The following is a 57,671-nucleotide window of genomic DNA, read 5'->3' on the forward strand; positions in this document are numbered from 1 at the left end:
TTGGCCGACCTCCACGCAATACTTCTACAGAACCATCAATAAGTTCAATAAAATTATGGGGCATAATTTTGGTAGCCAAACCAACGGCAATACCTTCTGCACCTTGAGCCAATAGCAGCGGGAATTTAACCGGCAAAGTTACAGGCTCCTTATTTCGCCCGTCGTAGCTTAATTGCCACTCGGTAGTATCTGGATTAAACACCACATCATTGGCAAATTTACTAAGGCGTCCCTCGATATAACGCGGTGCAGCGGCAGAATCACCCGTTGTTGGATCTCCCCAGTTTCCTTGGCAATCAATTAAAAGATTTTTTTGACCAATCTGCACCATGGCATCGCCAATAGAAGCATCTCCATGAGGGTGATACTTCATCGTATTCCCGATTACGTTGGCTGCTTTGTTGAAGCGGCCGTCGTCCATTTCCTTTAAAGAATGGAGAATTCTGCGTTGAACAGGTTTTAATCCGTCATTAATATGTGGAACAGCGCGATCTAATATTACGTAAGAAGCGTAATCAAGAAACCAGTTTTCATACAATCCGGAAAGCGGGATCGTTAGGTTATGACTCAGTTCTTCATCGTTGCTATTTTTAGAAAGTTCGTTGTTATCTATTTCTTCGCTCATGTTTTTTTTTATCAACTTTTAGCATCTGAAATCGGTATTCGGCTTCTATTTCTTGGAATATTTACGTCTTGGTAAAGGTCATATGCAATTACCTTTGTACCGAACACTGCTTTAACCATTGCATCATTTTCGCTGTAAAAATACTAAACAAATTGGTATTTTATGAAGCGATTACCTCCCTAATATATCGCGCATCTTTAAATTGCATATAAAGGGTGCTTTGTATATGTTTGTAACATAGTGTTTATTCGCATAAATTTAACCATATTTTTTTATCATGAGCAAAATATTATACTCTTTACCTCTCCTTATTTTGTTGCTTGCTGCATGCAATAGCAGTCAGAAAAATACCGACACTACGGATTCTGCTGCTTTTAAGAGCATAACGGAGCTTGGCTTTTCCAGCTATGTTAAAGATTTAGCCGCCGACAGCTTCGAGGGCAGAAAACCCTTTACTAATGGTGAAAAAAAGACCATTGCTTACATCAAAAATGCATTCGAAGAAATTGGCCTTACACCTGGTAATGGCGAAAGCTTTTTTCAAAAAGTACCTATGGTAGAAATAAAATCCACACCCAATAGTATCTTATCATTTAATGGTGCGAAAGGTAAAATTGATTTTAAATTACTTGAAGAGGCTGTGTTGGGCAGTAGGCGCGTGCAGCCCAGCATCGATGTAAAGACCTCTGAAGTTGTTTTTGCTGGTTTTGGCATTGTTGCCCCAGAATTTAAGTGGAATGATTATGCCGGTTTAGATGTGAAAGGAAAAACGGTGATCGTGATGGTAAATGATCCGGGATATTATAATAAAGATCTTTTTAAGGGAAGTAATATGACTTATTATGGACGTTGGACATATAAATTTGAAGAAGCTGCCCGGCAGGGAGCTACCGGTGTTTTAATTATCCACGATACCGGTGCGGCTAGTTATGGTTGGCATGTTGTGAGGAGTGGGTGGAGCGGTCCGCAGCTCAATCTCCAAACTGCGGATAATGGTGCGTCAAGAGCAGCCTTCGAAGGATGGCTTAATGCCGATGCTGCCAAAAGATTATTTGAATTTGCCGGTGTTTCTCCTGACCTAATAGAAGAAGCTAAAAAACCTGGGTTTAAAGCAGTAGATCTAAAGATTAATACAGGAGTGGCCATTAAACAAGAAGTGAAGAAATCCACTTCCAACAATGTCATTGCCAAAATAGCAGGAAGTCAACGTCCGGAAGAATGTATCATCTATTCTGCCCATTGGGACCATTTAGGTATTGGTGAGGCTATTAAAGGCGATTCTATCTATAACGGTGCGGTGGATAATGCAACGGGCGTTGCCGGTTTACTGGAAATAGCGAAAGCGTTCAAAAATGCAAAGAGAACACCTGAACGCTCCATTTTATTTATAGCACTTACTGGAGAAGAAGAGGGATTACTTGGTTCTGAGTATTATGCAACACACCCTATCTATCCATTAGCTAAAACAGTGGCCAACCTGAACATGGATGCGATGGCCCCTATTGCCAAAACGAAGGATGTTACTATTGTAGGGCTGGGGCAGTCGGAAATGGATGACTACGCCGACCGAGCGGCCAAGAAACAACATAGGGTTATCCTTGCTCCGGCGGACGCTACCAATGGCTGGTTTTATCGCTCCGATCATTTTAACTTTGCTAAAGTAGGCGTACCCGCTTTGTACCCAGCCACTGGTGACGACGTTATCGGCAAAGGCAAAGATTTTGGTTTAGCGCAAAAGGCTGATTACAACAAAACACGCTATCATCAACCCGGAGATCAATATGATGATTCTTGGAAGCTAGATGGTATCATAGCAGATTTGCAGCTACTCTTCGATGTCGGTTATACGCTAAGTATGGAAACCACCTTCCCAAAATGGAAAGAAGGTTCGGAATTTAAGGCGGTAGGTGAGAAACGGTAAGTAGTTGTTGAGCAGTCGGAGTAGTTAAGTTGCGCGTTGCCGGTTGCGAGTTGTCAGTTCTTTTAAATCCACAACTCGTAACTCACAACTAATGTTAATACTCCGGTAATACAGGTTTGGTTCCCATTATATTGTTTATTTCATCCAATACATTCGCTGTTAATTTTGGGAGCACTTCCAAGGCCTTGAAATTTTCTTGAAGTTGGCTCTCCTTTGTAGCACCTAAAATGGCTGTAGAGACGTGCGGATTAGCAATAGTCCATGCTATTGATAACGTAGCAAGACTTGCACCCAAATCGTTCGCCAGTTTTCCCAGGTTTCTTACCGCATTTAACTTTTGCTCCGTATACGATTTATCTTTCAGCCATCCGTAACCCTCCAAGGTAAGTCGAGAGCCCTCCGGAATACCATCATTGTATTTGCCCGTCAGCAAGCCAGAAGCAAGCGGGCTCCAAATAGTAGTTCCCATACCTAGATTATGGAAAATTGGCAAATAATCTACTTCCACTTTTTGCCTATTAAACAAATTGTATTCAGGTTGCTCTACGACAGGTGCCTCTAAATTTAATCTAGCGGCTATTGCATGCGCTTCTACAATTTCTGCAGCACTCCATTCACTCGTTCCCCAATAAAGAATCTTACCCTGTTCAATGAGTGTGTTCATCGTGCGCACCACTTCTTCAATAGGCACATTCTTATCTGGACGGTGGCAGTAATACAGATCAAGGTAATCTACCTGTAAGCGTTTTAATGCCTCATGGCACGCTTCTACGATATGTTTACGTCCTAAACCATGTTGATTAGGCTTTTTATCTTTCCCTCTCCAACCAAAAAATACTTTGCTTGACACGACAAAAGATGTACGATCCCAATTCTTTGCCTTCAACACTCTTCCCATCATTTTTTCTGATTCCCCTCCTGCATATACTTCTGCATTGTCAAAAAAATTCACGCCGGCATCATAGGCGATTCCCATAAGACGATCACTTAATCCATCGTCCACCTGCTTAGCAAAAGTAACCCAGGATCCAAACGATAGCGCACTCAATTGTAAACCGGTACGGCCCATTCTTCTATATTCCATCATCGTTGATTGTTAATATTGAACGTAGGTAAAACTAAAGAATGGTTGGAAAAGTTTGCACGAAAAGAAAAATGATGACATTATATTGATGAGCCTTTTTAATTGAAGGGCTGCCAAGCGAATAATGGTTTAATGGAGAGATAAAAGAAAAAGTATCAAGATAAAGAGCTGAGCATTTTAAATTGCCCGATACTCCTATCTTGATACTTATGTCTTGGTACTTGATACTTATATCTTGATACTATTCTCTAATACCCTGGATTCTGTACCAGTTTGCCATTTCTATTCATTTCATCGCGATGGATACTGATAAAGTACATTTTATCTAACCATTGACGATTTTCGATACCGGGATCGAGCTCTGATGGTGCATAGGTATAATTATAGTTTGCTGGATCATACTTATAAACCCGTACTTGGCTCCCCTGTTTCAGCGCACCAAAAATGCGGATGATCCTTATTTTATTTCCTAAAGTGGTTGGTGCGATCATCCATCTGCGTGCATCGAAGAAGCGATGTTCTTCATAAGCCAATTCAACTCTTCGCTCATTCCGGTACCGCTGACGCAAGGCATCTCCCGCTTCTGAAATTGCTGGCATACCGGCTCTAAAGCGGATTTTATTTAACCAGTTTCTAGCTTCTCCATCTTCTCCCAATTCTATACAGGCCTCCACATAATTTAAAACAGCCTCTGTATACTTCAATACTGGCCAAGGAACAAATTGACGCGTATTTTGATCAACCACCGCTGGATCTGGATCTGTAAATTTCCGGAAGTAGTAACCTGTGTGCGTGCCGTTCCAATCTTCGACCGGACTGTTTCTGGTATCCAAACCATATTGTGTTGCAGTACCTCCTGACGCGTTGGTAACCTGGTATTGACCGGTCTGTATTTGATTATTAGGGTCTCTTCCTTTTACGTCATCTGTTCTCGGTTTCCAGTCTGATCCATCGTGTAAAATGGTAGCAGATAACCTAGGATCGCGATTTTGATAGGGAGCAGCCGCGTGCGCAGGGTTATCCCAACTAAACTTACTACCATCTAACATTTCATAATCATCCACTAAATTCTGTATTGGTGTATTCCCAGCCCAGTTATGATAGCCATTTGGTCCATTATTTCTGCCCAGCCAGTTTCCTGCTTCATCCTTCAAATCCACAAAAAACCTTCCTAATAATATCTCCCGTGCTCCATCGCCAGCAACCGCTTTGCTTCCTCCCCCTAAAGAAAGTACCATATAATTTTCTTCTCCTTCTTCCGGCGTTGCAGGAGCTGTTAAATCTAGCTTATAAGCATAGGCCGTTTGGTTAATTACAGCCAATGCGGCTTCCTTCGCTTTCTGCCAGCGTTCCATACGGTTGCCGCTCGTATACCCTAAGTATTCTTTATTGCTGTAACTTGAAATAGTTGGTGATTTAGAAGAGGCCGTGGGCATATCATGTAAATCACTTGCGGCATATAGCAGTACCCTTGCTTTTAATGCCATTGCTGCTGCTTCACCGGCTCTTCCCTTCGCTGCACTCAATCCTGTCAGCAAACTGATGGCAGTATCACAATCGGCAACAATGAAGTTCACGCATTCCTCATATGTATTTCGCGGAGCTGTATAATCAGCTTCACCCAGTTCATACGGCCTATCAATTAAAGGCACTGCTCCGTAAAAGCGAAGAAGCTGTTGATAATAATAAGCACGTAAAAAGTGTGCTTCACCTTTTAAGCGCTCCACCAAATTATTTGCATTTTCAAATTGAGGTGCGCTGAGATTTTTCAGCGCTATGTTACTTGCCCGCACCCTGGTATAAACAGAGTCCCAAAGATACGTTTTCTTGATCTGTCCCTGATCGGCCGGGTTGGAGCGAGATTCCGTAATGGTGTTGATCCCCCTGCCCGGGTGGGTAAACATAGACTCATCTGTTAACGATGATTGCATCTCCTCTTCGAAGCCTCCCTGCCCAAGGCCATTATATATTTCAAGTACGAAAGCCTCTGCTAAACCTGCATCGCTCCAAACTACTTCTTGCGGTACTTCTGTTAGCGGTTCGGTGTTCAAAAATTCAGTCTTACAGGAAACTATTCCTATAGTCATCACCGCTAATAATATTTGTATTATTCTAATATTCTTTTCCATGATTTTCTTTTTAGAATGTTACAGCTAATCCGGTATTAAGAATTCTCGATTGTGGATAATACTGACCTAACACATTCGTTGATTCCGGATCATACGCTTTCATCTTACTGAAAGTTAACAGATTGAACCCACTAACATACACCCTTAGATTGCTTATTCCGATCTTCTCTCCAATTTTTGTGGGTAATGTATAACCTAGTTCCACATTTTTTAAGCGGATATAATTGGTGCTCTGTAACCAGTATGTATTATTGTTAGAATAATATTGGTCGCTACGATCCGTAATTCTTGGATGCTCGCTGCTAGGGTTTTCAACTGTCCATCTATTTTCGTAAAACTCTAAAAGGTAATTTCCGATAGCGCCCGATTCATCAGAAGCCACCCTCAATTCACCCCCTGAAGCACCTTGGAAAAGTACAGTAAGATCAAAGTTTTTATACTGAAGGCCAATATTTAAACCACCTTGAAATGTTGGTTGCCTATTTTTATCCCTTCTTATACGATCGTCTGGTGTAATTTTTCCATCGCCATCGTAATCTTGATATTTCATATCTCCCGGCCTTATGTTGTTGGTAATTGCGCTATAATCTAAGGTGTTAGCAGCAATATCGGCCTCATCTCTGAAAACGCCATCATATATATAATATAACTGCGCATCCGACACTCTTCCGGTAGTGCGTTGCCATTCTGGCGCTCCCGGTGCTTCATCCCAGAATTTTATTTTATTTTTAGTGTAGCCACCATTAACACTTACGTTGTACTTCAAATCGCCCGCCGTACCGTTGTAGCCTACATTGAACTCCCATCCCTTGTTATCTACTTTTCCGATGTTCTCTGCCGGCAAGGTCATTCCTGTACTTTGTGGAATGGAGGCATTTCGTTGCCATAAGATATTGGAACGTTTATTCATAAAAACATCCAATTCAAAATTTATCTTCCCATCCATTAGCTGTCCGTCCAAGCCAAGGTTATAATTGTCGGCCACCTCCCAGGTAACAAAAGCATTTGGTACCCTTGACTCATAGAGGGATTTAACCAATAAACCGTCTACAATATAGGTTCCATAACCATATGTAGAATAGTATTGATATTCCTGCAGCTTCGCATCATCTTCCAAATATTGTCCTTCTGCGTAGTTATTTTTAAAGTAGATGTTATCATTACCCATTCTTCCCCAAGAACCCCTTAACTTTAAATAGTTCACAAATGGCACATTCTCTTTCCAGAAATTCTCTTCCGAAATTCTCCATCCAGCTAACACACCCGGGAAGAAACCGAAACGGCTATTCTCGGGGAACATATAGGAGCCGTCATAACGCCATAAGAATTCAGCGATGTATTTTTCTTTATAGTTGTAACCAACCCTTCCAAAATAATTTAAACGCGCACGATTCCACGCACCTCCATTATTGTTCTTTTCGCGCTCTCCCCCTGCAACCAGTTGATCGATAGCGGTTGATATGAAATAACGTCTATAGGCATTGAAGTTTTCATTATCAATTGTTTCTCTATTTACACCCGCCATCACGTTAAACGTATGATCGCCAAACTTCTTATCATAATTTAACACACCTCCCAGCAACACATTTAGCTGATCTTCGCTTGCTTGGGTTAAACGTGGATCCGCCGGACCTCGTTTTCCTCGCACCAATTGAGGTGTTACACCATCTTGCTCATAAGCGCCTTGCCAAGTATAGAGAAACCAAGGTGTTTCCCATTTCTTAGACTGCTTCATGAATTTATCCACAGAAGCTGTTCCTGTAAATTTCAATCCTTCCACACCAGGGATGGTAATATCCAATTGACCATTGGTTTGGAAATAGTATTGTTTATTATTGTCGTAACCTGTTTGATCTGTAGTAATGACTACCGGATTCTCTCCATTTTCAATATCAGGGCCAGGCATTCCATTTGGCCAGAAAGCTGGCTGCGTTGGATTTCCGCGCATAAGCATTCTAAAAATGGTCCCCGCTGATTTTGTTGGAAAACTACGATTCTCCTGTCTTCCTAGGATACCTATCTTCGCGGTTACGTACTTACTAATTTTGGCATCCATATTAATACGGATATCATATTGCTTATACCCAGTAGCAGAATTTTTATAGTAGCCATCTTGATTTTGATAGCCAATGGAGGTCAGATAGGTAAAATCTTCCGATCCACCGGTTAGCTGTACATTATGTCTGGCTTGCGGCGACCATGTTTTTAACGTCGATCCATACCAATCGGTATTAGGATGACCCCAGGGGTCTGATCCATCTCGGAACTGTTGAAACTCAGCCGGTTGAAAGGGTGCTGTTAATACCGAACCGCTTGGTCTGGTATATTGCCCCTCTTGTTTCAAGGCTGTGCTAGCATTCCCCCATTCTGCAACGGGCAATTTGAACAGTTCGAGCTCATTCCGCATCTCTGCATATTGAGCAGCATCAGCTAGCTCAGGAATAACAGTAGGCTGCGAAAATCCTTGGTTGTAGGTATATGAAAGCAAAGGACGACCTGATTTACCTCTTTTTGTGGTAACAAGTATAACACCATTTGCTGCTCTTGCCCCATAAATTGCTGCCGCTGCATCTTTCAGGACAGAGATATTATCAATATCCGCAGGATTTAATCGTTCAATCCCTCCTTGTCTGGCAGGTATTCCGTCAATAACTACCAGTGGACTGCTGTTACCTAGGGTGTTCGTTCCCCTAATTTTAATGTTAGATCCATCTCCACCGGGCTCTCCACTGTTCTGAGTGGCAATAACGCCTGGAAGCCTTCCTGCTAGTGAATTTGAAACGTTTAGTGAAGGTGATTTTACCAATTGGTCGCTTTTCACAGAAGCGACCGAACCAGTTACCGTTTCCTTTTTCTGTGTTCCATAACCCACCACGACCACCTCCTCCAGATTGGCAACGTCATCTTGCAAGGTGATTGTGATCGTGCTTCGATTATTAACGGGCTGTTCTTGCGTTTTATAGCCCACCATAGTAAAAACTAAGGTAGCATTCGCGGGTACGTTTTCCAGTCGGAATTTACCGTCAATATCGGTAGTTGTTCCCTTCTGAGAACCTTTTACAAGTACACTGACCCCTGGAACTCCTTCGCTCCCAGCCATCTCGTTTACTTTTCCGGTAATAGTTAGTTGTTGTTGATTGGATAGACTTACAATCTTTTCCTCTAAAATATCAGGTAGTCCTGCTGCGGTGTTTTTCTTGGGAGAGTAGACAAAAGCTACAAGCAAAAAACCACATACCAGTCTCCTGATACTACATTGATTTGCATTGGTCATAATAGTAGGTATTTGTTTAAAGTTTATATTAGCACATCATAATTGTATATTAAACATTTATTTCACATAGACATTACAGTTAGATTTATAAACACCTTTTTTATTTTAATCCTATTTTAATTGGCGGCGGTAAACATAAGCATTGCTATTTTACCATGCAAGAAAAAATCGAAAATTGTGTACAACTTACACCAAATATTTGAAAAGAAAATTTTGAAATTTGTTGCCTAAATTGGCAGGGAAAAAACATGAAGTTAAAGAAAAACAGATAATACGGTCTGCAAAGAAACGCTTCTTAACAGACAGCGAGAATTAATCGAAGTGTGCAATTAATTGATATAAGGTTGCAGTACCGTTTGCCAACGGTCGTACCCTTGCGTATTGAGATGCAATCTGTCGTTTTTAAATAGCGTGTCATCCGGTTTCCCATCGGTTCCAAAAAGGGGAGATGCTACATCAATATAAGCAGCATTTTTATTTCTCTTGAGGAATTTCCGGATTTTCACATTCGCTTTCCTGACCTCATCAAAACCCTTTGTGCGACTATTACTAAATTTTATAGAGAGAAAATAAATGGGCGTTTCGGGCTGTTTTGCCCGTATCAGCCTCCATAATTGTTTGAAGCTTGCAAATACTTGGTTGGCAGATTTGCCATTATTAATATCATTTTCGCCGGCATATATAAAAATTTTGCTTGCTTCGTAAGGATATACAATAGCATCCATATAATAGGCCGGAAAATGAGCGAGCTCGCAGCCACCTACTCCCCTTTTTATGATCTGTTTATCAGGAAATCGCTGCTCTAAATCACCCCACAATCGAATGGAAGAACTTCCTATGAAGAGAATCCCCCCCTTTGCTGGCATCTTTAAAGAATCGGCTTTCTTAAAAGCAATGATTTCATTCTCAAATGGGTACGCTTCTTTATGCTGCGCGTAAGTAGTTGTAATAAAAGCGATAAAGAAAAAGCTCCAGATTATCGTGATTTTTTTCATGGTATTTAAGATGTGCGTTACGAGTTGTGTGTTGCGAGTAACTAATGCGGGTTATCGTTCAATTTATCAGTGTGTATTAATCAAAAACAACCGTTTTATTACCTGTAACAAACACTCTATCTTCAATAATTAGTGAAAGCGCTTTAACGAGAACCGCTTTTTCGATCTCCTTCCCTGCTTTACGCATAACCTCCGCTGTATAGGTATGGTTAACAGGCTTAATATCCTGTGCAATGATTGGCCCTTCATCCAGATCGTCTGTAACAAAATGAGCTGTCGCTCCAATAATCTTTACCCCTCTTGTATAAGCCTGTTGATAAGGATTAGCCCCCATAAATGCGGGCAAAAAGGAATGATGAATATTGATAATCTTACCCTGATAATGTGCAACAAAAATAGGCGAGAGTATACGCATAAATTTAGCCAACACAACATAATCGGGGTTGTAGCTATAAATCAGCCGGTGCAGCTCTTTTTCAAACTCTTCCTTCGACTTTCCTTCATGGCTTACATAATGGAAGGGTATATTAAAGCGTTCTGTAAACGCTCGTAATGTATCATAGTTACCTATTACACAACTTATTTCGGCGTCCAGTGTATTAAAAAAGTAACGCACCAGAATATCTGCCAAACAATGTGGCTCTTTTGTGACCAATACGGCAAGGCTCTTTTTTTTCCGCGGATTTACGCTAACCTGCGCTCCTTTAGGTAACACCTTTCTTAGCTCATCTGTTAGCGCATGGGCATCTACCACTTTACCACTGCATACAATACGCGAAAAGAACCGCTTGGTAGATTCGTCCACATATTCTCGCATCGTGGTAATATTTAATTCATTACCTGCCAATACGTGTGCTATAGACGACACCAAACCTACTGCATCCGTGCAATGTATAAGAATTAGTGTTTGCTCCATTATATTCTTAAACAGCTTCTTTTAAGCCCTTATCCTCATTAATGCTTTCTTCTTCTAATACATCTTGTTCGATACGCAAGTTATTTACAATGTGTTTTTGCCTATCAGGTGTGTTTTTACCCATATAATATTCCAGCAGCTGTTGTATTTTTTGATCTTTAGATAAAATAACAGGATCTAAACGAATATCTTTACCTATAAATAAGCCGAACTCATCTGGAGAAATCTCTCCTAAACCTTTAAAACGTGTTATTTCCGGTTTGCTTCCTAACTTTACAATCGCTCGTTGTCTTTCTTCATCCGAATAACAATAAATGGTCTCTTTTTTATTTCTTACCCTAAATAAAGGTGTTTGTAAAATTGAAACATGGCCAGCCTTCACTAGATCAGGGAAAAACTGTAAAAAGAAGGTCATCAGCAAGAGACGAATGTGCATACCATCGACATCGGCATCTGTTGCTACAACAATGTTGTTATAGCGAAGGCCATCCAAACCATCTTCGATATTTAAGGCGTGCTGTAACAGGTTAAATTCTTCGTTCTCATACACTACCTTTTTGGTCAACCCAAAAGCATTCAAGGGCTTTCCCTTTAAGCTGAAAACGGCCTGTGTTTGCACATCGCGTGACTTGGTAATCGATCCACTTGCTGAATCACCTTCAGTAATAAATAGCGTAGTTTCTTGATTTCGTTCGTTCTTATCGTCGTAATGTATTTTACAGTCCCTCAGCTTACGGTTATGTAAGGACGCCTTTTTTGCACGTTCATTGGCCAGCTTTTTAATGCCCGCGATATCCTTTCGCTCTCTTTCCGATTGTAGAATACGTTTTAATAAAGCATCGGCTGTATCAGGATGCTTATGTAGATAATCATCCAGCGACTTTTTGATAAAATCATTAATAAACGTACGTACCGTTGGACCCTCAGGACCTATACTTTGAGAGCCGAGTTTTGTTTTTGTCTGCGATTCAAAAACCGGTTCTTGCACTTTAATAGCAATAGCTCCAATAATAGACGCTCTTATGTCTGAAGCCTCAAATTCCTTTTTGTAGTATTCACGTATCGTTTTCACCAATGCCTCTCTAAATGCTGCCTGGTGGGTGCCGCCTTGTGTTGTATGCTGACCATTTACAAATGAATAATATTCTTCACCATATTGCTGTCCGTGCGTTAAGGCAATTTCAATATCATCCCCTTTTAAATGAATGATAGGATATCGTACCCCTTCCGTATCAATATTACGCTCCAATAAATCACGCAGACCATTTTCGGAAATGAACTTCTGGCCGTTGAAATTGATCGTTAATCCGGAATTAAGAAAGACATAATTCCAAATCATATTTTCTACAAATTCAGGGCGGTATTTATAATTCCTAAAAATGCTATCGTCGGGCGTAAAAATTACGGCTGTACCATTTCGCTGCGTAGTATCTTTTTCCTCATCTTCTAATAATTCTCCTTTACTGAACTCCGCTATTCTTGTTCTCCCCGCCCTGTATGCCTGTACAATAAAAGATGATGATAACGCATTTACAGCCTTGGTACCTACCCCATTTAAACCGACCGACTTTTGGAAAGCTTTACTATCATATTTACCTCCAGTATTAATTTTAGACACCACATCTACCACACTCCCGATAGGAATACCTCGACCATAATCACGCACGGACACTTTAAGCTCGCTTACACTTATATCAATTATCCGCCCAGCGCCCATCACAAATTCGTCAATGGAGTTATCAACTACTTCCTTTAGCAACACATATATCCCATCGTCGTAAGCAGAGCCATCTCCCAACTTTCCTATGTACATTCCCGGACGAAGTCGGATGTGTTCCTTCCAATCTAATGATCGTATACTATCTTCGTTGTAATTTGTCATACCTCTTCATTGTTGGTTGTTAGTTACTAGTTGTTAGTTGTTCGTATAAACAAACGTACTATTTACTATCCAGATATAGATTCAGTTGTTCGCCCTCTAAAAACCCAATAACGAAGAACGAACAACAAATAACCAAATGCTATCTTCCAAAGTCATCTTGCACACGTACGATGTCGTCTTCGTCAGAAGGGTTTTCATTATCTGTATGTTGCCATATTTCGGCTAAGATTCCCCAGCCATCAAGTCCCACTAAGCGGTGACGCTCCCCTTTTTCTAACTTGATAACATCGCCAGGTTGTTTTGTTTTTACTTCGTTTTCTGTATCTGTATCACTTATAACAACACCTACTTCACCTTTAATAACTTGCCAGATTTCTGCACGTCTATGATGATATTGCCAAGATAAGCGTTTATGCGGTGCTACAACTAAAATTTTTGGACTTAGTTTACCTGAAATTTTAAGGTCTTGCACATTTAAACCATCAAAATAAGTATCAGCAAATTGTTGGGCTTGGCTTTCGTCAATTACAAAAAAACCTCCCCAAGGACGCGTTTGGTCTTGTTTATCAATATTAAATCCTTGTTCTTTAAGCGTTTTCTCTATTTCAGCGAATATTTCTTCCTTAGCAATGTTTGTCATAATTATTTTTTTTGCTAAGATAATGAGATTTTTTCATTTGGGCATCAGCTAAAGCTATCCGTCTTACATTACAATTTTTTTCATCTGTAAATAATTTTTTATCCATCGGTCAGATGGAGCTTACCCTGTTGAAAATTTACATTTCCCTGTGTGATAAAAATGAAATTTTAAACATGGACGGTTCATACCATAAGCTGCTTAATTTTTTATCTCTCACATGATTTGTCTATTGCTTCCTCTATTTATTAATGTTAGTCATTAACCATTAGAATATTCTAATTTGATATAAGGAGCTAATATTCTTATTTTGCATGATTGAAAACGGAGCAATGACTAAAATACTTTTAATAGAAGATGATAATCGTTTATCGGCATTCATTCAAAAAGGTTTAGAAGAACACTTATATTCAGTGACGAGCATATCGACCGGCTATGAAGCGCTTGCCATCACACAGGATATCTCTTTTGATTTAATTATTTTAGACATTATGCTACCGGATATTTCTGGTTTTCAGATTTGTCTGGCCTTACGGGAACGGAAAATAACGACTTCGATCATTATATTGAGCGCGTTAGATACTACTGAAGAGAAGATAAAAGGTCTACAAGCAGGGGCAGATGATTACCTCGGCAAACCTTTTCATTTTGAGGAATTGCTAGCCCGTATAAATGCGCAGATAAGGCGAAAATCCTTCGAACAAGGGATTACAGACTCCCAGAAGTATGCTGATCTGGAAATTAATATGGCAGAACAGAGTGCCAGTAGAGCTGGTAAAACCTTATTTCTTTCTCCAAGAGAATATAAACTTTTATTATTCTTATTGAAAAATCGTGAACGTGTCGTTACGAGAACGCAAATAGCAGAGGCCGTTTGGGATATTCATTTTAATACACATACCAATGTAGTAGATGTATATATTAATTACCTCCGGAACAAAATTGACAAAGGGTTTCAATTTTCGTTGATTCATACCGTAAAGGGTCGGGGATATTTATTTAAACATAAAGAAGAATGATCTTACGATTGAAATTGGCATGGAATAGCACTTTTATTGTTGCCCTTATTCTGAGCCTTAGCTTCTTGGGTACTTACCTTATGTTTAAGCAACATATTACAACTTCCTTCTATAAAAGATTACAAACCAGCGCGCTTACTGCTGCCTTTTTTCATCTCGAAAAAGATGAATTGAATGCGCAAAAATATGAAGTAATTGAAAAAAAATACCAAGAGATACATAGAGAATCTATCCGTTTTTTTGATAAGGAGAATCGTATGGTATTTGAGTTTGATACGCTTCACTACAAGATAGATCCTTCTATACTTAATCGCATTAGGGAAAATAAAACATTCCATTTCACAAAGCATGAACGGCAGTTTGCCGGTATATTTTATCAGGACAATGAAGGAGACTATGTGGTGTTGGCCTCAGACGTAGATAAAGATGGTATCAAGCAACTCAGCATGCTAAAATTATATTTTGTGATTTTTCTTGTTATCGGTTTAGTTTTAAGCTTTTTGCTTACCCTATTACTGGCAAAGAAAACGTTTAGACCTTTTGCCATGCTCATTCAAAATGTTAGCACCATTTCAGCAAATAATCTACATGAACGTCTTATCATTAATAGTGCGGAAAAAGACGAGCTGAGTGAACTAACGCAGGCCTTTAATCATTTCCTGGAGCGTTTAGAAAAAGGTGTTAAAAGTCAACATAATTTCTTAAAGCATGCCTCCCATGAATTAAAGACACCGCTAGCCTCTATTATTGGGCATCTAGAAGTCACACTCTCGAGACCTAGGGAAAATACGGAATACAGGGAAAAGATGCAAGCCCTTTACACAGACGCACTGCATATTAAATCTATCCTAGAGGGGCTGCTGGTATTATCGGGCTTGGAAAGTTCACACAACACCCCTTTTTCTTCTTTTCGGCTTGATGAGCTCCTTTGGGATATACTTGAAAAAATCAGTATGAATAATCCTGATGCAATCATGCAACTTAACCTTCAGGATATTGAAAATAAACCGGAATTACTGGAGATATATGCCAACAGAGATTTATTAATGATCGCTATAGGAAACCTCATCGACAATGCATTAAAATTTTCTCATAATCAACCCATCGATATCAGTCTCAATGAACACGAAGGAAGACTCTGTATAGCCATCGCAGATCAAGGTATAGGAATTGAAGAAAGTGAATTAAATAATATATTCAACCTATTTTATAGAAGCGCAAAGAATATGGCCATACCTGGTCATGGTATTGGACTACACTTAAGCAAACAAATTTTTGATCTTCATCGTATTGAGATGGAAGTCCATTCATCAGTGGGAAAAGGCACGTACATTAATTTATTGTTTCCAGAAATTTCTTCTCCTCCAAAAAATTGATTATTTTATGAGCCCATTGAACAAAAAAAATATCCATGTCTAATCTTGACAACCAAAACACTGCATTTGCCCAAGCCGTATCTTTTGTTAATCATACGAATAAACCTATATTTTTAACCGGCAAAGCAGGTACGGGTAAAACAACTTTTTTAAAATATATAAAAAACCATACTTACAAAAAGATGGCCATTGTAGCGCCTACCGGTGTTGCAGCCATTAATGCAGGGGGAAGTACCATACACTCCCTATTCTTTTTACCTTTCGGTATGTATATAGCCGACTATGAGCTGGCATGGAATGACGATGATCATCATATCTATAATAAACAGCGCTTATTCGGTAAAGTAAAACTCACCAAACAACGCCGGGCTATCCTGCAAGAATTAGATTTGCTTGTAATTGATGAGGTTTCCATGCTGCGCGCGGATACACTGGATGCCATTGATGCCATTTTAAGGTGGGCACGGCGTAATGCAGCCCCTTTTGGGGGGGTACAGATGCTTTTCATTGGAGACCTGTATCAGTTACCTCCAGTGGTTAAAAATACAGAGCAAGTATTGTTATATAAATATTATAAGAGTCCTTTCTTCTTTGACGCCCATGTTATGCAAGAGGCTCCCCCGATATTACTTGAATTGAGTAAAATATATCGTCAGAAGGATGCCGGTTTTATTTCGCTTTTGAACAATATCCGAAACAACTCTTGTAGTGAATCAGATTTAAACCAGTTGAATAACTACTTTAACCCTACTTTCATACCTAAAAAAGAAGAGGCATACATTACATTAACATCGCACAATCATCTAGCTGATGAGATTAACCAAAAAGAATTGCTTGCACTCGCAGGGACAGGCATTTGTTTCGAAGCGTCTGTAAAAGGAGAGTTTTCTGAAAATAGTTTTCCTACGGAAAGTAAACTCTTGTTAAAGGAAGGTGCACAAATCATGTTTATCAAGAATGATAAGGGAGAAGAAAGGCGATACTATAACGGCAAAATTGGCATTGTAGAGAAAATAAATAAAAAAGGTGGTGAAATTCATGTTCGCTTCCCCGGAGAAGAACATTCCTTTTCTTTAGAACAGGAAGAATGGAAAAATCTACGTTATAACTATGATAAACAAACTGACAAGATAAACGAGGAAACACTCGGCACTTTTAAGCAGTATCCTATCCGTTTAGCTTGGGCCGTAACCATTCATAAAAGTCAGGGTTTAACATTTGATCGGGCAGTTATAGATGCAGGCGCAAGTTTTGCAGCAGGGCAGGTATATGTTGCCTTAAGTAGGCTTACTACGCTAAAAGGCCTTGTGCTACGTTCTAAAATATCACCTCATAGTATCCGAACAGACCCACAGGTAGCTGCATTCTCTGGTAGAATATTGGATGATAAAGCGGTCAATGACATGTTATTACGAGAACAACAAATTTACCTATTAAGCAATTTAAGTAATGCCTTTTTATGGAATAAATTAACATTAGAGACAAATTCATTAAAGAATGAAGTCATGATAAAAAACATTCCGGACAAAACATTGGCATATAAACGATTAAATACACTTGCATCTGCCTGCAATAGTCAGTTTGACGTAGCCGAAAAATTCAGATCCTGGCTAGATAAACAATTTAATACGACAGTGTTAGATATAAATATTATCCATGAAAGAACGGAAGCGGCTTCAAAATGGTTTCTGGAACAATTGGACGAAACACTCCTTAAACCCCTAAAAGATCATATCGAGGTATGGTCTATCAAAAAGAAAAACAAAAAATATCTGAAAGAATTAGACGATCTTTCCATCACATATGAACGGAAGAAAAATCAAATTCACCAATGTGCGCATATCACGCAAGCTGTTATTGAAGGAAGAAATATACAAGATGTTATAAATGAAGTAACTGCGCATCAAAAAATACTGAACGTTCCTGAAAAAGATGCCAACACCGAAAAGAAAACACAGAAGGGGGAAACTAAGCGTATTAGCTTGGAGCTATTTAAATCTGGAAAAAGTGTTGATGAAATTGCTCGTTTAAGAGACCTAACGCCAGGAACCGTTCTTACACATTTAACTAATTATATAGGATCGGCATTAGATGCAACGGAGCTACTAAAACCCGACAGATTGGACTTTCTTATAAAAACCATCAAGGAGAACCCAGAAAAAACAATGACGGAGATTAAACAAATCCTTAAGCATAAGGTAGAATTCCATGAGATTAAGATTGCCTTAGTAGCTATAAAGGCAATGAAATAATAAGTTTTTTGTTTGCTTTATCAAGGATTACTCATTAAAGCCTGTTGCACGCTCGGTGCATTATCTTTCCCTGCTATCTTTAAAACATCTCCATTATCCTGCTTCTGGTAAATTGTTTTTAATAATACGATTGCGCTGGCTCTAACATACGACCGCTCATCATCTAAGGCCATTTTTTTTATTTCAGGATAAACATTCATTCGTTCTTGTTCAGGCAATTTATCAATATAACCCAGTGCCATTAAACGGATGAGCCATGCTTTATCTTTTAGTGCTTGTACAATAATTCTTCTTGCTTCTGCTTGGTCGACTTGATCAGCGAGCTGTTGAACGGCTTCAAATCTATCCATAAACAAAGGACCATGTAAATACTGGTAAATACATTCGTTCAGCGTTTTATTATTCTCTATCTGCGCGAGCAGGTATTTTTCTGCATCCACATTAATCAATTTAGGGACCTCAGCACTTGCAAACCTGAAGGTATCTTGCTGTTTGTCTAAAACGATGGGTTTCCGCTCCACCTTCGTGCCGTAATAAAGATCAACTTTCAATGGCAAGCGATATAAAGGCATTGTATTTAGATCCTGCTGTTGGGACAGTGCGACAACTACTTGCTTCAAGCTATCATCATAGCTTGTGTTAACAACAAGATAAGGGTTTCCGGAAGCCAGAAACCATTGATTAAAAAACCAATTAAGGTCCTGTCCGGTTACTTCTTCAAAAGCCAATCGTAAATCATGAATTTCAACAGATTGATAGGCATGCTTTTTAAGATATCGTTTTAATGCCTCGAAGAAGGCCTCATCTCCAACTGTTTTACGAAGCATATGCAATATTCGTCCGCCTTTTTGATAAGACACCTCATCAAACATCTGCTCGCTATCGGCATAATCAAAGCGGATTACATCAAGTGTTGCATTTTTTTGTTTGGCCAAATAAGCTAGGGCATCATTTAATCCATGCATATCTGCCGCCTCCTTTCCATATTTATGTTCCATCCATAAATATTCGCCGTAAGTGGCAAAAGACTCATTTAGCGGAAGGTTAGACCAGGATTCTGCTGTTACCAGGTCACCAAACCAGTGATGAAATAGTTCATGGGCAACGATATCCTCATAGGTCTCGTCCTTATATGACGCCGGCGTCATATTCATGCGATCAAAAAAGACAGATGCAGAGGTATTTTCCATGGCACCACTTACAAAGTTACGGACTACTATTTGTGCATATTTATCCCAGGGATAATCTACACCTAACCTTTGCGAAAAAAACTCCAGCATTTCGGGTGTTTTTCCAAAAATCAATCTTGCATGCGGTGCATAGGCCGGTTCCATGTAATAACTCACTTCTTTATCTCTCCATTTATCTTTTACCACATCAAATTTTCCAACGGCAATCATCACTAAATAAGGAGCGTGAGGTTTCTCTTGCACCCAAGTATCTGTCCGTGTACCATCCGTATTAAATGTTGAATCTTTCAACAGTCCATTTGATAAAGTGACCATCGTATCGGGAACTGTCAACTTAATCTGTTGACTCATCTTTAACATTGTATTATTAATGGTAGGAAACCAATTGGCATTGCATTCCGTTTCGCCCTGTGTCCAAAGCTGCCTTGGTACGCCCGTCTGATTGTCCGGTTGAATGAAATACAGTCCTCTATCATCTGGTGATGCAATATCTTTCCCAACTTCCAGATCATTTGGTTTTGCTATATAGTCAATTAGTAAGTTTACTTTTTCCTCTCTTGTATATTTTTTACCTAAGGCGATCTGAATTTTTTTTCCGTCATAGCTAAAATTCAGTTTACGCTTTGCCGTACTATCAAGTGCCCATATATTATTGATTTCAAAACCGTTGGCATCCAACACAATGGAGTCCTGCGGATAAAAATAAGGTTGAACAGTCAGTTTAGCATTCCCCATTACCCAACTTTTCGTCCAATCGAAACGTAAATCAAGCGCTGTATGAATAATCTTCATCTTAACAGGATAAGAGCCATGATAAATATCAATATCGGGGGCGTTGGCATGTATGGTAACGGGTGCCATCATCACTTTAGGAGTAGAGGCACAGGAAAAGATAATAAAAAAGCAGCCCAGAATGGGCAAAAGGAAAATATTTCTGTTCATCAAATCTATTCTATTTAGAAAGGGGCAGTGGCATTTACTGTGCTAACAAGCCATTAATCTCTTTTTCAAACGCTTGTATGTAGTCCGTATAATGCTTCCCGGTAGCAGGGCCACTAAAGCCGGTATGTATTTTATAAACCGATCCACTTTTGTCTATTATAATGGTGGTAGGAAAAGCTGAAAAATTATCTAGCGCGGGAATGCTTTCTTCCACCTGTCCGGGAGCATTTGTATAGCCTGTCAAAAGGATTGGATAGTTAATTTTAAATCTATTTTTCAGGTTCATTACCGCAGCCTTCGCTTTATCCGTTTCTTTATATCTTTCATAAGCAAGACCTATGACTTCAAACCCTTTATCTTTGTATTTGTCGTAAAAAGGAGCTAAGAACGCTGTTTCATCCATACAGTTCGGGCACCATGAACCAAGAAATTGTACTACTACTACTTTATTTTTAAACCGATCATCCGTTAGCGACACAGGCTTACCTTCCAGGTCGTTAAAAGTAAAGTTTATATGATCATTCCCAGCCTTTAAACCTGCGATCTTATAGGCATCGGGCAGCATGGCGTCTTCGTCTCTTCTTGCTGACCAGTTTGATACAGAAGATGGACCCGAATACATTTTCCCATTAATAATATCAGTACTATCGGTTAAATCACCTGTAAAAAGCACTGGATTAGCACCACTGAAAGCCGAAATCATCAATGTATTTTTATCTACCACGCCCGACAAAAAACGATAATCGCCCGTGGTGGTAAGAAAAGAACCATCTATTTTATTTCCCTTTTGTTCAAATTCGCCCACTGCATATGTATTAGCGGCATTTTTTCTATGGAATTCAACTGACCACCTACCCGCTACATCAACAGCCTTATTACCCGTATCTTTCATAAAGCGAAAATCTTTATTAGCCTCAGCAGTAAAAACCATTTTTACCGTTTTATTGGGTAAATGTTTTATCCAAACGCCTTGCAATCCACCTGGAACTTTTGCTGCTTGAATTTCGCTTTCATAAAGTGCTGTTTTTATGTAAACGGAATCAGCTGTTTCTGTTACTTCATTAATATTTAATCGCTCCTTACCATTTAAAAAAGCCATTTGTTTGATGCCCAGTGAGTCATAAATTTCAAAATTAAAGGGGATATCTATTGATGCATCCGTAGCGAGCGTTCCTCTCCAAACACCATTACTGAGCGGAGTCGATTTATTCGTAGCACAACCGGCAACGAATGTTACTAAGATTCCAAGAATATAAATACGAGCAAATATCTTCATAGTGTATTAAAATAAAATAGCAATATGGAGATAATCTGTGATTGATCTCCTCAGCATAATTTGCCACTAAAATAATAATCTTTCCAGCCAATCTTTCATTAGAATACTATTAGTTTTTTATTAGAATTTACAATTCCTCTCCATAGTATCAATAAAGGCTGCTCGAAAAGGATATTGCATATATTAAGGACCTGGATTATTTAAAGGCTTAATATTGACCTAGAGATCACCATTCGCTGAATTTCTGAGGTTCCTTCGTAAATTTGTGTAATCTTTGCATCTCGCATGAGGCGTTCTACATGATATTCCTTTACAAAACCATAGCCGCCATGTATCTGTACGGCTTCTACCGTTACCTTCATGGCTACATCAGAAGCAAAAAGTTTCGCTATAGCCGCCGCTTCGGCATAAGGTTTACCTTGATCCTTTAGCCATGCCGCCTTTAAACAAAGTAAGCGGGCAGCCTCAATCTGCGTATGCATATCGGCAAGTTTAAATTGAATCGCCTGATGTTCGGCTATTGGTTTTCCGAAAGTCTGACGCTCCTTTGCATATTTTAAAGCCAGCTCAAAGGCTCCCGATGCTATTCCTAAGGCTTGGGCTGCAATACCTATCCGCCCGCCTTCTAGTGTTTTCATGGCAAACTTAAATCCAAAGCCATCTTCACCAATTCTGTTTTCTTTGGGCACCTTTACATCCGAAAACTGTAGCGAATGCGTATCAGAACCTCTTATTCCAAGCTTATTTTCTTTAGGCCCAATGGTAAAGCCATCCATACCTTTTTCAATAATAAGCGCATTAATTCCTTTATGCCCTAAATCAGGATGCGTTTGCGCCATAACTAAATAGGTAGACGCACTATTACCGTTAGTGATCCAATTTTTCGTACCATTAAGAAGGTAATGATCACCCTTATCTTCCGCCGTGGTATGCTGTGAGGTGGCATCCGAGCCTGCCTCAGGTTCTGAAAGACAAAAGGCGCCTATTTTACTGCCTTCAGCTAAGGGTTTAAGATATTTTTCCTTCTGTTGTGAGGAGCCAAACTTCTCCAACCCGTAACATACCAAGGAATTATTAACAGAAACCACAACCGAAGCGGAGGCATCGATCTTAGAAAGTTCCTCCATGACAAGCACATAGGAAATAGTATCTAAACCTGCGCCATTATAGTCTGGGGACGTCATCATTCCCAAGAATCCAAGTTCTCCTAGTTTTTTAACTTGCTCCGCGGGGAATTGTTGCTTTTCATCTCGCTCTATAACACCGGGTTTTAGTTCTTGCTGTGCAAAATCTCTGGCTGCATCACGTATTAAACGTTGTTCTTCAGTTAGTTCAAAAGTCATAATTGTTGGATTTACCCAAAGATACATGTTTTTATTATGCAAGCATAGCAAATTAATGAAAAATATCTTTATGCTAAACTTGGTGAGGTTGAGGGTTACAAAGAACCTTTAATTTATGCGCTGATCGCGCAGATCTTTTCCCACTTGGAAGCACCCAAGTGGCAAGGTGCTTCGGCTGGCTTGCTCCGTTGCAATCCGTGGCTTTCATGCCGGACGCAAAAGAAGCACCCCTCCCGATAAGGCTAGGCTTCGTTCGTCTTTTGCTCTTTTCCGTTAGCTTCGCTTTAATATGGACTACAGGCATGTCAGCTGCCGATAGCTGCCTGCACAAGCCCATGCCATTTTCGTTCTTCGGGACGTTTGTGCTTGCTTGGCAGCAGCTCTCCGTTCCGCAAAAAATCCGCCTTGGTCAGCTGCAGCTTGCATTGGGATGCACTATTGAGCAGCTGTCTACAGCGGAGAGTCTTTGCTACTTTCTTCGGAAGAAAGTAGATGAAATTAAAGGTTCCTTTTTATTCAACAACGAGAAATAAAAAAAGATATACATCCACTTTCACGCATAACAGTTGGTACAAAAACCTATTTAACTGTTTAAAGAAGAAGGGAAGGGTTATGTATAATCTGTGTCAGCTGACTCGCCAAAGCTGGCAATTATTTCACTAGCTTATTATTTGCGTCAGGAAATAGGAGAACGGGTTCATGTTTTTTAGCCTCCTCAAAGAGCAATTGGCAATAAGAAATAATAATCACAATGTCTCCTACTTGTACCAAACGCGCAGCAGCACCATTCAGACATACTATTCCCGATCCTCTTTCACCTTTTATAACATAAGTTTCAAAGCGCGCACCGTTATTATTGTTTACAATCTGCACTTTTTCATTCGCAATAATATTAGCAGCATCCATCAAGTCTTCATCAATTGTGATGCTTCCCACGTAGTTAAGCTCTGCTTGTGTAACTTTAACCCTGTGAATCTTGGATTTCAATACCTCGACAATCATGGCGCAAAGATAAACATTTGGAATTAGTTATCTATAAATCAACGAGGCCTATTCAAGGTCTATCATTCAATAATGATACAAATATGATATTGAGAGCGTTAAAAACAGTTTATAATAAAACATTATCAATTAAACGGACCCCTTCTACCCAAGCCGCTACTATTGCCACAAGCGGACCATCAGGTCGCTGATCTGCTTTTACTTCGTTTAGTGTTGCGGTATCACATATAGCAAAATACTCCAGCTCCACACCTTCAGCATGATTAAGCATTTCTAGTGCCTTATTCTTTAGCGCTCCAACAGCAAGACCCTGTTCAAATTCATGTTGCACCATGAATAGTACTTTAGAAAGAATTAGCGCATGATGATGGCCCTGCGCAGATAATCTGACATTTCTTGAGCTCATTGCCAGTCCATCCGGCTCACGTAACGTATCACCGATTTTTAAAAGAATGGGCATATTTAGTTTATCAACCATCCGTTGAATAACCATACATTGCTGAAAATCCTTTTGCCCGAAGAAAGCAAAATCGGGTTTTATAATATCGAACAGTTTTTTCACAATTTGTGTTACACCCTGGTAGTGACCTGGCCGGTGTGCACCTTCCCAAATGCGATCTAAATCACCCAAGTCAATATGCCACGACTCTCCTTGAACATACATTTCATCTACAGCGGGCAGGAACAACATATCACAGGCGGCTGACTCAAGCAGTAATTTATCTTGTTCAATTGGCCGGGGGTATTTCTCCAGATCGGCGGGATCGTTGAATTGCGTAGGGTTTACAAAAATACTGCAAACAGTGAGGTCTGTTTGTTGTTTTGATTGTTTTATAAGCGATAGATGTCCCCGGTGGAGGGCGCCCATTGTCGCTACAAAACCTATCTTTTTATTTGCCGACTTAAACGCGGATAAATAGGTCACCAACGTCCTTTTGGTTGTAAATACCTTCAAATTACCTGATATTAAAACAAGGGGGTAAAGTTGAACAATTTATACATAAGTACAAAGGTTTTTTTATAAATCGTTGATATATCATAAGATAATGCGTATATTTGCAGACCGATTTTTCATTAGAGCAATTTATTTTTAATGACAAAGAAACTATCGAAACAGATTTCGCTGAGGCAGGAGCTGCAGCACCGACTGCGTAGGATAGCATCACTTTTCAAAAATTCTAAAATATAATTTATTGGAGATGGCAAAAACGAAGATATTGTACATTACCCACGAGATGTCGCCTTTCCTGGAACTTAGCAAAATTTCTGAGATAACAAGAGAGTTACCGCAGGCAATGCAGGAGAAGGGCTTTGAAATACGTATACTGATGCCTCGTTTTGGCAATATTAACGAGCGCAGAAATCGCTTACATGAGGTAATTAGATTATCCGGGATGAACATCGTAGTGGATAATAACGACAATCCGCTTATTATAAAAGTAGCATCCATACCTGCTGCCAGAATGCAAGTTTACTTTTTAGATAATGAGGAATATTTCCAACGTAAACATGTGTTTACGGATAAAGAGGGAAAATTCTACAAAGACAACGATGAACGGGCAATTTTCTTTTGTAAAGGAGCATTGGAAACGGTTAAAAAATTAGGCTGGTCGCCTGACGTGGTACACTGCCATGGATGGATGAGTGCTTTAGTCCCGGCTTATGTAAAAACTGCTTATAAAGATGATCCTACTTTTAAGGATGCGAAGATCATTTATTCTTTATATGCAGATAAATTTGATCATGAGTTTCACCCAAGACTCTCTGAGAAGGCTCTTACAGGAAACATGAAAACTGAAGATCTAGTCAATTATAATTCGGCTGACTATTTTGGCCTTTATAACGGAGCGATCAGTTACGCAGATGCGATAGTTTTATCAGAAGAAAACATCGATGAAAAACTGTTAAATATTGTTAAAAAGAGCGAAATTCCGGTTACTGACTGCAAAAATGACGCAGAATTCGAAAATTATTGCAACCTTTACGAACAGTTTTCTAGCGAAGAGTTAGAAACAGTAGCATAGGTTAGAATTCTGCTGCAAGATCTGGTAACAGGTTGTTTGAAAGCGCCGGCCTCTTTTAAGAGGAACGATTAGCTTTATGTAGCTCTAAAAAGGACAAATTATTTTCGAATGAAATATCACACTCGAGACTTATTGACACTGTTAATAAGTCTCTTTATTTTAAGCAGCTGTAAAAACCCATCGGGTATTGGGTTGGATCAAAATCCTGGCGATTCTTTTTATGGTACGTTAAATGATACGTTAACACTTCATACAACAACCGTACGGGATGACAGTGCAAGAAGTATCAATCAAATAGGTAATTCAAACACCAATATACCGCTTATTCAAATTAATCAACTTCCATTTGGTTATGTTAAAGATGATGTGCTGGGTGAAACACAGGCAAATGTAGCGCTTGCAGTTGACCGCCCTTCTTCGGGTGACATTCGTTTACCTGAAAATGCACAAATTGATTCGGCTGTTTTAGTTGTAAAATATGGTGATTCTTTTGTTGGGGACACCCTATCCTCTAAATTTTTTGTGGAGCTTAAGCAGCTTGATGAAACCTATAATTCAAACACTGTTTACTATAGCTCAAAAAACTGGCCTGTAAAAAATGAGCAAATAGGTAGCGCGCAGATAGGAAGGTTTAACTTGAAAGACAGCATTACGATCACGATGCGCGGAAGCGATGGAAAAGACAGTATTGCCAAGGTTGGCCCTCAATTGCGGATAAGACTAAACAATGCTTTTGTAGGAAGCTTACTAGCCCATTCGCTCGACTCCAGTACTGTAAATACAAGCGCAGGCTTTAGAGAACATGTAAAGGGCTTTTATTTGACAACTAACACAGGAAGCCAGCAAGGCATCGGAGGTATCAGCACATTAGCAATGGCTAATTCAGATGGCACTACGCCGAATGGTCTATTGGTCACTTACAGAGTAACGGATAGTGAAGGCAAGACAGACACGCTTACTAAAAGTTTCCCTATCCCTGTAACATCCAGTCAGTCCTCTTCGGCCACTTCTTTTATGTCGGCCAGTGTTAACAGAACATTCTCTGCAGCTGTACAAAGTCAGTTAGCCAATCAAACGGCTAATCATACTACCGTTTACGCTCAATCTATGGGAGGGCTAAGAACGCAGATATCCTTTCCTTATCTTGACCAGCTTAAAGGAAAGAAAATAGCGATCAATAAAGCGGAACTGGTGGTCTATGTGGATGAGGAAAATTTGGGCACAACAAGTGCCCCAGCGCCAAGATTAACCTTATATAGAAAAGATGTAGCGGGCAGAAATCAGCCTATACCGGACGGGGATTCCAGACCGCGGCCAGATCTCCGCTCACAGTACACTATAGTTGGTCCATTAGCCTTAGGTGGTTATTATAATAAAGACAACAAACGTTATGTATTTAATATGACATCCTTTGTACAGGACGTTATTTTAGGAAAAGTTCAAAATTCGGCAGTATATATTTCTCCTGCAAATGCAAACAATACCTCTATACCTTTCTGGGCCGATATCACCACGCCTACGCGTACGATTCTTAAAGGATTCAATAGGGAAGAAGCAACACAAAAAGTAGAGAATAGAACGAAGCTCAATATCTATTATACGGAATTGGAGTAGGGTTTTTTCCTTAATTTATTGAGTTCAACAAAAAAGACATCGAAAATTTCGATGTCTTTTTTGTTGAAAGTAGATTACTTCGTATACATGTATTACAGTTCTCCCTATTTTCTAGAGAACTATCCGTTTCTTTAGTCTTCTATTTATTGTAATATCATCACTAAGGAAATTATAACCGCACTGTCCCAACCATTCATTAAGGACGTTAAAAAAAGCATCACCTTATGAGTTAGTTCTTCATTCTCATTTAAAAAGATGTACTATTATCCTTGCTAAGGCGCAGCCTTTGAATTTGCACGTCCAACTTTTGCTCTCGTCTTAGCGGCTTTGAATCTCGGCATACTAACCGAATTAATCTCTGGATTCCCTACTAAAGTCATTGCACATCGGAAGCCCACCGTAGCCGATGATTCATCCTGTTGCATATATCTCCTAGTTGCCGGATTCAGCCAATACGCACGATCATTCCAAGAGCCACCCTTATATACCCTCGATTTATTATTAACCAAGGTCGTTTTTCCGTAAAGCGAATCATTTACCGGGTCGTTAAAGTCTCGCATATCGGGATCATAAACATTTGCCTCCTCCGTATTTTGTGCACCGGAATTCGCCTGCAATTCCTCCCATGTTTGCTTTCTAGGTGCCTTAGCCATCTCTTTTATGGGGCGGCCATACTTATCTTTCGCATAAATCCCTTTCTCGGCATCTTCAAATTGTTTATTGACGTATACATTGCCTCTGAAAGGATTGAAATCTTCGAAGTCTTCATAAGTCAACTTCCGATAGACGTCTCCTACCCATTCATTTACATTCCCAGCCATATTGTATAAGCCAAAATCATTCGCTAAGTAGGACGCAACGGGTTTTGTGATATCGCCAGCATCATTTAAATACCCTGCCGTACCCATGTTATCTCCAGCACCTAATTTAAAGTTAGCCATAATAAGTCCTTGCGTCTTCCTCTTCGCCGAGCGTACTCCTAAGCCATCCCAGGGATAAATTCTATATCCTTCTACATTGCCGTAAACAGTATTGCCAATAAGTCCAAGTGCTGCATACTCCCATTCTGCCTCTGTCGGCAGGCGATAAGGTTGCTTAAGGAAACCATCTTCTAACCTTACCGGCCTCCTTGCTTCCTTTTCGGCCCCTGGCCTTAAGTCTTTCGGCATATTCTTACCATCAACCCCCTCCCCTCTATATTGGCCATTTAGATAGATATCTGTATTAAAAGGCTGGGCAGATTCATTGACAGCTTTTTCGGATTTGCTCTTATAGTCTATTAATATACCCTTTGACCTTAAAATTTCTTCATTCACCCTATCCGTTCTCCATACACAATAATCATTTGCCTGTTCCCAGGTAACGCCAACTACAGGATAATCCTGATAGGCAGGGTGCCGTAAATAATTATCTACATAGGGCTCATTATATGAAAGAGGATTCCGCCAAACCAAGGTGTCGGGTATCGCATTATAATAAAGCTCCCGATCGTCAGGAAAATTCTGATTTAGCCAATAAAGATATTCCAACCAGTCAACATTAGATACTTCTGTTTGGTCCATATAAAAAGACGCCACCGTAACTCGTCTTCTTTTATTATCATTTTCGTAACCAAGATCTTCCGTTAAGCTTCCTCCCATTACAAAGGTTCCCCCTTCGATCACCACCAAACCCGGACCAGGCCCTGGTTTCACCTTTCTATTAACCTGAAAGCCTCCATTATGAGGATCGTTGTATTTCATACCGGTTTTTGATGACCGATCTCCCATCCCATTCTTTTTACTACATCCGAAAAATGCGAGGGTAAAAAAACAAACTACAACTATTAAAAAAGTAAAATTTCTGCTCATAAGATTATACAAATACAACACCACACCCAAAATTAGCATATTCCATTAATTACAACAACCGGGATAAGCAGTACCCACTATACATCTCTTATTTTAGGAAATGAGATTGTATATTTTTATTTGTTGTACGAATTTAATATGTTTGGAAAAAGTGGTGCTAAACGACGATAAATGCTCATTTTGAATAATGTAAAAGCCAAATTATTTCTTCATCTTTTTACAACATACAGGAATAGAATAAAAATACTGAACGGAATGAACAAGCCAAAACGTTGCTAGATACCAAATAAATTAAAGAAATATATAAACTAGGCAGTATTACGAACTGTTATTAATCTAAACATGGATAAAGCATATGCTCGTGACAACTGCATCATTAAATAAAATGATATAAAATGAAAATTAAGGTAGGCTTCGGCTTCGATGTACATCAACTTAAAGAAGGCCATCCATTTATCCTCGGCGGTGTAGCGTTAGATCATCATTCAGGCGCCTTTGGTCACTCGGACGCTGACGTACTGGTACATGCTATATGCGATGCTATTTTGGGAGCTGCCAACCTAGAAGACATTGGTTACCATTTTCCCAATACAGAGGAGAAATGGAAAGGGATTAGCAGTTTAATATTACTTCAAGAATGCATTAAGCTCCTAAATGGCAAAGGATGGGATTTAGGTAATATCGACGCGATGCTATGTTTGGAGGCACCTAAGATTAAACCTTATATTCCGGCTATGAAAAAACAGATCGCCCTTGCTACTGGATTAGACGAAGAGGATATCTCCATTAAGGCAACCACAAACGAGACGATGGGTTTTATAGGCAGGAAAGAAGGGCTTGTTGCCTATGCAGTATGCCTAATTAACAAAATCTAAAATTTAGCTGTTCTTGGTAACATTAGAAAAGTCGACTCCGCATTTACAGTTAGCACCACAGGAGTTACCCTTTTTAGGTTTTAAATTACTGTAAAGCATTTTACCTAAATAGACGGCTGCTAAAGCGAACAACAAAAAAACGATAATCATTTGTATATCCATCTTACAAAGATATTGATTCTTTTTTTTACCTATGTCATTTATAGTTAATAAGATCCTCGGCTTAAAAAAAATTATCTTACATAAAAAATTATCAATCTGAATAACTACCTTTGCGCAAAATTTACATATTAGCAATGCTATCTATAAGTTACTAAACAAAGATAAATTATATCTATTAGGCTAATGTATGTAATTTATTTAACATTTGAAATATAAGTATTTGCTTGATGCAGAAAATTAGAAACATTGCGATTATCGCACACGTTGACCACGGGAAAACGACGTTGGTTGACAAAATCTTACATTTTACGAACCTTTTTCGTGAGAACGAACAAATGGGAGAACTCATTTTAGATAACAACGATCTAGAACGTGAACGAGGCATTACCATTGTTTCTAAGAACGTCTCCGTACGTTACAATGATATTAAAATAAACATTATTGACACCCCTGGTCACGCCGACTTTGGAGGTGAGGTAGAACGTGTTTTAAAAATGGCCGATGGGGTAATTTTATTAGTAGATGCATTTGAAGGGCCTATGCCTCAAACGCGCTTTGTTACCCAAAAGGCATTAGCATTAGGCTTGAAGCCAATTGTAGTTGTAAATAAAGTAGACAAAGAAAACTGTCGCCCTGAAGAAGTATATGAGCAGGTTTTTGAGCTGTTCTTTAATTTAGACGCTACGGAAGAGCAACTTGATTTTCCTGTATTGTACGGTTCTTCGAAAATGGGCTGGATGTCTACCGACTGGAAAACTCCAACGGAAGATTTTACCCCGTTATTAGATGCCATTCTAGAACATATCCCACCTGCACCTTACTTTGAGGGTACCTTGCAAATGCAAATTACTTCACTAGACTATTCTTCATTTGTAGGACGAATTGCTATTGGCCGTGTTGCTCGGGGCAATATCAAAGAAAACATGCCTGTTTCTTTAGTTAAACGTGATGGTAAAATAGTAAAATCTCGCGTAAAGGAACTGTATACTTTTGAAGGTTTAGGTAAAGTAAAGGTACAGGAAGTAGCTTCAGGTGATATCTGTGCTGTAGTAGGTATTGAAGGATTTGAAATAGGCGATACCATTGCTGATTTTGAAAACCCGGAGCAACTGGAAGTAATACACATTGATGAACCAACAATGAATATGTTGTTTACCATCAATAATTCACCTTTCTTTGGTAAAGAGGGTAAATTTGTAACTTCTCGTCACTTACACGACCGTCTACATAAAGAGATGGAAAAAAACCTAGCCCTTAAAGTACTTCCAACAGATTCTGCTGATGCTTTTCTGGTATATGGTAGAGGGATTCTCCATTTGTCGGTTCTGATTGAAACAATGCGTAGAGAAGGATACGAATTGCAAGTAGGGCAACCCCAAGTAATTCTAAAAGAGATTGACGGCAAAAAGTGTGAGCCAATCGAAACCTTAGTGGTGGATGTTCCGGCGGAAGTTTCCGGTAAAGTAATTGAATTAGTTACCCAACGTAAAGGAGAACTTTTAATTATGGAGACCAAGGGAGATATGCAGCATCTTGAATTTGAAATTCCTTCCCGCGGAATTATTGGTTTACGAAATAATGTTTTAACCGCAACTGCAGGTGAAGCGGTGATGGCACATCGTATGAAAGATTATCAACCGTGGAAAGGCACGATACCTGGACGCCTAGCAGGAGTACTCGTTTCGATGGATAAAGGTCAAACCACCGCTTATTCAATTGATAAATTACAAGATAGAGGCCGCTTCTTTGTAGATCCAGGTGTGGATATTTATGAAGGACAAGTTGTGGGGGAACATACACGTGATAATGATTTAGTGGTGAATATTGTGAAAGGAAAACAACTTACCAATATGCGTGCATCGGGAAGTGATGATAACGCGCGTATTGCTCCTGCTATCAAATTTTCATTAGAAGAAGCCATGGAATATATCCAGGCAGACGAATATATTGAGGTTACGCCTCAAAGCATTCGTTTACGCAAAATTTACTTAACAGAAAATGAACGTAAAGTAAATGCGAAGAAATTCCAATAAAATGATTTTTTTTACAAAAAGGCAGCTTTTGGCTGCCTTTTTGCGTTAATTGCATACATTTATTCCATCTATGCAAAGGAACAAACGCTTAAATCCCACTATTTTTAACACAAGATATGTGGCACTCTCTAAATTAAGGGATACTACTTTACAAATTATCCGTAACATCTCTTCAAGTCAGAAAGATCTCGATTTAATTGATTTTGGATGTGGTGAAATGCCATACCACCAGGCAATAGAACCATTAGTCAAAAACTATATTGGCGTGGATCTAAAAATTAACCCGCTAGCACATCATCATATCGATTACGACAGTAAAACAACCCTTCCCGACGAATTTACGGATATCATTTTATCTAATCAGGTTTTGGAGCATGTTGATTCGCCTGAAGGCTACCTGGATGAGGCCTGGCGGCTTCTTAAACCTGGCGGTACATTAATACTTTCTACACATGGTTACTGGTATTACCATCCTACTCCTTATGATTATTGGCGCTGGACAAGCGCTGGTTTACAAAAACTTATCGCAAGCAGAAATTTTGAAATAAAAGAATTTACCGGAGTCCTGGGTTTATCAGCAAGTGGTTTACAATTGTTTCAAGATGCATTAATTAATAAATTACCTAAATTTTTACATGGTTTTACTGCGCTCATCATGCAGTCGGTCATATTCCTATTTGACAAGATTCATTCACAGAGCCAACGCAATAGAGATGCTGCACTGTACGTAGTATTTGCGAAAAAACCTCTTTAACTTAAGGTTTACAGATAGCAGACCAGCTAAGAGAAAGAAATAATTCCCCTTTACATTTGGTGTAGGTATTATCGGAAGAGCACCTAATACGGGTTACACGGATAAGGTAAAAAGAATAGCAAGCTTGACATAAGAAATAAACAAAACTAGATGTTAAGAAAAATAATACGTGGAATTTTTAATAAATCGGGTTACGATTTGGTAAAAACAGACAACGGGTTGATAAACGGTTTACCTGCCGACTTTGACGAACCTACTATCGACACCTACAATAAGATAAGACTCTTTACCATGACCACGCCCGAGCGAGTAGCGGCTTTATGTGCGGCCGTAAATCATCTCGTTCGAAATAATATTCAAGGTGATTTTGTAGAGTGTGGGGTCTGGAAAGGAGGGAGCACCATGGCAGCTATTGATACTTTATTAAAAGCAAAAGATAAAAGCAGGGAAATATACCTCTATGATACTTTTGAAGGCATGTCTGAACCTACTGAACATGACAAAACTTTCACAGGTTTAGCTGCCGATGAAATGCTTGGCCCAGGTAATAAACAAGTGGCTGCATCAAATTGGTGTTATTCCGCCCTGGAGGAAGTGGAAAAAAACATTAATAGTCTTAATTATCCTGCTTCGCAGATACATTATATCAAAGGGAAAGTTGAAGACACTATTCCTCAAACCGTCCCTCAAAAAATAGCTTTGCTAAGGTTAGATACAGATTGGTACGAATCTACCGCTCATGAATTAAAGTACCTTTACCCCTTGCTCGTTCCGGGAGGAATAATCATTATTGACGATTATGGCCATTGGAAGGGCGCACGTAAAGCAGTAGACGAATATATAACATCCCAAAAACTTTCTTTGTTTCTGCACCGCATTGATTACTCAGGAAGGATGGCTATTAAACACTAAAAGCAGTGTATATTAAATAGTCTATTGCTTTATGTTGTATTTGCGAAAAAACCCCTTTAACTTTAGGGCCACAGATAGCATATCATGTCAGATCAATTGAGAGAAGAAGAAATAATTTCATATTATAATACAGTAGTACAGACCAAGCTTCACAACTACCTCTATGGGAATCCGAGGGTAGATGCGGTCTGGAAAACCATCTTGGCCTACAAACCGAAGCAAAACACCCCATTAAAGGTGCTCGAAGTAGGTTGCGGCGTTGGTGGGGTTTGTAGCCGTATGCATAAAAAATGGCCCAATGCCTATATTACTGGCATAGATATCAGTACTAAATCAATAGAAATAGCGAATAAACTTTTTGCTAATAGTAAAACCAAGTTTGTTGAGGGAATTTTAACTCCCGAAACTTTTAATGAAACATTTGACTTAATTATTTTCATGGATGTCTATGAACATATTGCTGTTCACGACCGTCCAACTGTACATGCCGCCATTAAAAAACTATTAAATAACAAAGGCCGATTAGTATTGTCGGTGCCCACTCCTCATAACTTAAAATGGTCTGCCGTACATAAACCAGAAACCATGCAACCGGTAGATGAACATATCTCTTTATCCGTTGTGAACCAATTGGCATTGGACACAGATACCGAAGTACTTTTATATAAAATTAAAGATATTTGGAACGTGGGGGACTATGCGCATATTGTTTTTGAGAAGAACAGCGATTTTGAGAAAGCTTTTTTTCATTCAAAACCTGTAAGTTTTCAACATAAAATTGCGAGAGGTATAAACCGAATTCAAAACAAACTAATGGGTAGAATAAAAGAAATGAATGCTAGAAAAAAACTGAAGTAAGCATGGATTCTTTTAATATATGTATTATAAAGCCTAATAAAGCAAGCTATTCAGAGACATTTATTCAGACCCAGATTGATTTACTGAAAGGAGAAAAGTACATTCTATATGGGGGTGACTTTCCTTTATATCAACCTAATGGAAAATTTCTTATTTCTTCTTGGCTTGGCATAGCTTACTACCTTATACAGAAGAGAATTTTTAAGAAAAGGGATATTTCTATTAGAAATAAGGCACTTGTTAAATACCTCAAAAAGCATCAAATCTCCGTGGTTTTGGCGGAGTACGGAACCGTTGGAGCGACTATTGCCAAGGCTTGCTCAATGGCGGGCATTTCCCTGGTAATACATTTTCATGGCGTGGATGCTCATCGTTATAAACTTTTAGCTTCTTTTAAAGAATTATATCAGCGGGCTTTTGCATACGCCGCTGCTTTAGTGGTTGTTTCGGGAGATATGCGTAATAGCCTTATTAGATTAGGTGCGTCTGAAGAAAAAATAAAATTAATTCCTTATGGCGTAAATACTTCGTTATTTAAGCAAAGCAACCTATCAGAACAGCTTAATTTTTTATTTATAGGTCGACTGGTCGATAAAAAAGCGCCCTTAATAGTTATATCTGCATTTGCGGAAGTGATTGATAAATTCCCTAATGCCAAATTACGAATGGTGGGTGACGGTCCGTTATTACAAGCAGCACAATCGCTCATGCGGGACTTAGCTCTTGAAAAAAGTATAACTTTTACGGGTGTATTAAGTCGACCAGAAATCATAAAAATCATGGCCGATACCTATTGCTACGTTCAGCACTCTGTAACGGCAGCTGACGGTGATATGGAGGGGACACCAAACACCATACTGGAAGCCTCTGCGGTTGGATTACCAATCATTAGTACGAAGCATGCAGGGATTAAAGAGGCCGTAATCGATGGTGTAACGGGCTTTTTAGTCGACGAATACGATAAAGAGGCGATGGCAAGTAGAATGGTTGAAATAGCATCTTCCCGTGCATTGGCGGAAGCGATGGGAAATGCGGCACATGCTCATATACTTAAACATTACAACATAACAGAACAGATAGCCAAGCTAGACGCTGTTCTGCAAAAAGCGGCTAGGTGTTAATATGAATCTAATCAAAAAACAGGGTATATTAAATAGCATCTCGCTCTATGCTGGTACTGCAATAGGATTTCTTAATCTTATGATTATTTTCCAGCGCAGTCTCACGCTGGAAGAGATTGGCTTCTATAATATCCTGATCGCACTGGTCCTCTTATATATTCAGTTTGCAACACTAGGTATCAGCAACGTTATTACGCGATTTTTACCCGTCTTCAGAACAAAGGATAATCATCATTATGGTTTTGCCACCTATATTTTTATTATTTGTGCTATTACCTTTTCCATATTCAGCATAGGTTTCTTTGTATTAAAGGACGAAGTAATTGCCCTAAAAGCCGGTGATGGCGGCGCGTCCTTAATGGATCGGTACTATCCATATTTTTTACCTATCGCTATTTGCGCCACCATTTATCTCGTTCAAGAATCTTTTGCCCGTACCGCTTTCAGAACTATTTTCCCTTCCTTTTTGCGGGAAGTAGTATTGCGCCTGTTCAGCACCGTTGGAGCTGTTCTTATTGCTTTAGGCACCTTAACTTATAAAGGGTTTATCGATCTATACCTGGCAGGGAATATATTGATTGTCCTCATCATCACCTGGTACCTATATAAAATAAAGGTGTATAAATTTGCAAAACCAGAGCCCCTTTTAAAAAAAGAATACATCCATATGTTGCGTTTTGGCTTCTATTCGATGTTGGGAGGAAGTTCTTTTGCTCTTTTACAGAATCTCGATGTCATCATGCTCAAGATTTTTATGGGTGAGGGAATGGTTGGTATATATGCGACATTTTTTGCTATGGCTCAGATTATCACCTTATCATCCAGGGCCCTGAACATTACTTCTTATCAAATTATCGCGAATGCCTGGAAAGAAAATGATCTAGGTAAGATAGGTAAAATATATAAAAAGACTACTTTAATACAGTGTTTAGCAGGCAGTCTATTGCTGATCGGATTGATCGTAAATAGAGATAGCCTGTTAATCCTGCTAAAAAAACCAGAGTATCCCGGTTATTTTGATGTACTTATTATCGTAGGCCTTGCTTTTTTAGTGGATGCTACCGGTGGAATTAATCAAGCCATTATAGGTTTCTCCAAGCAATACCGCTTAGTAATGATTTTCTTACTCTTCGCTGCTGCAGCTTGTTGTTTGTTCAATATACTGTTAATTCCTACGTACGGGCTTGAAGGAGCAGCTTTAAGTTATTTGCTTACCATGCTAGTAACAAACTTTAGCTTTTGGTTATACTTGAAATTAAAATTTAAGCTACAACCATTTAATTTTAAAATTGTACTAATAATAATTATCTCGATGATAAGTTTGGTAGTAGGATATTATATTCCAAAAGCACCTCATTTTGTATTTGATATCATCATACGGTCAAGTATTGTAGGACTAATTTTTGGCATATTAACCTATTGTTTTCGAATTTCGACTGATATCAATGAAATGATTGATAAATATATTCTACGGAAAAAAATAAAATAGTACGTTTATACCATCATGCAGAATCTTGCTCCTATTGCTCTATTTGTATACAACCGACCGGAACATACGAGGCGGACAATTAAATATTTACAACAAAATATTTTAGCTGAAGAAACGCGGCTCTTTGTTTTTTCGGATGCTCCGAAAAATCCTGCAGATGAAGAAAAAGTGGAACAAACCAGAGCGCTCATCAATGAGATAAATGGTTTTAAATCTGTAAAACTTATTAAGCGGACGAATAACATGGGCTTAGCGTCCTCCATCATAGCCGGCGTAACGCAATTGGTTAATGAATATGGTAAAATCATCGTCTTTGAAGATGATCTGTTATCATCGCCTTATACACTTACCTACTTTAATGAAGCGCTCACTGCTTATGAGAACGAGTCAGCAGTGATGCAGGTAGCCGCTTATATGTTTCCGCTTAAGCATGATAAACACCTCCCCGAAACGTTCTTTTTACGCTCCATTAACAGTTGGGGCTGGGCAACCTGGAAGCGTGCCTGGAATTCTTTTGACGCCGATATACATCATTTAAATAAACAATTTAATGAGGAAAAAATTCATCAATTTACAGTGGATGGTACAATGATGAATTACTGGAAACAATTCCAAGACTTTAAAGAAGGAAAGAATGATTCATGGGCGATTCGCTGGCATGCTTCTGTATTTCTTAAAAGGGGTTTGGTTCTTTATCCTGCTAAATCATTAATCGAGAATATAGGTCATGATGGTTCCGGTGTCCACTCTATTATTGAAGATACTTATAAAGTGCATCTTTCTAGAAAGCCTATTTCATCTTTTCCGAAAATTATCAGGGAGGATGCGCTTGCGCTTACCGAAATTAAAAATTTCTATAAACATCGAAAAGGTTCCTGGTTGAAGAGAGGAAAAAAATTCATCATCAACAAATGGTTTAATCTCAAAAGTAAACTAGGAAAATGAGCGTAGCCATTGTTATTCCTGTCTATAAGGAACTTGCCGATAGTGACGAGAAATACTCCTTTTGGCAGTGCACGGAAATACTTCATAATTATCCGATCATCCTTGTTGCACCAACCTCTTTAAATACATCCTATTACGAGGCCTTAACGGATAAACCTTTAAAAATAAAACGTTTCGATGACGCTTTCTTCAAAGGGGTATCAGGTTATAGTAAGCTTTTAACAAGCCGTTTTTTCTATCAATCATTCGCTAATTACGATTATATCCTTTTATACCAGCTTGATGCTTGGGTATTTCAAGATGACCTATTAAACTGGACGGAACAGGGATACGACTATATTGGTGCCCCTTGGTTAGAAGCCCCTCCAATCACCTCCGGAAAAAAGCCGATCATTAATCTTTCTAAGAAGTTAGTGAACAAGGTAGGAAATGGCGGCCTTTCATTGAGAAAAGTAAATAGTCATATTAGGTGGAGTAATTGGGTAAGTTTGCTTTTTAAGTTTCTGCCGAAAAACGAAGACCTGTTATGGACTTTATTTGTACCGTTTAAAAAACCATCGGCCAAAGAAGCACTGTTGTTTGCATTCGAAAGAAATCCAGCACAATCTTTTGAGCTTACACAACATCGACTCCCCTTTGGCTGCCATGCTTGGCAAAAATATCAACCCGAATTTTGGAGAAAGTATATTGTAAAATACTAATACTTGACTATGAATGGCGTAAAGTCTTTACCTGTTTTAAGTGTAATCACCATTGTTTATAACAATGTTAACGATATTAAACGGACTATCAGATCAGTATTGAACCAAGATTATCCGTATATTGAGTATATCATCATAGATGGCGGATCTACAGACGGTACACTTGATGTAATCGAGCAATTTAAAACCCAAATAGCTGTATTTATAAGTGAAAAGGACAAAGGTATTTACGATGCTATGAATAAAGGTATGCTGCTCGCTACAGGTGATTATCTTCTTTTTATGAATTCGGGAGACGAAATTTTTGCAGAAAATACGGTAAGCAATGTTTTCAATTCATGGCCTGATGCCGATATTTATTATGGTGAAACGGAAATGATAGATGCAGCCGGCAATAGTTTAGGAAGGCGTAGGCATAAGGTACCAAAAAGCTTCTCTTGGAGAAGTTTTAAATATGGTATGAATATAAGCCATCAAGCTATTTATGTGAGGAAAAGTATTACTGAACCTTATAATACGCATTATCAACTAAGTGCTGATATAGATTGGATATTGACCGCTGCAAAAAAAGCTGAGGTGATTATAAATACACAACAGTATGTAGCCAAATATCTGATGGGGGGCGTATCCAAGAAAAGACATTTGCAAAGTTTAAAGGAACGCTTTCACATTTTCTCCAAACACTACGGACTGCTATCAAATCTCTTTAATCACCTTCTGATTGCTATAAATTTATTTTGGTATTATTTAAGGCACGGCAGAACAAATGATTGATATTTAATCAACCAACAGGTGTTGCTGTTTTCCTTTCTCTCCAAATGGCAAACCCTAAAGCCAGTACTAATATAATAGAAGCAATTAATGAAATATTCTCCCCCATATAGTATGATTGCGGTTCAAATTTGAATTCAACCTTATGATTTCCTCTCGGCAACTGCGCAGCTCTTAATACATAATTCGCTCTTAAAATAGGAATTTCATTACCATCTACAAAGGCCTTCCACCCCTTATCATACCACACTTCTGAAAACACTCCCATCACATCGTTAGGAGCTGAGTACTCGTATATCAAATGATCCGGTTTATAACTTGTTAACTCAATACTTGAATTTCCAGGCCTGCCTAAACGTTTTTCATCTATTTTACTTTTGAATTCTTGATGAATAAATGCTTCCTTTTTTGGGTCAAAGCTATCAATTGCATTCATCTCCTCTTCATTGCTTTTTACATACGTAACTTTATCCACGAACCAAGCGTTACCTGCAGCTCTGTCTCTTCTGCGTATGCTTTGGGAAGTACCTTCTTTATTATTTGTTATTAAATAGCGTGTATTTAACATATCTAATACATCCTCATTAATGGACTTCGAAAACTGACGTTCTATTAGTTCATTATAACGCATCAATTTAGCTGCATGATACCCGCCTATGTTTTTATGGAAATAGGATGGATTAGCATTAGCAAAAGGGTCAACGGTTAAATCGAGTACCCGATAATCTTTCTCCTTATCCATCAGTATGAGATTATCTACTTCACGCGGTTTAAAGAAAATCTGCTCGGCTTGCGATTTCTCTACAAAACTATCTTTATTAAGGTATCTTCTATCTACTCCCCATAAATCAACAATCACTAATACTCCTAAAACTATCGTTGCTGTCGTTGCCTTCATTTTATTTTTTGCCAACAGCCAAACTACACCTGCCGTAAGTAATACAAATATTAGTGAGCGGAAGGCATCACCACGGGCCAGGCCTATCCTATCTTGCACTAAGGCATTTCCCAAAGCCTGTCCAAAACTATTATCCTGTAATTGTTGGGATAAATATTGCACCCATTCTGAATGATTTGGTGCCTGAAAATTAAAGAACAGGTCAGGTAGTGCCCAGACAATAAAAGATATACCCCCTACAATTGCTGTTGAATAGATAATTTTCTTATCAAGTTTTTCGATTGTCTTGCCATTCTTGATAATCTCATCAATCGCTAAGATAGCAAGAATAGGAATTAAAAATGAGGCTACCACCAAGGTAGATTCTACTGCTCGAAACTTATTATATAACGGAAAATAATCGAAAAATATATTCGATATAAACGTGAAATTTTTACCCCATGAAAGCATAACGCTTAATAATGTTGCAGACAGAATCCACCATTTTAATCTATTCTTTACAACAAACAAGCCTAATACTAATAAGAAAATAACAACTGCACCAAAATACCAAGGCCCCGAGGTAAAAGGCTTCCCGCCCCAATACATCTGAAAAAGATTTGAGGGAACTTGATCGATTGAATATCCTTTGTTACTAAAAACTTTTGCCGTGTTAGAATTTCCATCCAGCTTATTATATGTCCCCCCCCCATAAGCATCTGGAATTAAAAAGGTAATACTTTCGCCTACACCTTGGCTCCATTGATATGCATATTCTTTACTCACACCTTGCTGCTCGCTTCCCTTCGTTTCTGAAGCAATATTTGATTTTCCTCTGATGGACTCTTTGCTATATTCATAGGTAGTCCATAACAAACCAGCATTAACAGCCAGTGCAATAATTGAGGCTACCGCCATATAGGCAATCGCTTTTATAAAATCTTGCACTTTCTTTTCCTTGATGGCATGATATAGCTCTATCCCTATTAGTATTAACAAGGCAATAAAGAGATAATAAGTTACTTGAATATGGTTAACGCGTATTTCTAAGGCTAATGACAATGCGAGGATACCGGCACCCAAGAGATACTTTCTCCTTAATGTGAGTAATATTCCTGCAAGAACAGGTGCAAATAACGCAATAGCATAAGCCTTATTAGCATGGCCTGCTTCGATATAAATAAAATTGTAGGAAGTAAAAGCGAAAGCTACGGCACCAACAGCCGCTAACCAAGGTTTTACGCGTAGTACATTAAAAAGCAAGTAAGCCCCAAGCAGGTAAAGTAGCACAACATCCATCGGATAAGGAAGTGCCCCCTTAAGGCCCGCCATGATATGTGTTCCTATATTTTTTGGATACGAGACCCAGATCTGGTAAGAAGGCATTCCGCTAAACATCGAATTTGTCCAGAGTGGGCCCTTTCCATCTTCCTGTTTAAAGTCCATAATTTCCTTCTGCATAGCTTGCGCCTGCGTAACATCGCTTTGGATGAGCACTTTACCCTGCCAGGCAGGTGAGAAATATATAAGACAGATAGCGATAAATATGCCTATGATGGCAAGATGGGTTGCATTTCGGTTGAACCAATTCTTCATTCTTTTCTAATACTTTAAGCTCAAGCCTCAAACCTATTACAAAAAAATGATATTTCGAACTTTTTAAGCACTCGAATTATCATTTTTTTTAGAATGAAAAAATATTAAAAACGATTTCCTCTATTTTATTTCTTCGAAATCAACAAACTCTCCTACCCTTCCATTAGATGAAGGGTTCTTTTTCCCAGATTTTGGTGGTACATAATCAATTCGTATTTTCCCATCTGGTTTGGGTGCCTGCTCTTGAGAATAATTACCTGTTTGTTGCTCATATTGCTTCTGAGCTTCCCTTTGCATCTTTCCAACAAAGGTTGCCATGATATATGGAAACAGCATGGTGACAACAAGCCGTAATAGCCATAAAATCAGTATCGTAATTAATAATATTTTTAATAAACCCATTATGAATATTTTATATGTAGAACTGCTTAATGAATCTTTTACAAGACACATTCAACAGTCTGTTTGACAGCTCCACCTGAGATTTGTTAACGTTAATAACAAATTTACGTAATAATATACTAAATATTATTGAAGGGTGGAGATAAATGCGGTTATTGACAAAAATTTTACGATTCCTTTGCCTGTAAAATTGCGCGGGTAAGATCATTGGGATGTTGAGTTCCTACTACGTAAACTAAGCCATCCCGATCGGTTAACCAAACGGCGGACTTACCCCCAGCATAGAACCGTATTTTGCCCTTTTGATGCAAATTATAAACAGGGCTGTTAATCAAATAAGGGCTATATGCTGCATTCTCTACTTTAACAATGCTATTCAAGTCAATCTTTATGAGTCGAGCAGTCCACAAACCTTGCAGTATAACACTTTTATTCTTTACGGTAATTCTGTAATGTAGCATATACATCATGACAATGGATACTAGCAAGATGATACAACCAACCAAAAGGAACAGTTGATGGTTGCGTTCTCTTTCCGAACTGATATAATACGCTGTAAAGCAAAACAGGGCCATCACCAAACGAACGCTCACCCAGCCACGGTCACGGCCTAGGTACTGATTTTCTACAAACAAAGGTTTATCTGCTACTTCCATTTTATACATTCTAAGGTAACAACTTTTTTTGTTTTATCTGTAATTTTATACCTGTCGTCTATTCTGTAGGGAGCTACCCATATAACATCCCCATTACCATTTACAACAACAGGAACTCTCATCTTGTCTGTAACGGGAATTTTTAACGAGATAAAAAAATCGCTCAATTTCTTTTTGCCTTTCATACCCAGTGGCTTAAACCAGTCGCCCTCTCTCCAATGCCTGATCTGTAAGGGAAATACAAGCTCTTCTTCATCAACCTGTATTTTATCAAAAGTATGCTCCACTTTCTCCACTTGGGAGTTTTGAGCAGAAATAATAAAATTGCCGAATTTTTTCTGTTCACCTGGGGTTAGTGGGATGAGCTCTTGTAGCGGTTGATCCATTAAGGGTTCCAAAATCAGGTCTTTTCGGCTCATCACCAAGCTATGCGTAACCGAATTAAAATATTTACCTGATTGGTTCTTCTTCGTCCAAACAGATAACAAATCATCTAAAACATCGGAAGTAAAATTAAATGGCCTAAAAAGCTCATATAATAATGTTCGTACCGGATGTAACTGTTGCAACTTTTCCATACTGATTGTATAGGAGTTTACGTCTCTTGCGATGAAAAGCTTTTCTCTTAAAGTTGTGGTATATGTTTTTAACAGCTCATTCAATTCTTCAAATCGCTCAGCATTTTCAATGAACGTTTTCTCTAATGACGGATTTATTTCCTTAAGTTTTGGTATAATCTCTAACCGGATTTTATTTCTAGTATATTTAGTAGAGAAGTTAGATTCATCATCCCGATAAGTTAGTTTCCACTTATCGATAGCCGCTTCGACCTCTTCTCGTATTAAAAACAGCAAGGGCCGAATAAAACGATCTCTCTTAGGCAAGATGCCATGTAAGCCCGCGATTCCTGTGCCGCGTGTTAGGTTTAATAACATGGTTTCTATCGCATCGTTCTGATGATGCGCCAGCGCCACATAATCATATTGATGTTGCTGTCTTAAGTCTTCAAACCATTGATATCGTAATTCCCTTGCAGCCATTTCGATCGACATCTTCCGCTCTCTTGCTATTTCTTCCGTATCAAAAGAAGTTGCATAAAAAGGGACATTTAATTGACGCGCTAAATTAAAGACGAGGGCTTCATCCATTTCTGAGCTTTCTCCCCGCAATTTAAAATTGCAGTGTGCGATACCGAATGAATAACCTGCCTTAGCAAATAAATGTGTCATCAATACGGAATCCTTCCCTCCACTCACTGCCAACAGTATGCGCTCATTTTTCTCGAACAGTTGATTCTCATCATTAAAGTTCAAAAATCGACTTAACAGGTCCATAGGCCAAAGGTAGATAAAATAGTTTATTGCTTTATAACGGCAAGGTATAAGTAGTAAGACATAAGACGTAAGTAGCAAGACATAAATAGCAAGATTTAAGGTTAGGGATACATCTTGCTACTTGATATTGAAAGTCCTGCTAATATCAATAAGTTAAAATTTCTTAAAAGATTATGCAACAAAAGTTATTTAGGTATTTTTGTACGGTGAGGAAATGTATCATTCTGTTAACATGTCTGGCTTTTTTGCTTCCTTTGGTGGTAAAAGCGCAAAAGGAGGTAAAACTCATAAGCTCACGCGACTATGAGGCACGTAAAGAGTGGGGAGTTAATCGGTTTTATAAACCTGTTTTCATGCATGAAGGTAGCACCTTATCTGCAGACAGTTCTGACTACAACCCTACGGAGCGATTTTTCGATGCCTTTGGAAATGTCGTTATCACGCAACCGAACGGTACCGTAGTTTACGCAGATAAACTACATTATATTAAAGATACCCGTATTGCCATTTTGACCAATAATGTGAGAATGGTAGATGTAAAAGGAGCTGTATTGACGACGAATCACTTGACCTATAACCTGAATTCTAAAATAGGAACCTATACAAATGGCGGGCGTATTATTAATCAAACAGACACCTTAAATAGTAAAAATGGCTATTATTTCGAAAATAGCCAAGACGCCTACTTTAGGCATGATGTGATAGTACGTACTCCGGAAACCAATATATTTACCGATACGTTACGTTATAACTCTCTTTCTAAAATGGCTTATTTTTATGGCCCTACGAATATTAAGGGAAAAAACGGTGGGAATCTATATACGGAGAATGGCGATTACCATACGGAGACAGATAGGGCGAGATTTGGAAAAAATAATTTATACACGGAAGGAAGTAAATTTTTAAGGGGTGATAGCCTCTATTACGATGGCAAGCTTGGCTATGGCAGAGCGATCAAGAATGTTGTGTTTGTTGACACTGTGCAACAAGGGATTCTTTACGGACAACGGGGCATCTATTTAAAGAAAGACGAAAGCATTACGATGACTGAAAAGGCTTATATGATTATGGTCACGAAAAGCGACTCCACTAGTAGCCCTACAGACTCATCTGATAGCTTACAGGTAGATAGTTTACCTGATAATCCTCCTTCCTTAATAGATTCTTTAGACAAAAACAATGAGCCTAGGGAGCAAACAGATTCTGTATACATGTCTGCTGACACGCTTTATTCTCGCGTTATGTTATTAAAAGACTATAATCCTATCGAGTTAAACCTTCAACGTGATGGAGGGGACCTAGATGTGGAAGAAGACGACAGCGAATTTACAGAGCCCGCAGATTCTACCTCCTTAGATAGCACTGCAACAATGCGAGAAACCACAGATAGCTTGTCGGTAAAGCCTGCTCAAGACAGCATCATTACCAACCAGAAGGAGAATTTATCTGCTGATTCGCTCATAAAGACAGCACTTAAAGACAGTCTATCGACTAAACAAGTACCAACAGATCTCTCCCAAGAAGCCATCAAAAAGGCAGTAGCCAAAACTACTAAACTGCAAAACGACTCTATTGCAAAGACACAACGTGAGTTGATAAGCAAAGAACTAGCGGAGGATAGCTTACTGATCAAAGAAATAGATATTCCAAAAGTGGGACAGGCTGACAGCTCTTTTGCTTTAGCAAAAAAAACAGCATTAAATAAGTCGTCCACTGATTCTACCACACTGGATACAGCCAAAACGCGTATTGTAAAGGCCTATCATCATATGCGTATTTTCAAATCAGACTTGCAGGCCAGAGCAGATTCAGCATATTATGGCTATCCAGACTCTATCATAAGGTGTTATGGCAAGCCAATGATATGGGCACAGGGTTCTCAGCTTTCCGGTGATACGATTTATATGCAATTAAAAAACCAGAAGTTGGATAATATGCTTTTGAAAACGAATGCGTTTATTGTGAGTACCCAATTAGATTCTGCTAAGTTTAACCAAGTGAAAGGCCGTAAAATAACGGGCTTTTTCACAGACAATAAATTAGACAGGATGTTTGTGGATGGAAATGCAGAAAGTATCTATTATACACAGGAGGAGAATAAAATTTCGGGAATGACCAAAAGTATTGGTAGCCGTATAAAAATTATATTCGATAACAACGAGGTTTCAAATATTGTGAACATCCGTAAAACGGAAACGAGTTACTCGCCGTTAGCTGCGATACAGGCCGATAAAGAAATTTTACCAGGCTTTATATGGAAACCTAAAGACAGACCCAAAAGCAAAGAGGAAGTTATAAATCCGATTAGTACAGAACAAGTTATTGAGCCAGATACCATTAAAAGAACAGCGGCAGATAGTTTAAAGACTGACAATTTAAAGGGAGATAGTACCACAACATCTGCGGTAAAAGGTACCAGTGTTGGCAAAAAAAACAATACATCGGTGAAGCAGGATACGATAAAAACAGTTCCTAATAATTCAAAGACTGATAGCTTAAAGAACGACAGTGCCACGGTATCCAATAAAGACGCAATGGTTGGCAAAAGAGATTCTATACCAGCAAAACAGGATACAAAGAAAACATTAAAGGATTCAATTCCAATTAATAAAATAGCGCCAAAAAGTAATAGGGATAGCATTCCCCAAAAAGCCACTCCTACTACTACAAAATAATCAAACGATTTGTATTCAACATAAAATTAATGCATCTTTGTTGCCTTACAAATATGTCAAGAACCATATTATAACTTGAATTTTTCTTGGCAGCAAAATTTTTCACAATAATTAAACATATGAAAACGAAGAAAATTTGGTTTTTCTTAATCTTACTTTTACCTTTTGGTATAGTAAGAGCAGACGAAGGAATGTGGTTTTTAATGCATATCGATCGATTGAACCACCGCGATATGCAAAAAATGGGATTGCAATTAACTTCCGAAGAAATTTACAGCGTTAACCATTCTAGCTTAAAAGATGCGATTGTACAATTTGATGGAGGCTGCACGGCCGAAATCGTATCGAAAGACGGTTTGGTTTTAACCAATCACCATTGTGGGTATGGCGCTATTGCAGAGCTATCTACGCCCGAGCATGATTATTTAACGAACGGTTTTTGGGCTGCAAATCGCCAGGAAGAATTGAAACCTAAATCATTATCGGTACGTTTTTTTGTAAGGATGGACGATGTTTCTAAACGTATTTTAGAAAAAGTTAATGACAATATGGGTGAAATGGAACGTGAGCGGGTTATCAATCAAGAGATTGCATTGATACAGCAAGAAAATGATGAAGGAGGGAAGTATGTGGTATCCGTTAAATCGTTCTATAATGGCAATGAATACTATTATTTTGTTTACCAAGATTATAACGATGTTCGTTTAGTGGGTACTCCACCTAATAGCATTGGAAAGTTTGGTGGAGACACCGACAATTGGGAATGGCCTCGGCATACCGGAGACTTTTCCTTATTTAGAGTATATGCTGATCAGGAGGGAAATCCTGCCGAATATAATGCGTCCAATATTCCCTTGAAGCCAAAATATCATTTACCTATCAGCTTAAAAGGGTTCCAGGAGAACAATTTTGCTATGATTTTAGGTTACCCGGGCCGTACCAACCGATGGATGCCCGCAGCTGGAATTGATCAAAATGTAAACTATGCGTATCCCGCTTGGGTGGAATCGTCCAAAATAGGGATGGATAATATGAAGAAACATATGGACAGCAATCAAAAGGTTAAACTCGAATATGCTTCTAAATATGCGCAGGTTGCCAACTATTGGAAAAACCGCCAGGGGATGATTGATGCGCTAAAACAACATGAAACGGCAAAGGCTAAGCGGGAAGCAGAAGCAACGTTTAACGAATGGGCAAACAAAAAAGGCAATAAGGCGAGATATGGCGACGTAGTTGAAACAATTAACAATTACTATCAACAAACAAATGAGCAGAGTAGGCATGATAACTACTTGATAGGAATGCTCCGTTCCAGTACATTCGCAGCGCTGCCTTATGCGCTTGGAAGTGCCTTAAAAATGTACGCAGGTAGCAATACAGCAAAGCGGGCCGAAATGCTCCCACAGCTAAAAGCTGAGATAGCATCTCAGTATAATCAACTGTACCTCCCGCTGGAACAAGATGTGCTGATAGCTGAACTTAATCTGTATGCACGTAAAGCAAAGAATGGAGGGCTGGCACCTATGGTAGCATCAGTGGCAGAAAAAAATAAGGGAGATTTTAGCAATTTTGTAAAAGAGGCCTTCGCGCAAAGCATCTTTTCGGCAAAAGAAAAAATTGAAACTTTTTTAGCTAATCCAAATGGAGCACTTCTGGACGAGGATCCCCTATTTTTATTATCCTCCGATCTTATGACTCGGTACCGTGCTACAGACGAGTCCCAGAAAAAAGCAGCCGATGATTTTCAAAGAGCCTTTAGATTAATGGTGGAGGGAATGCGAAAAGCCAATCCGAAAAAAGTTTATTATCCAGACGCAAATAGCACTTTGCGCTTAACATATGGAAAAGTAACGGCGCTACCAACAGATCCACGAAACGATGCCAAAGAAAACTATTATACAACGTTAAAAGGTACTATCGCTAAATATAAACCGAAGGATGATGAATTCGATTTGCCTCAGAAACTGATTGACCTTTATGAAGCAGAGGATTTTGGCAGATACGCTGATCCGGCCGGTTATATGCCTGTCAACTTCCTAACAAATAACGATATCACAGGTGGAAACTCCGGATCTCCCGTGATCAATGGAGATGGACAATTAATTGGTATTGCTTTCGATGGAAATATCGAAGCAATGGCCGGTGATGTCATATTTGATCATCAGCTGCAAAGAACAATAAATGTTGATATTCGTTACGTGTTATTTTTGATAGACAAATTTGCCGGAGCGAAACACATCGTGGATGAAATGACAATTATTCAGTAAGCAATCAACAACTAAAACATATGCCCATTGGCCACATCGTCAGTGGGCATGTGTTTTCATATAGGTCAACATACCATCTACCTGTTCTGTTAAGGATTGCATACCGTCTAACCAATGGATATAAAGGCCATCTTTTTCCATCTTTCTAAAATAAGTCATCTGCCTTTTGGCGTAACGGTGTATTTCCGTATTTAGCTTCGCGTAAAAAGCGCCATATTCCATCTCCCCTAATAGATAAGCAGTAGCATATTTATATTCTAAGCCATAAAATTTCAGTTTATCAGCCGAAACATTTTTAGCTAGAAGGTCTCTCACTTCATCCAACAAGCCTTCTGTCAAACGTTTGTTAAGCCGTTCCGTTATTCTTGTTCGTCTTTCTTCCAATGGCAATAATATCCCGAAAATTATTGTATTTAAGACATGGGGTGATTCTTTTTCCATTGGATGTTTAGTTAGCCAAGAGGTAACTTCTATTGCTCGTATCAGTCGCTTCTTGGTACTGATATCAGCATTAAAAGTGCTAGTATGGGGTATAGACAGGTAAAGTTTCTCTAACTCTTCAATGTTTTTATCGGCAAGCTTACTCCGAAGTTCCTGATTAACGGGAATAGATGTAAAGCGATAATGTTGAAGTACGGACTGTATATACATCCCCGTCCCTCCACAAAGAATGGGTGTTTTTCCATCTGCAGCAATGCTTAGTAAAGCCTCCTGGAAGTCATCCTGAAAATGTGCGACATGGTAATCATCACCTGCATCTCTAATATTGATCAAATAGTAATCAATTCCTTCGTATGCTTGCAGATCCTTACCTGTTCCAATATCCATTCCCCTGAATACCTGTCTAGAATCTGCGCTAATAATAGCGCCGTTAATGCGTTTAGCGAGGGCAACGGCTAAGGATGTTTTTCCCGAAGCCGTTGGCCCTAAAATACATATTAAACCAGAAATTTGGTCCATTTTTCATTACTAGCGCTACTGGCTACCACATTATCGATAAAGGCCATTCCCCGAACACCATCATCAACGGTAGGGAAATCGAGCATTTCCGGTGTGGGCGTTTCTCCATTTAATTTTGCAGATACCGTTAAAATAAAGTTTCGGTAAATATTACCAAAAGCTTCCAGTAAGCCTTCTGGATGTCCTGCCGGGATACGCGTATTGTGTTTGGCCGCATTACTTAAATAAGCACCGCCAGTACGATAAATCTGTTTAGGTTCATCCAACCATTTTAAATATAGGCTGTTAGGTTCTTCCTGAATCCACTCCAGTCCGCCTTTCTCTCCATATACTCTTATTTTTATTGCATTTTCTTCTCCGGCTGCAACCTGTGAGGCGATTAAAACACCATTTGCACCATTGTCAAAACGTATTAACACATTGCCATCATCGTCGAGTAAACGACCTTCTACCATGGTATTTAAATCTGCGCAGATTTCAGTTATTTTAAGTCCAGTGATGTATTCAGCAAGATGAGCAGCATGCGTTCCTATATCTCCCATTGCACCGCTTTTTCCCGAACGTTTTGGATCTGTACGCCAAGCAGCCTGCGCATTTCCTTCGCGCTCGCTTAAACGGCTTAACCATCCTTGCGGATATTCTACAATAACTTTTCTTACCTTTCCTAACTTATTTTCGTTCACCATGGCTTTAGCCTGCTTTACCATAGGATAACCGCTGTAGGTATGTGTAAGAGCCAAGGTTAAACCTGTCTTTTCAACTATTTGTTTTAATTGCTTCGCCTCTTCGAGCGTAAAGGTCATAGGCTTTTCGATGACCACATTAAACCCATTTTCGAGGGCCATGCGGGCGGGATCAAAATGGACAAAATTTGGAGTAACGATCGTAACAAAATCCATCCGTACATCTTCCGGCAGTTGACTTTCTTTTTCTATCATTTCCTGATAGGTAGTGTACACTCTACTAGGGTCTACAAATAGTACCTCTCCCGACTCCTTGGAGATTTCAGGGTTAATACTGAATGTTCCACATACAAGCTCTACTAAACCATCCATTCTTGCTGCTATACGGTGTACAGAACCGATAAAGGCATCAATACCTCCGCCAACCATACCCATACGAAGTTTTCTTTTCATTTTTTTTGTGTTTTTTATTGTAATTTAATTGGTGACACACTAATTAAACCTGTTTATAACTGTTTAAACAAAATTCTACATGCAAACAGGTTCTAAGTAATGGCCTAAAATAATAAAAGAATCCTATAACCTAAACGATATATCGCATTTTAATGCTTCCAAGATTATCCACAGTATAATACACCGAATCGCTCTCATCACTTCTCGGGTGCTCGATAATCGCCTGATAACTCTTTTTATCGTAGCGGCGGCCCGTTTTTGATTGAATATAAAATTTTTGAGGAGGAATGATCCCTACAGCTGTAAACCCGAGTTGTTGGTAATTTTTTCCGTCAGACCAGTCTCTGTCCACATACGTTACAACATCGTTTGGTTCAAATTCATTAACAAAACCTCTAATAAGCTTACTGAGGCCGCCGATTACCAAATAACCAGCTTTGTGACAAAACCGTAACAGCTCAAAAGAGCGATAAGGTGCTTCATGAGCATGCATCTGCCTACCACCACTGAATATGGCGATCGACATTAATTCTCCCTTATAAAAAAGACCGTAACGATATTTCCCCGGCAATTGAACCTGCAAATGATGTTCTTGCTGAAATAAAAGCGCCTCTCTTTTGTTAATTCTTGCCAAAACAGTATTCCGAGCATATACTCTTTTCGATTTTCCAAGAAACGCGGCTAGCCGGGTTATCACAATATCCTTTTTTGATAAGTAAACATCTTCGTCTAAATGTATTACTTTCCTTCGCGGAAGATATACTAGCGTATGCGAACATCCATAATGTAAACTTCTATAAAACACAAAGGAAACTTCCGTATTTTGTAAGTGTATTATAAAAGTAGATGCAGACCATCTATTTACCTCAGCGACTACACCAAATTCGTTACGCAATTGCGTTAAAAATTCGTTTATAGTAATAGGCAAAACATGCATTGTACAAAGGTATGGTACTAAATTATAAAATAGCCAAAAAATTCATACCTTAGACTATCAATAAAAGCCGATCTCTATATGCATATCTATAAGCGTTTCCACCTTTTAATAGTTTTTTTTCTGTTTGTATTTAATGCCTGCGCACAGACCGCCCGACAAGACCATATAAAAATTTCTTTGGAAGAAGAAAAGGTAACACTTGCAAATATTGTTGTTTTAAACAATGAATTAGGACAACTTCCTTTAAAAGGTTTACAAGAACTCAAAATTGCCAGTATCGGTTTAGGTTTCCAGTATACTACTGCATTTGAAGAAATGCTAAGCCGTTATGCTCCTGTCGATTTTTTCGCTGGCGATACCACCTTGAAAAATTTACAGGCCATAAGTGAACAATTGAAATACCACAATACACTCATTATCCAGGCATCGGAAGATATTTTAACGAATCGATCGGTATTAGACTTTATTAAAAGTGAATCGATCAGCAAAAAAATCATTATCTGTGGATTTGGAACTACACAAAAATTAGCGCTTTTAGATAATATAACTACTCCCATTATCTGGTCATCAGACACTTCCATCGTTGCAGCAAGAAATAGCGCCGCTGGCGTATTTGGTGGCATTGCCATTGCGGGGAAGTTAAAAGAAAACATTTCACCTCGGTATAAGATTGGAAGCGGTTTTACGACAATTAAAACACGTCTAGGTTATTCATTACCGGAAGCATTGGGTATAGACAGTAAAAATTTAATTGAACCGATAGACAATATAATAAGAGAGGCCATTGCTGAAAAAGCCACCCCAGGAGCAGTGGTGATGGTGGTAAAAAACGGTGAAGTTATATTTGAGCATGCTTATGGGTTCCATACTTATGAGAAAACAACTCCGACTCATACAAGTGATATATTTGATCTGGCATCTATTAGTAAAATTACGGCGACAACTTTAGCGGTCATGCGCTTAAATGAGCAGAAAAGGATAGATTTAAATCAAACGATGGGCCATTACTTGCTCCAGGCCCGCAATACCAATAAGAACATGGTAAAGCTCAGAGATGTGATGTTACATCAAGCAGGCTTTGTCCCTTACATTCCTTTTTATAAATACTTAAAACCTGCCGACCAAAGTAATGATTCTTCTGCAGCCTATGCGGTAAAGCTAGCCGATGGACGTTACTTACGAACGAATTATTACCGTGATGTCATGTGGCCAGAAATGCTTCAATCAAAGATAGAAACACCCGGTAAATATGTTTATAGCGATATAAGTATGTATGTGATGAAAGAAGTAGTAGAACAACAATCTTCTGAACCTATTGAGAAATATGTACAAGAACAGTTTTATATTCCGTTGGGGATGTCCAAAACAGGCTATAAACCTAGATTACGTTTTGCCAAAGAACAAATTGTACCAACAGAAAACGACACCTCCTTTAGGAATACTTTATTGCAAGGATATGTACATGATCAGGGGGCAGCCATGGCCAATGGAGTAGCTGGCCATGCGGGGGTATTTAGCACGGCTAATGATTTAGCTATTTATGGCCAAATGCTATTAAATAAAGGTACATATGGTGGTGAAATTTATTTCTCTCCAGCAATTGTAGATGAATATACAAGTAAACAATCATCGGTAAGTAGAAGAGGACTTGGTTTTGACAGGTGGGATCCAGATACTACAAAGGCTTATCCTTCTAAGCTTGCATCGCCATTAACTTTTGGGCATACTGGTTATACTGGAACTTGTATATGGATGGATCCATCGCAGCAACTAACTTTTATTTTTTTATCTAATAGGGTGCATCCAACCGTTACAAACAAATTATATGAGTTAAATGTTAGGTCTAGAATACAAGATGCCATTTACGAAGCTATTGCAAAGGGAATGTAAAAACACTTTACATCCGATTAACAATTTTAAAAGAAAATAACAGTTAATTTGCATCGGTTTATTTATTAAGAATAATGAGAATAGGTATTGTATGTTACCCAACTTTTGGCGGTAGTGGCGTTGTAGCAACTGAATTAGGAAAAGCCTTGGCGGCCAATGGCCATCAGGTCCATTTTATAACCTACAGTCAGCCTGCCCGATTAGACTTCTTTTCAGCAAACTTATTCTATCACGAAGTAAGTATATCCAAATATCCTCTTTTCGATTTTCCACCCTATGAATTAGCGCTAGCTAGTAAGCTGGTAGATGTAATACGGTTTGAGAAACTAGATCTCTTACATGTACATTATGCTATACCACATGCTTCGGCCGCATTCATGACAAAACAGATATTAAGTACTTACGGAATACAGATTCCAGTGGTTACCACGCTGCATGGCACAGATATTACATTGGTAGGAAAAGATCCCAGCTACAATCCGGTGGTGACTTTTTCTATTAACCAATCTGACGGAGTGACCGCAGTATCTCAAAATCTTAAAGAAGATACGCTTAAACATTTTGATATTACAAAAGATATCAGAGTCATTCCAAACTTTATCGACTTGACACGTTTTAGCCTGAAACCAAGGGAACATTTTAAAAGAGCCATTGCTCCAGGCGATGAACGCATACTTATACATACCTCGAATTTTAGAAGAGTAAAACGTACGTCGGATGTGATTAAAGTTTTCCAGAAAATTCAGGAAAAGATTCGATGTAAACTTTTAATGGTTGGTGATGGCCCTGACCGCGTAAATGCGGAACAGCTTTGTAGAGATTTAGGTGTTTGTAATGATGTACGGTTTTTAGGAAAACAAGATGCTATTGAAGAGATCCTTTCGGTTGCCGACTTATTTATGATGCCATCAGAATCTGAAAGTTTTGGCTTAGCGGCCTTGGAAGCTATGGCTTGCAGTGTGCCTGTTGTTTCATCTAACGTAGGAGGCCTACCTGAATTAAACGTAGATGGAGTTACAGGCTTTTTAGATGAGGTAGGTGACATAGATCAAATGGCATCACATGCTATTTATATCTTGGAAGATAATGAGCGACTTGCTTCCTTCAAATCTGCGGCATTACAACGAGCAAAAGAATTTGAATTGAGCTTAATACTTCCAGTCTACGAAGAATATTATCAAGAAGTTATTGACTTGGTAAACGAAAAAGGGTTATCTATCACTTAAGATAATGAGGGTTGTTTAAAAATCCGCAAGAAGACTTACGTAATGGAAAAATGTCGCCCCTTAACAACGATTTGGAAATCTATCGGTTACATTGCGCTCCACAGGAAATGACGAAGGGAGAACTTAACCCACCTCGTCATTTCGACCAACGCTCGTATAAGAGGTCGGGCGGAGCGGAGAAATCTCCGTTATGTTAGCGTAACACGTTAAAATTAAATGTTTCTCGTGAAACAATCTTTTTTATTTACTTGCCACTAATTTCTCAATAAAATCAATCATTTCTGCATCAGCATAGTTCGCTCCTCCAACGTGATGCAAAACGACATTCCCTTGTTTATCCAATATTATTGTGGAAGGAATTGTTTTATCTAAAAAACTTACTGGAATTTCACTTCCTGCAGCAAAAACGGATAGGCAATATCCATTTTTATCCATAAATTTTTTTGCTCTACGAAAATTATTATCCACATCAACCATCAAAAAGACAATTTGATCATTTGTTTTGAATTGATCGTGAAGCTTATTGATTGAAGGCATTTCCGCTATGCATGGAGGGCACCATGTCGCCCAAAAGTTAATAAAGACTACTTTCCCCTTTAAAGAGGATAAGCTTATAACATCTTTGGCTTCGTTAACAAATAAAATATCTGCCGTTGGTTTATCGACGACTTTTATATTTTTCTGTACCCTATTAGGCACATCGGCTTTAAACAGTCCGACCTTCATTAAACTTTTTATAACCCAAGCCTTCGCTTCCGGTTTAAAAACCATTATGACAGTTGATAACAATAGCAAACCAAAAAACAAATTCGATATTATTTTGGTCGTTTTATTCTTCTTCACAGTATTCATTTCAACAATGTTTTCAATATATATGCATTGCTTATCTAATTTCAGATAGTGCAATTTACTCAGTTCTATTAATGACACATATCTCCTTAAAGTAGGAATATGAGATAGGACCGAAACATCATAGAAGGAGTACGCGGTTACGCAGGAATAAAGAAACTTTATGGTCTATAAATGGGTCATCTCGCCGGAAAACCAAACTTAATAACCAGCAAGACGAGCTAAGGAGTATCACTGAAAAAAGCATTACAAAAAAGTGCAATGCTTGCTGATTTCGATCGCTACTTTTTGCAAAAAAAGAAAAACATTGTTTGGCAGATTTAGCGGAAGCTCCTGATTTTATCGTTTTTTTAGCATCATCGTAAGAAAGTCCATGACTAATACTAACTTTATTAAGCGATGCATGAATAAACTGTTTAACAGGACAAGAAGCCAACATTAACAAAAAAAGAAATGCACCGACAGACCTAAGCATAGAAACAAATTAACCAATAAAACATTATTCATCGAAAACCAAACACACAGGAGCTCCTACTTCGATACGGTTTTGTGTATCTTTTAAAAGCCCTGATACCTCATCCCTTTTGAATACAACAACTTCATTGGTATACTGATTGGCAACTAATAGATATTTGCCGTTGGGAGATAAGGTAAAATTGCGCGGCCCCCTTCCTTTTACTGATTGATTTTGAACGTGTGTCAACTTCCCATCTAGGATATTTACCTTATAAATCGCAATATCATTCGCATCTCCCCTATTAGAAGCATATAAAAACTTGCCATCAGGTGACATATGTATATCAGCAGCACCAACATCCCCCTTAAATGATGGAGGGAGCATGGTTATCTCCTGCAAAAAGGTCAACCTTCCATCCTTGTAAGCATATACGC

Annotated in this window: 45 protein-coding genes (2 of these 45 cut by a window edge); 21 read left to right on the forward strand and 24 right to left on the reverse strand. The window is 38.8% G+C overall.

Features of this window, described 5'->3' with window-relative positions; genetic code table 11:
- On the reverse strand, positions 1-625 hold the 5' end (the start) of the coding sequence (locus BMY50_RS20460; RefSeq protein WP_093328361.1) for a DNA gyrase/topoisomerase IV subunit A. The gene continues 2,129 nt to the left of window position 1, outside the view; only the first 625 of its 2,754 coding nucleotides appear in the window; it begins with the start codon at positions 623-625; its stop codon lies beyond the left edge, outside the window.
- Between the two features lie 277 nt (positions 626-902).
- On the opposite strand from BMY50_RS20460, the gene BMY50_RS20465 reads away from it, so the two are divergent.
- A complete protein-coding gene (locus tag BMY50_RS20465) occupies positions 903-2,546 on the forward strand; it encodes a M28 family metallopeptidase (RefSeq protein WP_093328364.1) in 1,644 nt (547 codons plus the stop codon).
- Positions 2,547-2,640: 94 nt separating this feature from the next.
- Here BMY50_RS20465 and BMY50_RS20470 read toward each other — a convergent pair whose 3' ends face one another.
- The 7 genes from BMY50_RS20470 to BMY50_RS20500 form a co-directional block, all read right to left on the reverse strand.
- Positions 2,641-3,633 (reverse strand): potassium channel beta subunit family protein, encoded by a 993-nt coding sequence (locus BMY50_RS20470; protein WP_238383835.1) that lies wholly within the window; start codon positions 3,631-3,633, stop codon positions 2,641-2,643.
- Between the two features lie 245 nt (positions 3,634-3,878).
- The gene (locus tag BMY50_RS20475; RefSeq protein ID WP_093328367.1) at positions 3,879-5,759 is read right to left on the reverse strand and encodes a RagB/SusD family nutrient uptake outer membrane protein; all 1,881 of its coding nucleotides are present in this window, start codon (positions 5,757-5,759) and stop codon (positions 3,879-3,881) included.
- Between the two features lie 10 nt (positions 5,760-5,769).
- Positions 5,770-9,033, reverse strand: a complete 3,264-nt coding sequence (locus BMY50_RS20480; RefSeq protein ID WP_093328370.1) for a SusC/RagA family TonB-linked outer membrane protein — start codon at positions 9,031-9,033, stop codon at positions 5,770-5,772.
- 329 nt (positions 9,034-9,362) lie between these two features.
- Complete coding sequence (locus BMY50_RS20485) at positions 9,363-10,028, reverse strand: GDSL-type esterase/lipase family protein (RefSeq protein ID WP_093328373.1); 666 nt, start codon at positions 10,026-10,028, stop codon at positions 9,363-9,365.
- 76 nt (positions 10,029-10,104) lie between these two features.
- A complete protein-coding gene (gene purU / locus BMY50_RS20490) occupies positions 10,105-10,944 on the reverse strand; it encodes a formyltetrahydrofolate deformylase (protein WP_093328379.1) in 840 nt (279 codons plus the stop codon).
- 7 nt (positions 10,945-10,951) lie between these two features.
- Positions 10,952-12,826, reverse strand: coding sequence for a DNA topoisomerase IV subunit B (locus BMY50_RS20495; protein ID WP_093328383.1), 1,875 nt, complete (start codon positions 12,824-12,826; stop codon positions 10,952-10,954).
- 139 nt (positions 12,827-12,965) lie between these two features.
- Positions 12,966-13,466, reverse strand: coding sequence for a cupin domain-containing protein (locus tag BMY50_RS20500; RefSeq protein WP_093328386.1), 501 nt, complete (start codon positions 13,464-13,466; stop codon positions 12,966-12,968).
- A gap of 329 nt (positions 13,467-13,795) precedes the next feature.
- Here BMY50_RS20500 and BMY50_RS20505 point away from each other — a divergent pair, with 329 nt between their 5' ends.
- The 3 genes from BMY50_RS20505 to BMY50_RS20515 are packed head-to-tail and all read left to right on the forward strand — an operon-like array spanning position 13,796 to position 18,110.
- Positions 13,796-14,482: a response regulator transcription factor gene (locus BMY50_RS20505; protein WP_093328871.1), complete on the forward strand. Its 687-nt coding sequence runs from the start codon at positions 13,796-13,798 to the stop codon at positions 14,480-14,482.
- On the forward strand, positions 14,479-15,858 hold the full coding sequence (locus BMY50_RS20510; RefSeq protein ID WP_093328389.1) for a HAMP domain-containing sensor histidine kinase: 1,380 nt from the start codon (positions 14,479-14,481) through the stop codon (positions 15,856-15,858). Before BMY50_RS20505 ends, BMY50_RS20510 begins: the two co-directional genes overlap by 4 nt.
- A gap of 35 nt (positions 15,859-15,893) precedes the next feature.
- Positions 15,894-18,110, forward strand: coding sequence for a helix-turn-helix domain-containing protein (locus BMY50_RS20515; protein ID WP_093328392.1), 2,217 nt, complete (start codon positions 15,894-15,896; stop codon positions 18,108-18,110).
- A gap of 20 nt (positions 18,111-18,130) precedes the next feature.
- Here the strand turns inward: BMY50_RS20515 and BMY50_RS20520 are convergent, their stop codons facing one another.
- The 3 genes from BMY50_RS20520 to BMY50_RS20530 form a co-directional block, all read right to left on the reverse strand.
- Positions 18,131-20,242: a M1 family aminopeptidase gene (locus BMY50_RS20520; RefSeq protein ID WP_093328394.1), complete on the reverse strand. Its 2,112-nt coding sequence runs from the start codon at positions 20,240-20,242 to the stop codon at positions 18,131-18,133.
- A gap of 34 nt (positions 20,243-20,276) precedes the next feature.
- Positions 20,277-21,518, reverse strand: a complete 1,242-nt coding sequence (locus tag BMY50_RS20525) for a TlpA disulfide reductase family protein (RefSeq protein ID WP_093328397.1) — start codon at positions 21,516-21,518, stop codon at positions 20,277-20,279.
- Positions 21,519-21,718: 200 nt separating this feature from the next.
- Positions 21,719-22,861, reverse strand: coding sequence for an acyl-CoA dehydrogenase (locus BMY50_RS20530; RefSeq protein ID WP_093328873.1), 1,143 nt, complete (start codon positions 22,859-22,861; stop codon positions 21,719-21,721).
- Positions 22,862-23,067: 206 nt separating this feature from the next.
- Here BMY50_RS20530 and BMY50_RS20535 point away from each other — a divergent pair, with 206 nt between their 5' ends.
- Positions 23,068-23,394: a hypothetical protein gene (locus BMY50_RS20535; protein ID WP_093328400.1), complete on the forward strand. Its 327-nt coding sequence runs from the start codon at positions 23,068-23,070 to the stop codon at positions 23,392-23,394.
- A 118-nt stretch (positions 23,395-23,512) separates the two neighbouring features.
- Here BMY50_RS20535 and panD read toward each other — a convergent pair whose 3' ends face one another.
- Both panD and panC read right to left on the reverse strand, forming a co-directional pair.
- Positions 23,513-23,863, reverse strand: a complete 351-nt coding sequence (gene panD / locus BMY50_RS20540; RefSeq protein WP_093328402.1) for an aspartate 1-decarboxylase — start codon at positions 23,861-23,863, stop codon at positions 23,513-23,515.
- A gap of 109 nt (positions 23,864-23,972) precedes the next feature.
- Positions 23,973-24,818 carry a pantoate--beta-alanine ligase gene (gene panC / locus BMY50_RS20545; RefSeq protein ID WP_093328405.1) on the reverse strand — a complete coding sequence of 282 codons (846 nt, stop codon included), beginning with the start codon at positions 24,816-24,818 and terminating at the stop codon, positions 23,973-23,975.
- Between the two features lie 244 nt (positions 24,819-25,062).
- On the opposite strand from panC, the gene BMY50_RS20550 reads away from it, so the two are divergent.
- Positions 25,063-25,887 (forward strand): glycogen/starch synthase, encoded by an 825-nt coding sequence (locus BMY50_RS20550; RefSeq protein ID WP_093328407.1) that lies wholly within the window; start codon positions 25,063-25,065, stop codon positions 25,885-25,887.
- A 108-nt stretch (positions 25,888-25,995) separates the two neighbouring features.
- Positions 25,996-27,501: a DUF4270 family protein gene (locus BMY50_RS20555; protein WP_093328410.1), complete on the forward strand. Its 1,506-nt coding sequence runs from the start codon at positions 25,996-25,998 to the stop codon at positions 27,499-27,501.
- 272 nt (positions 27,502-27,773) lie between these two features.
- On the opposite strand, the gene BMY50_RS20560 is transcribed toward BMY50_RS20555, so the two are convergent.
- Positions 27,774-29,351, reverse strand: a complete 1,578-nt coding sequence (locus BMY50_RS20560; protein WP_093328412.1) for an SUMF1/EgtB/PvdO family nonheme iron enzyme — start codon at positions 29,349-29,351, stop codon at positions 27,774-27,776.
- A gap of 395 nt (positions 29,352-29,746) precedes the next feature.
- Between BMY50_RS20560 and ispF the strand changes: the two genes are divergently transcribed.
- Positions 29,747-30,226: a 2-C-methyl-D-erythritol 2,4-cyclodiphosphate synthase gene (ispF, locus tag BMY50_RS20565; protein WP_093328414.1), complete on the forward strand. Its 480-nt coding sequence runs from the start codon at positions 29,747-29,749 to the stop codon at positions 30,224-30,226.
- A 3-nt stretch (positions 30,227-30,229) separates the two neighbouring features.
- Here ispF and BMY50_RS20570 read toward each other — a convergent pair whose 3' ends face one another.
- On the reverse strand, positions 30,230-30,388 hold the full coding sequence (locus BMY50_RS20570) for a FeoB-associated Cys-rich membrane protein (protein WP_093328875.1): 159 nt from the start codon (positions 30,386-30,388) through the stop codon (positions 30,230-30,232).
- 227 nt (positions 30,389-30,615) lie between these two features.
- On the opposite strand from BMY50_RS20570, the gene typA reads away from it, so the two are divergent.
- The 9 genes from typA (at position 30,616) to BMY50_RS20615 (ending at position 39,975) form a co-directional block, all read left to right on the forward strand.
- A complete protein-coding gene (typA, locus tag BMY50_RS20575) occupies positions 30,616-32,421 on the forward strand; it encodes a translational GTPase TypA (protein WP_093328416.1) in 1,806 nt (601 codons plus the stop codon).
- A 70-nt stretch (positions 32,422-32,491) separates the two neighbouring features.
- Positions 32,492-33,175 carry a class I SAM-dependent methyltransferase gene (locus BMY50_RS20580; RefSeq protein WP_093328419.1) on the forward strand — a complete coding sequence of 228 codons (684 nt, stop codon included), beginning with the start codon at positions 32,492-32,494 and terminating at the stop codon, positions 33,173-33,175.
- A 150-nt stretch (positions 33,176-33,325) separates the two neighbouring features.
- On the forward strand, positions 33,326-34,087 hold the full coding sequence (locus BMY50_RS20585; protein ID WP_093328425.1) for a TylF/MycF/NovP-related O-methyltransferase: 762 nt from the start codon (positions 33,326-33,328) through the stop codon (positions 34,085-34,087).
- An 84-nt stretch (positions 34,088-34,171) separates the two neighbouring features.
- Positions 34,172-34,945 carry a class I SAM-dependent methyltransferase gene (locus BMY50_RS20590; protein ID WP_093328428.1) on the forward strand — a complete coding sequence of 258 codons (774 nt, stop codon included), beginning with the start codon at positions 34,172-34,174 and terminating at the stop codon, positions 34,943-34,945.
- Between the two features lie 2 nt (positions 34,946-34,947).
- Entirely contained in the window at positions 34,948-36,066 is a 1,119-nt protein-coding gene (locus BMY50_RS20595; RefSeq protein WP_093328431.1) for a glycosyltransferase, read from the forward strand.
- 1 nt (position 36,067) lies between these two features.
- Positions 36,068-37,555 carry a lipopolysaccharide biosynthesis protein gene (locus BMY50_RS20600; protein WP_093328435.1) on the forward strand — a complete coding sequence of 496 codons (1,488 nt, stop codon included), beginning with the start codon at positions 36,068-36,070 and terminating at the stop codon, positions 37,553-37,555.
- A gap of 15 nt (positions 37,556-37,570) precedes the next feature.
- A complete protein-coding gene (locus BMY50_RS20605) occupies positions 37,571-38,500 on the forward strand; it encodes a glycosyltransferase (protein WP_093328438.1) in 930 nt (309 codons plus the stop codon).
- Positions 38,497-39,201, forward strand: coding sequence for a DUF5672 family protein (locus tag BMY50_RS20610; RefSeq protein ID WP_093328440.1), 705 nt, complete (start codon positions 38,497-38,499; stop codon positions 39,199-39,201). Before BMY50_RS20605 ends, BMY50_RS20610 begins: the two co-directional genes overlap by 4 nt.
- A 9-nt stretch (positions 39,202-39,210) precedes the next feature.
- Complete coding sequence (locus tag BMY50_RS20615) at positions 39,211-39,975, forward strand: glycosyltransferase family 2 protein (RefSeq protein WP_093328443.1); 765 nt, start codon at positions 39,211-39,213, stop codon at positions 39,973-39,975.
- A 7-nt stretch (positions 39,976-39,982) separates the two neighbouring features.
- Here the strand turns inward: BMY50_RS20615 and BMY50_RS20620 are convergent, their stop codons facing one another.
- From BMY50_RS20620 to tilS, 4 genes are all read right to left on the reverse strand, one after another.
- Positions 39,983-42,445: a YfhO family protein gene (locus BMY50_RS20620; RefSeq protein WP_093328445.1), complete on the reverse strand. Its 2,463-nt coding sequence runs from the start codon at positions 42,443-42,445 to the stop codon at positions 39,983-39,985.
- A 120-nt stretch (positions 42,446-42,565) separates the two neighbouring features.
- Positions 42,566-42,847 carry a DUF4834 family protein gene (locus BMY50_RS20625; protein ID WP_162276645.1) on the reverse strand — a complete coding sequence of 94 codons (282 nt, stop codon included), beginning with the start codon at positions 42,845-42,847 and terminating at the stop codon, positions 42,566-42,568.
- A 167-nt stretch (positions 42,848-43,014) separates the two neighbouring features.
- The gene (locus BMY50_RS20630; protein WP_093328877.1) at positions 43,015-43,503 is read right to left on the reverse strand and encodes a hypothetical protein; all 489 of its coding nucleotides are present in this window, start codon (positions 43,501-43,503) and stop codon (positions 43,015-43,017) included.
- Positions 43,494-44,837, reverse strand: coding sequence for a tRNA lysidine(34) synthetase TilS (gene tilS / locus BMY50_RS20635; RefSeq protein WP_093328449.1), 1,344 nt, complete (start codon positions 44,835-44,837; stop codon positions 43,494-43,496). The genes BMY50_RS20630 and tilS overlap by 10 nt, the downstream gene beginning before the upstream one ends.
- Before the next feature lie 173 nt (positions 44,838-45,010).
- Here tilS and BMY50_RS20640 point away from each other — a divergent pair, with 173 nt between their 5' ends.
- Together BMY50_RS20640 and BMY50_RS20645 are read left to right on the forward strand one after the other, a co-directional pair.
- A complete protein-coding gene (locus tag BMY50_RS20640; RefSeq protein WP_093328454.1) occupies positions 45,011-47,512 on the forward strand; it encodes an OstA-like protein in 2,502 nt (833 codons plus the stop codon).
- A 119-nt stretch (positions 47,513-47,631) separates the two neighbouring features.
- On the forward strand, positions 47,632-49,782 hold the full coding sequence (locus BMY50_RS20645; protein ID WP_093328457.1) for a S46 family peptidase: 2,151 nt from the start codon (positions 47,632-47,634) through the stop codon (positions 49,780-49,782).
- 39 nt (positions 49,783-49,821) lie between these two features.
- On the opposite strand, the gene miaA is transcribed toward BMY50_RS20645, so the two are convergent.
- The 3 genes from miaA to BMY50_RS20660 all read right to left on the reverse strand — a co-directional run bounded on the left by miaA (position 49,822) and on the right by BMY50_RS20660 (position 52,815).
- Positions 49,822-50,742 (reverse strand): tRNA (adenosine(37)-N6)-dimethylallyltransferase MiaA, encoded by a 921-nt coding sequence (gene miaA / locus BMY50_RS20650; protein ID WP_093328459.1) that lies wholly within the window; start codon positions 50,740-50,742, stop codon positions 49,822-49,824.
- Positions 50,721-51,878, reverse strand: coding sequence for a Gfo/Idh/MocA family protein (locus tag BMY50_RS20655; RefSeq protein WP_093328463.1), 1,158 nt, complete (start codon positions 51,876-51,878; stop codon positions 50,721-50,723). The genes miaA and BMY50_RS20655 overlap by 22 nt, the downstream gene beginning before the upstream one ends.
- Positions 51,879-52,008: 130 nt before the next feature.
- Positions 52,009-52,815 carry a hypothetical protein gene (locus BMY50_RS20660; RefSeq protein WP_093328467.1) on the reverse strand — a complete coding sequence of 269 codons (807 nt, stop codon included), beginning with the start codon at positions 52,813-52,815 and terminating at the stop codon, positions 52,009-52,011.
- A gap of 78 nt (positions 52,816-52,893) precedes the next feature.
- On the opposite strand from BMY50_RS20660, the gene BMY50_RS20665 reads away from it, so the two are divergent.
- Together BMY50_RS20665 and bshA are read left to right on the forward strand one after the other, a co-directional pair.
- Entirely contained in the window at positions 52,894-54,705 is a 1,812-nt protein-coding gene (locus BMY50_RS20665) for a serine hydrolase domain-containing protein (RefSeq protein WP_093328470.1), read from the forward strand.
- Positions 54,706-54,779: 74 nt separating this feature from the next.
- The gene (bshA, locus tag BMY50_RS20670; protein ID WP_093328473.1) at positions 54,780-55,931 is read left to right on the forward strand and encodes an N-acetyl-alpha-D-glucosaminyl L-malate synthase BshA; all 1,152 of its coding nucleotides are present in this window, start codon (positions 54,780-54,782) and stop codon (positions 55,929-55,931) included.
- A 240-nt stretch (positions 55,932-56,171) separates the two neighbouring features.
- Here bshA and BMY50_RS20675 read toward each other — a convergent pair whose 3' ends face one another.
- A complete protein-coding gene (locus tag BMY50_RS20675; protein ID WP_238383837.1) occupies positions 56,172-56,783 on the reverse strand; it encodes a TlpA family protein disulfide reductase in 612 nt (203 codons plus the stop codon).
- Between the two features lie 496 nt (positions 56,784-57,279).
- Positions 57,280-57,671, reverse strand: the 3' end of a protein-coding gene (locus BMY50_RS20685; RefSeq protein WP_093328484.1) for a lactonase family protein. 742 nt of this gene lie beyond the right edge of the window; the window shows 392 of its 1,134 coding nt (coding positions 743-1,134); its start codon lies beyond the right edge, outside the window — the gene reads right to left on this strand; the stop codon is at positions 57,280-57,282.

The sequence above is a fragment of the Olivibacter domesticus genome (assembly GCF_900109575.1).
Taxonomy (GTDB): Bacteria; Bacteroidota; Bacteroidia; order Sphingobacteriales; family Sphingobacteriaceae; genus Olivibacter; species Olivibacter domesticus.

Bases quoted from the DNA above. Each gene is read 5' to 3' on its own strand.
- BMY50_RS20465 (WP_093328364.1), top strand. From the start codon at position 903: ATGAGCAAAATATTATACTCTTTACCTCTCCTTATTTTGTTGCTTGCT.
- BMY50_RS20470 (WP_238383835.1), bottom strand. From the start codon at position 3,633: ATGATGGAATATAGAAGAATGGGCCGTACCGGTTTACAATTGAGTGCG.
- BMY50_RS20475 (WP_093328367.1), bottom strand. From the start codon at position 5,759: ATGGAAAAGAATATTAGAATAATACAAATATTATTAGCGGTGATGACT.
- BMY50_RS20480 (WP_093328370.1), bottom strand. From the start codon at position 9,033: ATGACCAATGCAAATCAATGTAGTATCAGGAGACTGGTATGTGGTTTT.
- BMY50_RS20485 (WP_093328373.1), bottom strand. From the start codon at position 10,028: ATGAAAAAAATCACGATAATCTGGAGCTTTTTCTTTATCGCTTTTATT.
- purU (WP_093328379.1), bottom strand. From the start codon at position 10,944: ATGGAGCAAACACTAATTCTTATACATTGCACGGATGCAGTAGGTTTG.
- BMY50_RS20495 (WP_093328383.1), bottom strand. From the start codon at position 12,826: ATGACAAATTACAACGAAGATAGTATACGATCATTAGATTGGAAGGAA.
- BMY50_RS20500 (WP_093328386.1), bottom strand. From the start codon at position 13,466: ATGACAAACATTGCTAAGGAAGAAATATTCGCTGAAATAGAGAAAACG.
- BMY50_RS20505 (WP_093328871.1), top strand. From the start codon at position 13,796: ATGACTAAAATACTTTTAATAGAAGATGATAATCGTTTATCGGCATTC.
- BMY50_RS20510 (WP_093328389.1), top strand. From the start codon at position 14,479: ATGATCTTACGATTGAAATTGGCATGGAATAGCACTTTTATTGTTGCC.
- BMY50_RS20515 (WP_093328392.1), top strand. From the start codon at position 15,894: ATGTCTAATCTTGACAACCAAAACACTGCATTTGCCCAAGCCGTATCT.
- BMY50_RS20520 (WP_093328394.1), bottom strand. From the start codon at position 20,242: ATGAACAGAAATATTTTCCTTTTGCCCATTCTGGGCTGCTTTTTTATT.
- BMY50_RS20525 (WP_093328397.1), bottom strand. From the start codon at position 21,518: ATGAAGATATTTGCTCGTATTTATATTCTTGGAATCTTAGTAACATTC.
- BMY50_RS20530 (WP_093328873.1), bottom strand. From the start codon at position 22,861: ATGACTTTTGAACTAACTGAAGAACAACGTTTAATACGTGATGCAGCC.
- BMY50_RS20535 (WP_093328400.1), top strand. From the start codon at position 23,068: ATGCCGGACGCAAAAGAAGCACCCCTCCCGATAAGGCTAGGCTTCGTT.
- panD (WP_093328402.1), bottom strand. From the start codon at position 23,863: ATGATTGTCGAGGTATTGAAATCCAAGATTCACAGGGTTAAAGTTACA.
- BMY50_RS20550 (WP_093328407.1), top strand. From the start codon at position 25,063: ATGGCAAAAACGAAGATATTGTACATTACCCACGAGATGTCGCCTTTC.
- BMY50_RS20555 (WP_093328410.1), top strand. From the start codon at position 25,996: ATGAAATATCACACTCGAGACTTATTGACACTGTTAATAAGTCTCTTT.
- BMY50_RS20560 (WP_093328412.1), bottom strand. From the start codon at position 29,351: ATGAGCAGAAATTTTACTTTTTTAATAGTTGTAGTTTGTTTTTTTACC.
- ispF (WP_093328414.1), top strand. From the start codon at position 29,747: ATGAAAATTAAGGTAGGCTTCGGCTTCGATGTACATCAACTTAAAGAA.
- BMY50_RS20570 (WP_093328875.1), bottom strand. From the start codon at position 30,388: ATGGATATACAAATGATTATCGTTTTTTTGTTGTTCGCTTTAGCAGCC.
- typA (WP_093328416.1), top strand. From the start codon at position 30,616: ATGCAGAAAATTAGAAACATTGCGATTATCGCACACGTTGACCACGGG.
- BMY50_RS20580 (WP_093328419.1), top strand. From the start codon at position 32,492: ATGCAAAGGAACAAACGCTTAAATCCCACTATTTTTAACACAAGATAT.
- BMY50_RS20585 (WP_093328425.1), top strand. From the start codon at position 33,326: ATGTTAAGAAAAATAATACGTGGAATTTTTAATAAATCGGGTTACGAT.
- BMY50_RS20590 (WP_093328428.1), top strand. From the start codon at position 34,172: ATGTCAGATCAATTGAGAGAAGAAGAAATAATTTCATATTATAATACA.
- BMY50_RS20595 (WP_093328431.1), top strand. From the start codon at position 34,948: ATGGATTCTTTTAATATATGTATTATAAAGCCTAATAAAGCAAGCTAT.
- BMY50_RS20600 (WP_093328435.1), top strand. From the start codon at position 36,068: ATGAATCTAATCAAAAAACAGGGTATATTAAATAGCATCTCGCTCTAT.
- BMY50_RS20605 (WP_093328438.1), top strand. From the start codon at position 37,571: ATGCAGAATCTTGCTCCTATTGCTCTATTTGTATACAACCGACCGGAA.
- BMY50_RS20610 (WP_093328440.1), top strand. From the start codon at position 38,497: ATGAGCGTAGCCATTGTTATTCCTGTCTATAAGGAACTTGCCGATAGT.
- BMY50_RS20615 (WP_093328443.1), top strand. From the start codon at position 39,211: ATGAATGGCGTAAAGTCTTTACCTGTTTTAAGTGTAATCACCATTGTT.
- BMY50_RS20620 (WP_093328445.1), bottom strand. From the start codon at position 42,445: ATGAAGAATTGGTTCAACCGAAATGCAACCCATCTTGCCATCATAGGC.
- BMY50_RS20625 (WP_162276645.1), bottom strand. From the start codon at position 42,847: ATGGGTTTATTAAAAATATTATTAATTACGATACTGATTTTATGGCTA.
- BMY50_RS20630 (WP_093328877.1), bottom strand. From the start codon at position 43,503: ATGGAAGTAGCAGATAAACCTTTGTTTGTAGAAAATCAGTACCTAGGC.
- tilS (WP_093328449.1), bottom strand. From the start codon at position 44,837: ATGGACCTGTTAAGTCGATTTTTGAACTTTAATGATGAGAATCAACTG.
- BMY50_RS20640 (WP_093328454.1), top strand. From the start codon at position 45,011: ATGCAACAAAAGTTATTTAGGTATTTTTGTACGGTGAGGAAATGTATC.
- BMY50_RS20645 (WP_093328457.1), top strand. From the start codon at position 47,632: ATGAAAACGAAGAAAATTTGGTTTTTCTTAATCTTACTTTTACCTTTT.
- miaA (WP_093328459.1), bottom strand. From the start codon at position 50,742: ATGGACCAAATTTCTGGTTTAATATGTATTTTAGGGCCAACGGCTTCG.
- BMY50_RS20655 (WP_093328463.1), bottom strand. From the start codon at position 51,878: ATGAAAAGAAAACTTCGTATGGGTATGGTTGGCGGAGGTATTGATGCC.
- BMY50_RS20660 (WP_093328467.1), bottom strand. From the start codon at position 52,815: ATGCATGTTTTGCCTATTACTATAAACGAATTTTTAACGCAATTGCGT.
- BMY50_RS20665 (WP_093328470.1), top strand. From the start codon at position 52,894: ATGCATATCTATAAGCGTTTCCACCTTTTAATAGTTTTTTTTCTGTTT.
- bshA (WP_093328473.1), top strand. From the start codon at position 54,780: ATGAGAATAGGTATTGTATGTTACCCAACTTTTGGCGGTAGTGGCGTT.
- BMY50_RS20675 (WP_238383837.1), bottom strand. From the start codon at position 56,783: ATGAATACTGTGAAGAAGAATAAAACGACCAAAATAATATCGAATTTG.